Source organism: Microbacterium suaedae (assembly GCF_003254645.1).
GTDB classification, from domain to species: Bacteria; Actinomycetota; Actinomycetes; order Actinomycetales; family Microbacteriaceae; genus Microbacterium; species Microbacterium suaedae.
The window spans coordinates 1-57,671 of the sequence record NZ_PNFD01000004.1; the positions used below are offsets into that span (position 1 = coordinate 1).

The 57,671-nt window shown below is 67.3% G+C and carries 49 protein-coding genes, 1 tRNA gene, 1 other RNA gene and 1 pseudogene (1 of these 52 running past the window's edge); 14 read left to right on the forward strand and 38 right to left on the reverse strand.

Annotation, left to right across the window (positions count from 1 at the left end):
- Positions 1–232 precede the first annotated feature (232 nt).
- From C0012_RS12290 to C0012_RS12325, 8 genes and pseudogenes are all read right to left on the reverse strand, one after another.
- Positions 233–1,471 carry an MFS transporter gene (locus C0012_RS12290; protein WP_110590480.1) on the reverse strand — a complete coding sequence of 413 codons (1,239 nt, stop codon included), beginning with the start codon at positions 1,469–1,471 and terminating at the stop codon, positions 233–235.
- A 3-nt stretch (positions 1,472–1,474) separates the two neighbouring features.
- A complete protein-coding gene (locus tag C0012_RS12295) occupies positions 1,475–2,494 on the reverse strand; it encodes a glycosyltransferase (RefSeq protein ID WP_110590481.1) in 1,020 nt (339 codons plus the stop codon).
- Positions 2,491–3,249, reverse strand: a complete 759-nt coding sequence (locus tag C0012_RS12300; protein ID WP_110590482.1) for an ABC transporter ATP-binding protein — start codon at positions 3,247–3,249, stop codon at positions 2,491–2,493. The genes C0012_RS12295 and C0012_RS12300 overlap by 4 nt, the downstream gene beginning before the upstream one ends.
- On the reverse strand, positions 3,242–4,075 hold the full coding sequence (locus tag C0012_RS12305; RefSeq protein ID WP_110590483.1) for an ABC transporter permease: 834 nt from the start codon (positions 4,073–4,075) through the stop codon (positions 3,242–3,244). Before C0012_RS12305 ends, C0012_RS12300 begins: the two co-directional genes overlap by 8 nt.
- Positions 4,075–5,505 carry an ABC transporter substrate-binding protein gene (locus C0012_RS12310; protein ID WP_162621960.1) on the reverse strand — a complete coding sequence of 477 codons (1,431 nt, stop codon included), beginning with the start codon at positions 5,503–5,505 and terminating at the stop codon, positions 4,075–4,077. The genes C0012_RS12305 and C0012_RS12310 overlap by 1 nt, the downstream gene beginning before the upstream one ends.
- Positions 5,506–5,519: 14 nt before the next feature.
- Positions 5,520–7,388, reverse strand: coding sequence for an alpha-galactosidase (locus tag C0012_RS12315; RefSeq protein ID WP_110590485.1), 1,869 nt, complete (start codon positions 7,386–7,388; stop codon positions 5,520–5,522).
- Positions 7,389–7,432: 44 nt separating this feature from the next.
- Positions 7,433–8,689 (reverse strand): galactokinase, encoded by a 1,257-nt coding sequence (gene galK, locus C0012_RS12320; RefSeq protein WP_198411142.1) that lies wholly within the window; start codon positions 8,687–8,689, stop codon positions 7,433–7,435.
- Between the two features lie 97 nt (positions 8,690–8,786).
- Positions 8,787–9,288: pseudogene (locus C0012_RS12325) on the reverse strand (transposase); the annotation flags it as partial.
- 81 nt (positions 9,289–9,369) lie between these two features.
- On the opposite strand from C0012_RS12325, the gene C0012_RS12330 reads away from it, so the two are divergent.
- Positions 9,370–10,535, forward strand: a protein-coding gene (locus tag C0012_RS12330) for an IS3 family transposase (RefSeq protein ID WP_110590487.1) whose coding sequence is annotated in 2 segments (ribosomal slippage) — positions 9,370–9,654 and positions 9,657–10,535 — 1,164 coding nt in all. Because the reading frame shifts where the segments join, the coding sequence is not laid out codon by codon here.
- Between the two features lie 14 nt (positions 10,536–10,549).
- Here the strand turns inward: C0012_RS12330 and C0012_RS12335 are convergent.
- A complete protein-coding gene (locus C0012_RS12335) occupies positions 10,550–11,353 on the reverse strand; it encodes a type II secretion system F family protein (RefSeq protein WP_110590488.1) in 804 nt (267 codons plus the stop codon).
- A complete protein-coding gene (locus C0012_RS12340; protein ID WP_110590489.1) occupies positions 11,344–12,369 on the reverse strand; it encodes a TadA family conjugal transfer-associated ATPase in 1,026 nt (341 codons plus the stop codon). The genes C0012_RS12335 and C0012_RS12340 overlap by 10 nt, the downstream gene beginning before the upstream one ends.
- A 214-nt stretch (positions 12,370–12,583) precedes the next feature.
- Between C0012_RS12340 and acs the strand changes: the two genes are divergently transcribed.
- Positions 12,584–14,551: an acetate--CoA ligase gene (gene acs / locus C0012_RS12345; RefSeq protein WP_110590490.1), complete on the forward strand. Its 1,968-nt coding sequence runs from the start codon at positions 12,584–12,586 to the stop codon at positions 14,549–14,551.
- Positions 14,552–14,634: 83 nt separating this feature from the next.
- Here the strand turns inward: acs and C0012_RS12350 are convergent, their stop codons facing one another.
- Both C0012_RS12350 and C0012_RS12355 read right to left on the reverse strand, forming a co-directional pair.
- Positions 14,635–15,096: a RidA family protein gene (locus tag C0012_RS12350; protein WP_110590491.1), complete on the reverse strand. Its 462-nt coding sequence runs from the start codon at positions 15,094–15,096 to the stop codon at positions 14,635–14,637.
- Positions 15,093–15,311 (reverse strand): DUF4177 domain-containing protein, encoded by a 219-nt coding sequence (locus C0012_RS12355; protein WP_110590492.1) that lies wholly within the window; start codon positions 15,309–15,311, stop codon positions 15,093–15,095. The genes C0012_RS12350 and C0012_RS12355 overlap by 4 nt, the downstream gene beginning before the upstream one ends.
- 111 nt (positions 15,312–15,422) lie before the next feature.
- Between C0012_RS12355 and C0012_RS12360 the strand changes: the two genes are divergently transcribed.
- Together C0012_RS12360 and C0012_RS12365 are read left to right on the forward strand one after the other, a co-directional pair.
- Positions 15,423–18,173 carry a transglycosylase domain-containing protein gene (locus tag C0012_RS12360; protein WP_110590493.1) on the forward strand — a complete coding sequence of 917 codons (2,751 nt, stop codon included), beginning with the start codon at positions 15,423–15,425 and terminating at the stop codon, positions 18,171–18,173.
- Complete coding sequence (locus C0012_RS12365) at positions 18,173–19,087, forward strand: metallophosphoesterase (RefSeq protein WP_110590494.1); 915 nt, start codon at positions 18,173–18,175, stop codon at positions 19,085–19,087. Before C0012_RS12360 ends, C0012_RS12365 begins: the two co-directional genes overlap by 1 nt.
- 6 nt (positions 19,088–19,093) lie before the next feature.
- Here C0012_RS12365 and C0012_RS12370 read toward each other — a convergent pair whose 3' ends face one another.
- The 7 genes from C0012_RS12370 to C0012_RS12400 form a co-directional block, all read right to left on the reverse strand.
- The gene (locus tag C0012_RS12370) at positions 19,094–19,696 is read right to left on the reverse strand and encodes a GTP pyrophosphokinase (RefSeq protein ID WP_110590495.1); all 603 of its coding nucleotides are present in this window, start codon (positions 19,694–19,696) and stop codon (positions 19,094–19,096) included.
- Positions 19,697–19,794: 98 nt separating this feature from the next.
- Complete coding sequence (locus tag C0012_RS12375) at positions 19,795–22,635, reverse strand: LamG-like jellyroll fold domain-containing protein (protein ID WP_111466956.1); 2,841 nt, start codon at positions 22,633–22,635, stop codon at positions 19,795–19,797.
- Positions 22,636–22,667: 32 nt separating this feature from the next.
- Positions 22,668–24,134, reverse strand: a complete 1,467-nt coding sequence (locus C0012_RS12380) for an Ig-like domain-containing protein (RefSeq protein WP_110590497.1) — start codon at positions 24,132–24,134, stop codon at positions 22,668–22,670.
- A gap of 304 nt (positions 24,135–24,438) precedes the next feature.
- Positions 24,439–24,512: transfer RNA gene (locus C0012_RS12385), tRNA-Pro, on the reverse strand.
- A gap of 172 nt (positions 24,513–24,684) precedes the next feature.
- Entirely contained in the window at positions 24,685–25,917 is a 1,233-nt protein-coding gene (locus C0012_RS12390) for an alpha-hydroxy acid oxidase (protein WP_110590498.1), read from the reverse strand.
- Between the two features lie 17 nt (positions 25,918–25,934).
- Complete coding sequence (locus tag C0012_RS12395; protein WP_110590499.1) at positions 25,935–26,630, reverse strand: FadR/GntR family transcriptional regulator; 696 nt, start codon at positions 26,628–26,630, stop codon at positions 25,935–25,937.
- Positions 26,631–26,773: 143 nt separating this feature from the next.
- A complete protein-coding gene (locus C0012_RS12400; protein WP_198411143.1) occupies positions 26,774–27,301 on the reverse strand; it encodes an SRPBCC family protein in 528 nt (175 codons plus the stop codon).
- 98 nt (positions 27,302–27,399) lie between these two features.
- On the opposite strand from C0012_RS12400, the gene C0012_RS12405 reads away from it, so the two are divergent.
- A complete protein-coding gene (locus C0012_RS12405) occupies positions 27,400–27,873 on the forward strand; it encodes a winged helix-turn-helix transcriptional regulator (RefSeq protein WP_110590500.1) in 474 nt (157 codons plus the stop codon).
- Positions 27,870–28,034, forward strand: a complete 165-nt coding sequence (locus tag C0012_RS15485) for a VOC family protein (protein ID WP_162622940.1) — start codon at positions 27,870–27,872, stop codon at positions 28,032–28,034. Before C0012_RS12405 ends, C0012_RS15485 begins: the two co-directional genes overlap by 4 nt.
- 241 nt (positions 28,035–28,275) lie before the next feature.
- On the opposite strand, the gene C0012_RS12410 is transcribed toward C0012_RS15485, so the two are convergent.
- Positions 28,276–28,965: a VOC family protein gene (locus C0012_RS12410; protein WP_110590501.1), complete on the reverse strand. Its 690-nt coding sequence runs from the start codon at positions 28,963–28,965 to the stop codon at positions 28,276–28,278.
- Positions 28,962–29,111, reverse strand: coding sequence for a ribbon-helix-helix domain-containing protein (locus C0012_RS12415; RefSeq protein WP_110590502.1), 150 nt, complete (start codon positions 29,109–29,111; stop codon positions 28,962–28,964). Before C0012_RS12415 ends, C0012_RS12410 begins: the two co-directional genes overlap by 4 nt.
- A gap of 138 nt (positions 29,112–29,249) precedes the next feature.
- Here C0012_RS12415 and C0012_RS12420 point away from each other — a divergent pair, with 138 nt between their 5' ends.
- Complete coding sequence (locus C0012_RS12420; RefSeq protein ID WP_110590503.1) at positions 29,250–29,678, forward strand: hypothetical protein; 429 nt, start codon at positions 29,250–29,252, stop codon at positions 29,676–29,678.
- Positions 29,679–29,682: 4 nt separating this feature from the next.
- Here the strand turns inward: C0012_RS12420 and C0012_RS12425 are convergent, their stop codons facing one another.
- Together C0012_RS12425 and C0012_RS12430 are read right to left on the reverse strand one after the other, a co-directional pair.
- On the reverse strand, positions 29,683–30,555 hold the full coding sequence (locus C0012_RS12425) for an EamA family transporter (protein WP_232527923.1): 873 nt from the start codon (positions 30,553–30,555) through the stop codon (positions 29,683–29,685).
- Positions 30,552–31,124 carry a helix-turn-helix domain-containing protein gene (locus C0012_RS12430; protein ID WP_110590504.1) on the reverse strand — a complete coding sequence of 191 codons (573 nt, stop codon included), beginning with the start codon at positions 31,122–31,124 and terminating at the stop codon, positions 30,552–30,554. The genes C0012_RS12425 and C0012_RS12430 overlap by 4 nt, the downstream gene beginning before the upstream one ends.
- Positions 31,125–31,251: 127 nt before the next feature.
- On the opposite strand from C0012_RS12430, the gene C0012_RS12435 reads away from it, so the two are divergent.
- Genes C0012_RS12435 through C0012_RS12445 form a run of 3 tightly spaced genes read left to right on the forward strand, consistent with a single transcriptional unit; the run spans position 31,252 to position 33,403 of the window.
- On the forward strand, positions 31,252–31,836 hold the full coding sequence (locus tag C0012_RS12435) for a winged helix-turn-helix transcriptional regulator (protein ID WP_110590505.1): 585 nt from the start codon (positions 31,252–31,254) through the stop codon (positions 31,834–31,836).
- A 54-nt stretch (positions 31,837–31,890) separates the two neighbouring features.
- Entirely contained in the window at positions 31,891–32,472 is a 582-nt protein-coding gene (locus C0012_RS12440; protein WP_110590506.1) for a hypothetical protein, read from the forward strand.
- Between the two features lie 16 nt (positions 32,473–32,488).
- Positions 32,489–33,403: a dihydrodipicolinate synthase family protein gene (locus tag C0012_RS12445; RefSeq protein ID WP_110590507.1), complete on the forward strand. Its 915-nt coding sequence runs from the start codon at positions 32,489–32,491 to the stop codon at positions 33,401–33,403.
- A 134-nt stretch (positions 33,404–33,537) separates the two neighbouring features.
- Here C0012_RS12445 and galE read toward each other — a convergent pair whose 3' ends face one another.
- The 9 genes from galE to C0012_RS12490 all read right to left on the reverse strand — a co-directional run bounded on the left by galE (position 33,538) and on the right by C0012_RS12490 (position 44,488).
- On the reverse strand, positions 33,538–34,557 hold the full coding sequence (galE, locus tag C0012_RS12450) for a UDP-glucose 4-epimerase GalE (RefSeq protein WP_110590508.1): 1,020 nt from the start codon (positions 34,555–34,557) through the stop codon (positions 33,538–33,540).
- Between the two features lie 9 nt (positions 34,558–34,566).
- Positions 34,567–35,229: a thymidine kinase gene (locus tag C0012_RS12455; protein WP_110590509.1), complete on the reverse strand. Its 663-nt coding sequence runs from the start codon at positions 35,227–35,229 to the stop codon at positions 34,567–34,569.
- 152 nt (positions 35,230–35,381) lie between these two features.
- Complete coding sequence (gene mqo, locus C0012_RS12460; protein ID WP_110590510.1) at positions 35,382–36,833, reverse strand: malate dehydrogenase (quinone); 1,452 nt, start codon at positions 36,831–36,833, stop codon at positions 35,382–35,384.
- Between the two features lie 95 nt (positions 36,834–36,928).
- Positions 36,929–37,999, reverse strand: a complete 1,071-nt coding sequence (locus C0012_RS12465) for an aspartate-semialdehyde dehydrogenase (RefSeq protein WP_110590511.1) — start codon at positions 37,997–37,999, stop codon at positions 36,929–36,931.
- A gap of 124 nt (positions 38,000–38,123) precedes the next feature.
- On the reverse strand, positions 38,124–38,600 hold the full coding sequence (locus C0012_RS12470) for a GNAT family N-acetyltransferase (protein WP_110590512.1): 477 nt from the start codon (positions 38,598–38,600) through the stop codon (positions 38,124–38,126).
- A gap of 247 nt (positions 38,601–38,847) precedes the next feature.
- Positions 38,848–39,354 carry a GNAT family N-acetyltransferase gene (locus tag C0012_RS12475; RefSeq protein ID WP_110590513.1) on the reverse strand — a complete coding sequence of 169 codons (507 nt, stop codon included), beginning with the start codon at positions 39,352–39,354 and terminating at the stop codon, positions 38,848–38,850.
- A gap of 2 nt (positions 39,355–39,356) precedes the next feature.
- A complete protein-coding gene (locus tag C0012_RS12480) occupies positions 39,357–40,661 on the reverse strand; it encodes an aspartate kinase (protein WP_110590514.1) in 1,305 nt (434 codons plus the stop codon).
- Between the two features lie 86 nt (positions 40,662–40,747).
- Positions 40,748–41,341, reverse strand: a complete 594-nt coding sequence (gene recR / locus C0012_RS12485) for a recombination mediator RecR (protein WP_110590515.1) — start codon at positions 41,339–41,341, stop codon at positions 40,748–40,750.
- 24 nt (positions 41,342–41,365) lie between these two features.
- Positions 41,366–44,488: a DNA polymerase III subunit gamma and tau gene (locus tag C0012_RS12490; RefSeq protein WP_110590516.1), complete on the reverse strand. Its 3,123-nt coding sequence runs from the start codon at positions 44,486–44,488 to the stop codon at positions 41,366–41,368.
- Between the two features lie 132 nt (positions 44,489–44,620).
- Between C0012_RS12490 and C0012_RS12495 the strand changes: the two genes are divergently transcribed.
- Positions 44,621–46,276, forward strand: coding sequence for an HNH endonuclease signature motif containing protein (locus C0012_RS12495; RefSeq protein ID WP_162621963.1), 1,656 nt, complete (start codon positions 44,621–44,623; stop codon positions 46,274–46,276).
- A gap of 30 nt (positions 46,277–46,306) precedes the next feature.
- On the opposite strand, the gene C0012_RS12500 is transcribed toward C0012_RS12495, so the two are convergent.
- From C0012_RS12500 to ffs, 5 genes are all read right to left on the reverse strand, one after another.
- The gene (locus C0012_RS12500) at positions 46,307–48,826 is read right to left on the reverse strand and encodes a glycoside hydrolase family 65 protein (RefSeq protein WP_110590518.1); all 2,520 of its coding nucleotides are present in this window, start codon (positions 48,824–48,826) and stop codon (positions 46,307–46,309) included.
- Complete coding sequence (locus tag C0012_RS12505) at positions 48,823–49,572, reverse strand: HAD family hydrolase (RefSeq protein ID WP_110590519.1); 750 nt, start codon at positions 49,570–49,572, stop codon at positions 48,823–48,825. The genes C0012_RS12500 and C0012_RS12505 overlap by 4 nt, the downstream gene beginning before the upstream one ends.
- A gap of 83 nt (positions 49,573–49,655) precedes the next feature.
- The gene (locus C0012_RS12510) at positions 49,656–50,876 is read right to left on the reverse strand and encodes an acetate/propionate family kinase (protein WP_110590520.1); all 1,221 of its coding nucleotides are present in this window, start codon (positions 50,874–50,876) and stop codon (positions 49,656–49,658) included.
- A 2-nt stretch (positions 50,877–50,878) separates the two neighbouring features.
- A complete protein-coding gene (pta, locus tag C0012_RS12515) occupies positions 50,879–52,987 on the reverse strand; it encodes a phosphate acetyltransferase (protein WP_110590521.1) in 2,109 nt (702 codons plus the stop codon).
- A gap of 29 nt (positions 52,988–53,016) precedes the next feature.
- Positions 53,017–53,113: signal recognition particle sRNA small type (ffs, locus tag C0012_RS12520), an RNA gene on the reverse strand.
- 100 nt (positions 53,114–53,213) lie between these two features.
- Here ffs and C0012_RS12525 point away from each other — a divergent pair.
- The 3 genes from C0012_RS12525 to C0012_RS12535 are packed head-to-tail and all read left to right on the forward strand — an operon-like array spanning position 53,214 to position 57,570.
- Positions 53,214–54,188, forward strand: coding sequence for an AAA family ATPase (locus C0012_RS12525; RefSeq protein ID WP_110590522.1), 975 nt, complete (start codon positions 53,214–53,216; stop codon positions 54,186–54,188).
- Entirely contained in the window at positions 54,185–55,315 is a 1,131-nt protein-coding gene (locus C0012_RS12530; RefSeq protein WP_110590523.1) for a DUF58 domain-containing protein, read from the forward strand. Before C0012_RS12525 ends, C0012_RS12530 begins: the two co-directional genes overlap by 4 nt.
- Positions 55,312–57,570 (forward strand): transglutaminase TgpA family protein, encoded by a 2,259-nt coding sequence (locus C0012_RS12535; RefSeq protein WP_110590524.1) that lies wholly within the window; start codon positions 55,312–55,314, stop codon positions 57,568–57,570. Before C0012_RS12530 ends, C0012_RS12535 begins: the two co-directional genes overlap by 4 nt.
- On the opposite strand, the gene C0012_RS12540 is transcribed toward C0012_RS12535, so the two are convergent.
- On the reverse strand, positions 57,563–57,671 hold the 3' end of the coding sequence (locus tag C0012_RS12540; RefSeq protein WP_110590525.1) for a hypothetical protein. It continues 329 nt past the right edge of the window; 109 of the gene's 438 nt are visible here — the last part of the coding sequence; its start codon lies off the right edge, out of view; it ends in the stop codon at positions 57,563–57,565. The two genes, C0012_RS12535 and C0012_RS12540, sit on opposite strands and share 8 nt — an antisense overlap.

Below are 57,671 nucleotides of genomic sequence, written 5' to 3' on the forward strand. Positions count from 1 at the left end.
GCACCGCGGCGGCCTTCTCCTCGTCCGAGTAGCGACGCGTCGTCGGCTTCCCACTCGCCAGTTCCTTCGGCATAACTCCATCCTCGTTTCCAAGGTCAGGAGCCTCCAACAAACTCAGGGCGCTTCAGAACGCGCCTCCCCAACAATTCGATGAAAGATCGAGGCTAGTTCAGGCACGAAGCTCCGCCGGACCGCTCGTCAGTAGCGTCGTATTCTCACGCCATAAACGCGCCTACTTGCCCTCGGTCTGACGGCCTAGGAGACGCCACACGAATGCGTACGCGAGAACCGCGAGACCAAACGTCAAGATTATCGAACGATCAGCCATGACTGTGATCAGAACGGCAGCTACCAACTGGCTGACTCCGATCGCGAGCATCGAGAACATATTGTCGACCGAGAATACTCGACCGCGCAGATCCTCTGGCGCCTCTACCTGCAGCCCGTAACTACTTAACGACGCTGTCGCACTCCCGCCGACGTGCGCGAGAATCACAAGAGAGATCGCGAGCCAACTGAGCGTCTGAAAAGACATCAGGGCATACGCCGCACCAAAGCAGGCCACGGAGATGAAGATTGCAGTGCGCAGGGCGAGGCCTGCACGCACGGCCCACCTCGCGAACATCGGTCCGGTCAAAGCGCCCACGCCGCGCGCTGCATATAGAAGGCTCGCGACCAGTGCAGGCTCATCGCTTGACAGAACCAACGCGATAGAAGGAAATACGGCAAGCACACCATTGCCAATGTTTGTGCCGGGTTTCGCCAGGATCAAACTACCAATGGAACTTCTTCTTTTAGCCACACGGAATACCGAGCGAACATCGGACGTCAGTCCAGAGAATCGCGGACGTTGAGCCATCCTGCCGTCGACAGGCAGCTTGGGAAGACGCGTGAGCATAAGGCCTGCGACAAGGTACCCCAGGAATGTCACGCCGAAGCATACATACGGTGACGCGAAACTCGACACGACCCCGCCAAGGGAAGATCCAACCACGAGCATCACGCCCCATACTGAACCCAGTCCCGTTGTCGCGGCCAGTAGTCCACGCGGTTCCACAATGTCGGGAACGACGGTGTTGACTGCCGGAGTGAAGAACGACTTACCGACCGCTAGAAGGGCGTAGGTGCCGACGCCAAACCACGCCGTCCCCCCTGAAGTGACCAGAAAGAGCAAACCGACTGCGAGGGACGATCCGAACATGCACAGAATCAGAATTCCGCGGCGATCGAATCGGTCGATCACTGAGCCCGCTACGAGCGACAAGCCGGCGATGACAAAAGTCTCCACGCTCAGAAGAACTGCACCGAGTGAGCCACTGCCTGTTAGCTGTTGCATCAGCAGGATAAGCGGAATCATCGTGAACCAGTCCCCACCCTGACAAATTATCTGAGCAAAGAAGATTCGTCGATAATGAGAGTTCTGGCACAGAATGCGCCCGACACTCAAAGGCTCGGGAGTATTCCTTTCCACGGCTCACACAACGTCATCTGATGCGAACGCCTGAAGAAAAATCATCCCACTTTTTTCCTGAAGGGCACGTAGAATTGCCACATTCTCGGGCGGCATCGACTTCATTGTCTCCTCATCAAGCGCGGCGACGAATTCGCTTGCGAGGAGTAGAGCCTGATCGTAATCGTTTTTAGGGAACTGCGTCACCGCGTCAAGCAAGACCTTGAAGTCACCGAGCGTAATATCGTGCCCCAACTCACGCAAGAGAGTCGCATCATATTGACGGACCACCCTAGCACTCTCTAAAGCCATCCGCATTCGGGCGGCGATATTCTCAGGTTCGTGGAGACGCTGTGTGATCGAGCGCGGCCCAGCGTCGCGCACCCTCCAGTGATAGGCGACGCTCGACGTGATCGAAACTGCACGCGCCCTCAAATGCGCCGCTAGCATAACCGGAGCGTCTTCGTACGCCGACAGCTCAAACTCAAGACCGGCTTCGTCCCAGAATTTCCGTCTGAAGACCTTGTTCCAGGCCATCCGGTCCAGGATGAGATCTCGGTTCACCGTTATGTGCACCTCTTCGTGGTCGGTACCGAATACGTCTCGATAACGCGGGTGCGGCCAAGCCTCCTTCGAGTTGAACCTGAGCACGTTACCCGAAACGAAGTCCGCGCTGGTCTCGTGAAGTATTCGGGTCGAATTCTCGTACGCACCGTCGGGAACGAGGTCGTCCGCGTCGCAGAATGCAAGAAATTCCCCCGTCGCCTCATCCACACCAGTATTGCGCGCTTGGCTCAGGCCTCCGTGGGGCTGGATAAGGAGCTGGAAGCGCGCGTCCGTTTTCACGAAGTGATGCGCGATGTCCTGGCTCCCGTCCGTGGATCCGTCGTCAACCATGATCACCTGAAGCGAGATGTTCTGACGCGATAAGGAATTCAGACAGGCAAATAGGTACCTTTCCACGTTGTACATCGGAACGACAACACTTAGGAGCCCGCTAACTGGGGCCACAGTTCCCATCGATAGCGCGGTTTTCTCTCTCATAGTTGTCCTTCCTCCAGAGCGAACAGGTCCAGCAATCTGAGCCGACGCGCATGCATCTCGTTCAGTGAGAGTGTCTCTCCTGACGCCGGCTCATCAATGTCCGGCAACGGGACCAGCCTGGTCGCGGGCCGTCCCGTGAGAATGAGTTGGCGGCCGCCCAACGAACTCGCTTCCTCGAGGTCGTGGGTGACGAATACAACGGTCGGGCGATGTTCAGCGTGAACGCGTCGGAGCAGCTGCTGGCACGCAGCCCTGGTGCGGACGTCGAGCGCGCTGAACGGCTCGTCGAGGAGCAGGACGCTGGGCCGGGTTACAAGAACCCGAGCAATCTGCGCCCGTTGTTTCATACCGCCCGAGAGCTCACTCGGATGCATCCTCGTACACCCGGAGAGCTCGACTTCATCCAGGATCTCTAGAGCACGGCGTCTCCGTTCGAGCCTGGGAACTCCGGCGATCTTGAGCGGGAGTTCGACGTTCTGTTGAATACTCAGCCAGGGCAAGAGACCATCGTGCTGGAAGACGAGGCCTCTGCTGGCGGATGGACCAGTGATCGGTGTACTGCCGACGACGACAGCACCACTGTCGATCCGTTGCAGTCCTGCCAAGACGCGCAGGATCGTTGACTTACCTGATCCTGATGGGCCGAGGACGATTGAGATCTCTCCCGCCGCGAACGTTGCGGATAGGCCGTCTAGAATTGTTCGCTCACCCAGGTCGACCGAAACACTTTTGAGCGTGATGGTCGCACTACTCATTTCCTGCCCCCTTTTCGGCCCAAGTGGTAGATCGTCTCCCGAGGTATGTGACGAGTCCGGTCGTCATCATCCCGAGCAGCCCGATGACCACCATTCCTGCGATCACTGACGGGTAATCGACCAAGGTATACGCCTGCCACGTCCTGTAGCCGACACCGAACTGTCCGGAGATCATTTCGGCTGAGATAACGCACACCCAAGACACCCCGAGACCGACGGAGAAGCCTGCAAATATGCCCGGTAATGCACCGGGCAAGACGACTCGAAGAATGACCGTCGTTCGACTACCACCCATGGTTCGAACTGCTTCATCCCATGTGGGCAGGAGCGTTCGCACGGCGCTCTTCGTACTGATGATAATCGGAAAAACAGCTGCAGCGAACGTAATCGCTACGATGCCTTGCTCGTTCGTGGGGAATAGCAAGAGGGCGATTGGGACGAGCGCGATGGCTGGGATGGGTCGTACAATCTCCACGAGAGTGCCGACGGTGTTCTCTACGAGGGCGCTACGCCCTTGCAGAATACCGAGGATCACCCCAACAACACACGCCAGCAGGAAACCGATCGCGATCCGTGCAAGACTCGCGCCGATGTCCTGATAGAAGACCGACGTCCCAAGCTGTTGAACGAGAACGAGAGCGACTGAACTGGGGGGCGGGAGCTTGTCGAATGACAACCAGAGCCGGACCCCCGTGACAGACAGCACCTCCCACGTCAGCAGGGCGACTGCCACTACGAACAAGCGTGTAAGGATCGTCCTCGGAGATCTCACCCAGCGTCTTGTCGTGCTGTTCAGGCTGCGCTTCTCACGCTGGACCGTGACCATCAGCCGTTATCCTGTGATCGTTGCTGTGCTTCTTCGAAAGAGAACTGCCGGCTACCTGGCCTCGTGGAACGGTATGTCGACGCGTTCTCTGCAGTCGCGAACGCTGCCCACCGGGCACCAGCCGGAGCGCCTGGGTCGTAGACCCACTCGCTCTTCTCCGCGAACCAGCGTGTTCCTGTCAGGCCATCGGAGATGTATGCCGCCCTAAACGGCGCGTCGGCGGAGGACGTTGCCGACAGTAGACACTCGGGGGTCGCGTAGAAGGAAGTCTTGTCTTCATCGCTCCAGAGAACCGCGCTTGGCGCAGCGTCGGTGCCGAGAGGCGCCGTGCAGCCTTCTTCCACCGGTTCTGAGGCGGCCAGGTTGACCTCCGAGGTGACCATTGCTTGGTAGTCTGACCCGAACAACTGCTTGACGTAGGTCTCGTTCGCGAAGCTGGAGAGGTGACCGTCGGTTATGCGGTCAGTCTGACGGAGATATTCTGCGTCGGTCTGAAGAGCCGCGACCAGAGATGGTTTGAGGGCCATGTTGAAATTGGCTATCCCGTACGGCCCGTTGTAGAGGTACACCACCTCCAGCGGAAGACCCGTCGTAGCCGCGACTTCACGGGACGCCGCCAACGGATTCGCATGAAGGTAGTCGGTGGCGTCGCTCATACCTTTGATGAACGCCTGCACCACAGCAGGTTGAGCCTCGGCATACTTCTGCCGCACCACTACCCCGTGGAACGTCGGGTTCCCAGTTGTTGCTCCATCGACCAGAAGTCGGCCGTTCTCATTCCAGACTACCTGCGCTGGCCACGGAGCGAACTGCGAGTAGGCCTGGACGCTGCCGGCCTTCAATGAGGTGGCCCCTACGCTCGGGGCTTGATTCTGCCTATTCACATCAGATGGCTGCAGCCCGGCGCCGTCGATTGTTTGGTCAAGCAGTCCGTCCCCTGCTGATCCGACCGACGTCGAGATCGCTGCATTACGGAGCTCCTCGAACGAGGAGACGTCACTATCCGACGGGACCACGATTCCGTTGAGCCCGCCTGAGATGTTGAAAGCGGTTGTTGCTATGAGCTCGGTTCGCGCCTCAGCGTCTGCGTAGGTTCGCGATGCATTCAGCACAAGCGGGAAGTCACCCATCGACCCGATGTCGATCTTTCCGGCGAGCATCTGCGCTGTGATCGGAGCACCTGTGTCGTAGTCCTCCCACGTGACGTTGTAGCGCACCCCGGTCTTGCTTGTCTCGTCGGCGAGGGCCTGCTCGAAGTAGCCGCGGGACCTGAGGAGAGACCCCGCCGTGACGGTGTTGATCGTCTCGCTCTGATAGCCAATCACCACATCTACGGCGCCATCGTCACTGGCACAGGCAGTTGTTGTCGTCGCCAGTAGTGCTGCGCCAATCGTCATCGCCACACCCCGCAAGGCGTTCTTTGTAGACATCGGCCCTCGTTTCATCATCTTCCTTCGGACTCCAGGAACACCGCGACGTGGCCGGTTGACAGTGGGATTCTGCTCGTGCCGGCTGGAACGATCTCGTTATCGTGATAATGTGCGCCGTTTGTCAGATCGAGTCGGCCAACAATCACTCTGTCCACCTCCGAGAAGACAGTGACGGTCGAATCAGTGGAAGCGTTGGCCAGCTCCACACATGAAGAGGGAAGATCGGCTATGCGGCGCGCTTCCGTTTGCACCAACACCGTTCCTGCCTCAAGTGGAATCAGCGCAAGTCCGTCGCCGACGTAGTCACGAACATGACGAAGCCCTCGATCGCGAAGTGACCTATACCACCGGTGCACAGACAGCATTGCATTGCGCTGCGATGACGTGAGAGACCTAAGGTCTTTGCCCCAGGCTGGAATCCCACCCGCAATCATCCGCATTCCGATCAAGGCGACATTGTTCGCATCGACCGAAGGGGGAAAGGTCTGGTAGTCGTTCAGTGCGGGGAGGTTGCGCGCCTGCATGTAGACCATGCGATCGAGATTCGTCTTGGACGCGTATGGCGCGTCGCCCGCACGCACCACCGTTCCCGCCACAGCCGCCTGCGGAGAGGCGTAGTCCTGCTTGAGCTCGATGGTCATGGGGCGACCAATACGGTCGACGCGCTCGCGAGCCTCTGCTAAGTGCGTCACCAGCCCCGCCATCGCGGACTCAGTGTCGTGGTGATGATGGACGCCAGCGCAAGGTTCGCTGGGGAGCCAGTTGAACAGATCGAACTTGAGCCCGTCAATCTGATACGTGGCCACGAGGTTCTCGACGACGCTGAGCATCTTCGCCCGAGCTTCTCGGGACCGGAAGCACAAGGAGTAGAACATGGTGGAGTTGATGATCGGTGTACCGGTTGAGTCCTCGACGAGGAGCCCAGCGTTCATGCCGTATGAGTTGGAAGCGGGTCCGACCGCATGAGGAGCGCACCAGAGAAGCACTTTCGCTCCAGCGACGTGAAGCTCCTCCAACATTTCCGACATGTCTGGAAAGCGAACTGTGTCGGGTTGCCAATCGCCGATGTTCAGGACGGTGTCGTAGTCGGAGTCCAGTCCCGGGCCGAACCAGCCGTCATCAAGAACGAAGTTCTGGAATCCAAGGTCCAGCCCGGCTTTGACGTTGTCGGTGAACACCGTCTGATCCATCTGATCAGAGCTCCAGTCAACCCAGCTGCACCAGTACGGGGCTAAAGATGATGCGTCTGGCGCGTACTCGACCGACAGCCACTCCTGCTCGAGATCACTAAATCTCCGGAGCGCGTCGAACCATGCATCGTGCACCGCTACCCCGGTACTCACCCACCCAAACTTGAGCCCCGCGCCGGACGCTGCGCTTGTCGGCCCGAGCTCGTACTCGACTCGGAACCTTCGGTGCTGCACGTTGAGTGCCCGGTTCGAAGCAGGCTCGTGAATTCGGATGTCCATCTCGCGCGTCTCGGTAAGCAGACCTATCGCAGAGGCGGCGTCACCACCAAGATGCTCGAAGACGAACACCGGCGTGGCGAAAGAGTTGATTCGGACAGCGGTTGTCTCTCGAAACCGCCAGGCAGAGATCGGACTCAGGCTGTTGACGAACCAACGCCCCGTGTCTGGGAATATGACGCGGTCGAAGTTGTCCAGTTCGGTGACGTACTCGATTCGCACGCCCGAGAACAGAGATGATGTGGTCAGTTCGAAACTCAGCTGATCGGGATGCTCGTGCACAACGTCAATTGCAAGGTCATCGTCAGCGGGCGAGTGGAGCTTCGCGCGGATCGCTCCGTGTTCTCTGGTGAGATGGTAGGACTGGAAAACCTCACGTTCGCCAACCGTCGCGATGACGTTCAGACGTTCAATCAACCCTGAACCTCGCCGAGGTCGTTTGTCGACTTGCTCAAGGAGCGTCAAAGGTCCCTCCCCGCACCGTCCGAGGGCGTTCCGATGTAGAAGTCAGGTGACGCCCAGCCGGGCTCGCGTTCAAAGCGTGCAGTTATGGCCTTCGCGATCGATTCGGTCAGGCGTGCGGGGACGAGCGCAATTGCCGAGCCACCGAAGCCGCCGCCCGTCATCCGGGCACCAATCGCCCCCTCTTCGATAGCAGTCTGCACCGCAGTGTCGAGTTCATCGCACGACACCTCGAAGTCATCACGAAGAGAAGCGTGGGACTCGCGCATCAAGGTGCCAAATGTAGTCCAGTCGGAGTCGCGCAGTGCCGCGACCGCACGATCAGTTCGCTCCATCTCAGTGAGCACGTGCGCAACACGGCGCTGTTGGATCGGGGCCGGCCGAAGCGCCTCCAAAGCCCATTCCTGTTGCCCGCCGTTGTAGACGTGCCGAAGGCTAGGAACGCCGAGGCGTTCGCTCGCGCTGTCAATGCTGCGACGTCGATCCCCGTAGCCTCCGTCCGCATGCGAGTGCGAGACGTTCGTGTTGATAACGAGAAGCACCAGGTCAGCACCTGTCATATCGATTGGTACCGACTGCGTACTCCACGAGGCGCAGTCAAGGTGGAGAGCTTCGTCTTTCTTGCACCGCAGGCTTGCTGATTGGTCAAGGCCTCCTGTGGGTGCACCGACGTACTGGTTCTCGGCTCGGATTGTGTAAGTCGCTAGACGTCGACGCACTTCCTCTTCCTCCCGCGAGCCGTCAAAGGGCGTGCCTGCCAATTCGGCGACGGCGACCGCGACGGCACACTCCAAGGCGGCTGAGGATGAGAGTCCGGACCCATACGGCACGTGTCCATCAATATGGATGTCGAGGCCTCCGTTTATGATGTCCGCCGCCCCGGGCCAGTCACTCATGGACCATAAGACGCCGAGTACGTATCGGTGCCAGCCCCTGTCCGCATTGTTACGGATATCGGCCGAGGCGATGCTCGTCACGGTGGTCTCCTGGCTAGAGCTGAGATGCAACATTCCGTCGTCTCGTCTATACACACGTGCAAACGTCCGTTGCGGAATAGCGATGGGAAGGCACATGCCATCGGCGTAGTCAATGTGCTCGCCGATCAGGTTCACCCGTCCAGGCGCAGACCACACTCCTCCAGCACGCTCGCCGTCATCGAGGCGGATGCCTGCGAGTGCGCGGGCCGTCCCTGCTCGATCGGCAATAGGAGAAATGAGTGGTGTTGGGAGGTCGTTTGTTCGAGTGGGCGCGGTCATGATGTCAGCCCTTCTGCCAGCATGGTTGCGGTACAGCCCGCACGGGATGGCCGTGTTTACGTTGCCATGCTAGTGGGTGCATCGACTAGGGCATGTCTCATGAACATCTTTGGCTCCAGGCGATTACCGCGTCTAGCACGACCGCGGCGCGGAACACAACGCGAGCTTGTCGTGGCGCGTCGCCAGCCCTCGCCGCTGCTTGACGTCACAGAAGCGCCGCTCCACGAGGTTGCGTCCCTTGTAGTCGACCGCGTCGAACCCAGGTGCTCGGCCTCCGCGCGACCCGTGTCGTTTCGGATGCGACTGCTGGTCCCGCGGCTGCGTGATCACCGCCCGAATCTCGCGGCCGCGCAGATGAGCACGGATCGCTCGCGACGAGTACGCCTTGCCACCACGGACCACGTCCGGATGGGTGCGGGGGCGCCCCACCGGGCGCGCGACACGGAGCCTGGACAGCAGCGGCAGCAACGCGAGGGGCGTCGCCAGACTGGCCCGGCGCGACGGCGATCACCAGCGGCAGGCCGTGATCGTCAACGAGCTGGTGGATCTTCGTCGACAGTCCACCGCGGGGAGTGTCCGACCGCGTGATCAGACAGCTCGACGTTGGGATCGGGTCTGCCGCACCGGTAGGTGACATCTGAGTTGGGTTGCCCGGCAGGGCAGCCTGGAAGGATGTCATCGTGCCCAAGCCTTATCCGAGCGAGTTCCGTGACGACGTCGTGCGCGTCGCGAGGAGCCGCGAGCCCGGAGTGGCTATCGAGCAGATCGCGACCGACTTCGGGGTTCACCCGATGACGCTTCAGAAGTGGCTGCGGCGTGCCGCGGTCGAAGAGGGTGCGAAGCCGGGCGCGACCCGCTCCGAAGGGACGGAGCTGCGGGAAGCGCGGAAGCGGATCCGGCTCCTGGAGCAAGAGGTCGAGGTGCTGCGGCGTGCGGCGGCGTATTTGTCGCAGGCGAACCTGCCGGGAAAAGGCTCTACCCGCTCGTGACCGAGCTCGCCGTGGACGGTGTTCCCGTCGCGGTGACGTGCCGGGTGCTTAAGCTCGCTCGCCAGCCCTACTACCGGTGGCTGGCGAACCCCATCACCGATGCCGAACTCGTCGCAGCGCATCGCGCGAACGCGTTGTTCGACGCGCACCGCGATGACCCAGAGTTCGGCTACCGGTTCCTCCTGGACGAGGCCCGCGACGCGGGTGAGGTCATGGCGGAGCGAACGGCATGGCGGATCCGCCGTGACAACGGCTGGTGGTCAGCGTTCGGCAAGCGCCGCCGCGGGAAGAGCCGGCGTCCCGGCCCTCCGCTCCACGACGATCTCGTGCGCCGGGAGTTCGCCGCGCACGCCCCGAACCGGCTCTGGCTCAGCGACATCACGGAACACAACACCGGTGAAGGCAAGCTCTACCTCTGCGCCATCAAGGACGTGTGCTCGAACCGGATCGTGAGCTACTCGATCAGCGACCGGATGAAAGCTCGTCTCGCTGTCGACGCCGTCAACAACGCCGTCGCCAGGCGCGGGCACGTCGCCGGCTGCGTGGTCCACACAGACCGAGGATCGCAATTGCGCGCCCGCAAACTCGTCCGCACCCTGCACCACCACGGCATGGTCGGATCGATGGGGCGCGTCGGTGCGGCAGGCGATAACGCGGCCATGGAATCGTTCTTCAGCCTCTTGCAGAAGAACGTCCTCAACCGGCGCACCTGGGACACCCGCGAACAGCTCCGCATCGCCATCGTCACCTGGATCGAGCGCACCTACCACCGCCGTCGCCGCCAGAAACGACTCCACGGTTTGACCCCCATCGAGTACGAAGCAATCATGAACACCGATGTCGCCCTCGCGGCGTGACTACAAACCGTCACCTATCCGTGCGGCAGACCCCCACGCAGCCGACCGTCGACGCGTGCGCGGTACCGCGCATGCGCCGCAGACGCGCGGAGAAGCTCGACGGCGGGAACGCCCGCGGCGCGCGACAGCGCGAGCACCCGGTCGGCCTCCCGTGGCGATCGCACGGCGTCGGTCCACTCGTCACAGCGGTCGAGAACCTCGCGTGCGCGGCCCTCCGATACGCCGCCCGAGAGGGCAACGGCGAGAAGTTCCTCGCGCATGCCCGGCGTGCCGGGCGCGGGCTGCGCGGCACGCACGAGCCGGCGCGTCCAGACGCGCGCGAGCACGACAAGCGCAATCCCCGCAGCCAGACAGACGAGTCCGGGCGTCGTGCCGAACAGCACGCCGAGGGGCTCGAGGCCGAGCCCCGTTCCGACGACGAGCCCCAGGAGGGGCAACCACGCCATGAGGCGCGCCGACGCCATGGGCTCGGCGAGCGCGACGCGCACGTCGTCGCGCAGCTCGCCGACTTCTCGCAGCGAGGCGGCGATGCCGCGGAGCGTGTCGGCGAGGGGAGCACCGACCGTCTCGGCGGTCTCCCACGCCGCTGCGACATCGCCCCACGACTCCTCGCGGCCACGCTCGGAGGCGATCGCGTCCGCAACGGAGGATCCCTCGCCGACGCGCTGGGCGACACGCTGTGCGACCGGATCGCCGTTCTCGGCGAGATGGCGCCACGATACAGCAGGGTTTGCGCCCGATTGCAGCAGCACGGCGAGCGACAGGAGTGTCGCGGCAGGTTCCCCGGCGGCCTCCGCCTGCCTGCCGGTCAGCCCCATGGCCGCACCTCCTCGATCTCGAGGCGCCCCGCGCGATGCCGGAACTCTCCGACGGCCACGAGACGCCGCTCTCCATCGGCGTTCCGTGCGAGGTGCAGTGCGACGTCGAAGGCGCTGGACGCCTGCCGCGCGACGGCATGATCGTCCCAGCCGGCGAGCGCTCCCAGCGCTTCAAGTCGGGCAGGAACGTCGGCGAGGCCGTTCGCATGGAGCGTCCCCGCGCCCCCATCGTGACCCGTGTTGAGGGCCGTGAGCAGATCGCGGATCTCCTCGCCGCGGCACTCTCCGACGACGATCCGGTCCGGCCGCATGCGCAGACTCTCGCGCACGAGCCGCGCGAGGCCGATCTCCCCGGCACCCTCCCGATTGGCCTGGCGCGCCTCGAGAGCCACGTGATGCGGATGGTTCGGCCGCAGCTCGGCGACGTCTTCGACCGTCACGATGCGCTCGGTGCGCGCTGCGGCTCCGAGCAGAGCCGAGAGCAAGGTCGTCTTACCGCAGCCCGCTCCTCCCGTGACGAGGATGTTCGCGCGGCGAGCGACGAGCTCACCGAGCCATTCGCGGGCGGCCGGCGGAAACGCCCCGCCCGCGCCGAGAGCATCGAGGTCGACGTGCGAAAGGCGCGGGACACGGATCGAGATCGTCGTTCCGGCCGCGGCGACGGGCGAGAGAGCGACGTGCACGCGCGCACCGCCCGGCATCCGCACGTCGACGAGGGGTACCGAATCGTCGACGTGTCGCCCGCCGCGCCCGATGAGCTCGGTGGCGAGATCGCGCACCTCCCGCTCAGACGCCCTCCACTCAGGGACCCGCTCAGCTCCAGATCCGCGGTCGACGAACAGCCCCGCGGATCCGTTGACGAACACATCGGTCACGCGGTCATCGGCGACGTAGGGCGCGAGCGCGCCGAAGATATCAGCGCCCCTCCCCCGCCCCGCGGGCCCCTCATCGAGGCGCGCAGCAGAGGCCGGCGTCTCGCGGTTCGAACGAGGCTGGATGATGAACGGCTCGGGCATGCAGGCGACGCTAGGATCGTCGGCGAGTCGCCGCGTCCGCGGATCCGCGGATCCTCAGATAACTTCGCGGATCCCATGGTTGTGGACACGCTGACTCGCACGTCCGACACGCCGCTCGCTTCTTTCGGAGGTGGTCGCGGACGTCCGGTCGTCGTAGCGTCGTGGCACGGCCGCGTCGCCGTCCACGCATCACCACGTCGCAAAGGAGCGCCCCATGTCCCCGCAGATCGACCACCTCCTCAACGAGGATCGCCGCTTCGCGCCGTCGCCCGAGTTCACTCAGAACGCGGTGGCGGGCCCCGGCATCTATGACGAGGCGTCGGCCGACCGCGTGAACTTCTGGGCCGAGCAGTCGCGCGAACTGCTGCACTGGCACACTCCGTTCACGAACGTGCTCGACTGGACGAACCCGCCGTTCGCGAAGTGGTTCGACGATGGGAAGCTCAACGTCGCGTACAACTGCCTCGACCGTCACGTGGAGGCAGGAAACGGCGACCGCGTCGCGATCCACTTCGAGGGCGAGCCGGGCGACTCGCGCTCGGTGACGTACGCCGAGCTGACCCAGGAGGTGAAGCGCGTCGCGAACGTCCTGAAGGGCTTCGGCGTCGGGCAGGGCGACCGGGTCGCGATCTATCTGCCGATGATCCCCGAGGCGATCGCCTCTCTCCTCGCGGTCGCCCGCCTCGGCGCGGCGCACTCGGTCGTGTTCGGCGGTTTCAGTGCCGACAGTCTGCGCGCCCGCATCGACGACGCCGGCGCCAAGGTCGTCATCACGGCAGACGGCGGATACCGCAAGGGCAAGCCCTCCGCCCTCAAGCCCGCTGTCGACCAGGCGCTCTCGGATCGCGGCGACGGCGAGCAGGCAACGGTCGAGAAGGTCCTCGTCGTGCAGCGCACGGAGCAGGAGGTCGAATGGACCGACAGCCGCGATGTGTGGTGGCACGACGTCGTCCCGACGGCGTCCGCCGAGCACGAAGCCGAGGCGTTCGACGCCGAGAACCCGCTGTTCATCCTCTACACATCAGGAACGACGGGGAAGCCGAAGGGCATCCTGCACACCTCGGGCGGGTACCTGACGCAGGCGGCCTTCACGCACCGCAACGTGTTCGACCTGCACCCCGAGGCCGACGTGTACTGGTGCACGGCCGACATCGGTTGGATCACGGGCCACAGCTACGTGACCTACGGGCCGCTCGCGAACGGCGCGACGCAGGTGCTGTACGAGGGGACGCCCGAGTTCCCCGAACCGGGCCGGTGGTGGGACATCATCGAGAAGTACGGCGTGACGATCTTCTACACCGCCCCGACCGCCGTGCGGAGCTTCATGAAGCAGGGGCGCGAGATCCCCCAGAAGCGCGATCTCTCGAGTCTGCGCCTCCTCGGCTCGGTCGGCGAGCCGATCAACCCCGAGGCCTGGATGTGGTTCCGCGACGTCATCGGATCCGGCGTGGCGCCGATCGTCGACACCTGGTGGCAGACCGAGACGGGCGCGATCATGATCTCCGCGCTCCCCGGCGTGACCGAGACGAAGCCGGGATCCGCTCAGGTGCCGCTCCCGGGCATCGCGATCGACGTCGTCGACGAAAAGGGCGAGACGGTCGGAAACGACGCGGGCGGTCTTCTCGTCGCGACGGAGCCGTGGCCGAGCATGCTGCGCGGGATCTGGGGCGACCCGGATCGTTTCGTCGAGACCTATTGGAAGATGTTCGCCGACAAGGGTTACTACTTCGCCGGCGACGGCGCTCGACGCGACGACGACGGCGACATCTGGCTGCTCGGACGCGTCGACGACGTCATGAACGTGTCGGGGCACCGCCTGTCGACGGCCGAGATCGAATCGTCGCTCGTGGCGCATGACGCGACGGCCGAGGCGGCGGTGGTCGGGGCGAATGACGAGACGACGGGCCAGGCGGTCGTGGCGTTCGTGATCCTCAAGGAGAGCTTCCTCAAGGAGCACACGGCCGAGGGGCTCGCGACCGCGCTGCGCCAGTGGGTCGGCGAGCAGATCGGCCCGATCGCACGCCCCCGCGACGTCTACATCGTCGGCGAGCTGCCGAAGACGCGTTCAGGGAAAATCATGCGCCGCCTGCTGCGCGACGTCGCCGAAGGCCGCGAGGTCGGAGACACGCAGACGCTCGCCGACACGGCCGTGATGAGCGTCATCGCGAAGCAGGTGAAGTAGCTCGCAGATGCGCTGAAGACGCCGAATGCCGCAGATCGATCCATGGCTCTGGCTATGGATCGATCTGCGGCATTCGAAGCGCGCTACGCGAAGGTGAAGGCCACCTCGACCTCGACGGGGGCGTCGAGCGGCAGCGCGGCGACTCCGACGGCGGCGCGGCTGTGTGCGCCGGCCTCGCCGAAGATCTCCCCGAGGATCTCGCTCGCGCCGTTGATGACGCCGGGCTGCCCCGTGAACGACGGATCCGAGGCGACGAAGCCCGTCACCTTGAACACTCCCGTGAGGCGGTCGGCGCCGCCGACGGCGTCGGCCGCGGCCGCGAGCGCGTTGAGCGCGCATGTGCGGGCGTCGGCCTTCGCGTCGTCGGCCGACACGGATCCGCCGCCGACCTTGCCGGTCCGCGGCAGCTCACCCGCCACGAAAGGCAGCTGTCCCGAGGTCCAGACGAGATCGCCGTGCGTCTTCGCGGGAATGTAGCTCGCGACGGGCGCCGCGACGCTCGGCAGCTCGATCCCGAGCTCGGCGAGACGCTGCGAGACGGTCACTGCTCGCCCTCGAACTGCTTGGCGGCCTCGGCCGCGGCGCCCAGCCCCGTGTTCTGCTCGCCCGCGCCGGAGGGACGCTTCATATAGGCCACGAGCCCGCCGTCGGCGTTCTGCACGATCTGCACGAGCTCCCAGCCCTGCTTGCCCCAGTTGTTGAGGATGGCGGCCGTGTTGTGGATCATCAGCGGAGTGGTCAGGTACTCCCAGGTGGTCACGAAATCTCCCGTCGTATCGGCGGCGAGCGGTGTGCTCGGACGCTGTGGATCGGGTCGAAGAACGGTGTGCGGGCACGACGCGTCTCAGGCTTCTCCCCTACCATCAACCCTATGCCTCATGCGAAAAGGACGGCCAGCGGCGTGCTCGGCGGGCTTCTCGGCCTCGTCGGTCTCAGCGCGATCGCCGGCATTCTCGTGACCGCGACAGTGACCCCGGCGATCGCCGTCTCGGGCTACGCGGCATCGAGTGCGATCTCGCTCTTCGACAGCCTCCCGGGCGCGCTCCAGGTCGACCGCCCCATGGAGCCGACGACGATCTATGCGAAGAATGGCGGGGACGACGACGGCTACTACGAGCTCGCCTCGTTCTACGACCAGAACCGCGAGCCCGTCGAGTACGACGAGGTCTCGCAGACGCTCTACGACGCGATCCTCTCGAGCGAGGATCCGCGCTACTACGAGCACGGCGGCGTCGACCTCATCGGGACGACCCGCGCGATCCTGAGCAACGCCGTCAGCGACAACACGCAGGGCGGATCCTCGATCAGCCAGCAGTACGTGAAGAACGTGCAGGTCGAGGCGTGCGAGCGTACGGCAGAGGGCGATGAAGAGCGGGCGGAGTGCTACAACGACGCCGTCGTCTCGGACGGCACCGAGGGGTACAAGCGCAAGCTGCAGGAGATGCGGTACGCGATCACGATCGAGCAGGAGTACTCGAAAGAGCAGATCCTCCTCGGCTACCTGAACCTCGCGAACTTCGGTGGTACGACGTACGGCATCGAGGCCGCGGCGAAGCGCTACTTCTCGACGTCGGCGAAGGATCTGAGCCTCTCACATGCCGCGACGCTCGCAGGAATCGTGCAGAACCCGAACACCTACCGGATCGACCTCGAGGATGGCTCGACGGTCGATGCGGACGGCAATCCCATCAACAGCGCGGAAGACGGCTACGCGCTCACGCTCGATCGCCGCAACTACGTGCTCACCCGCATGCTGAACGAGGGCGTCATCACGCAGGAGGCCTACGACGAGGCCTACGAGCAGCCGATCGAGCCCAAGCTCACCTATCGCGATGAGGGATGCGCGGCGGCGGAGGGCTCTGCGTACTTCTGCCAGTACGTGAAGAACACCATCCTCAACGACGACCGCTACGACGACGCGTTCGGCGAGACGGACGACGAGCGCGGCGACCTCCTCACCCGCGGCGGGCTCGAGATCTACACGACGCTCGACAGCGATCTTCAGGCGCAGGCCCAGCAGACGATGGCGAACAACGTCGCGCAGGATGTCGAAAGCATGCGACTCGGCTCGACGACCGTGCAGCTCGACACGCACACGGGGAACATCCTGTCGATGGCGCAGAACACGAAGTTCAGTGAGACGGGCAATCGTGTCACGGGTGAGACGTCGGTCGTGTTCGCTGGCGACGACGATCATGGGTCGTCGACCGGCTTCTCTGCGGGCTCGACATACAAGATGTTCACGATCATCGACTGGCTCGAGAACGGCCGCAGCGCGAACGAGATCCTCGACGGACGTGCGGGGCAGTCCCTGTCGTTCACGTGCAACGGTGCTCCGATCCCCAGCTACACGACAAACCCGCGGGACAACTTCAACGGTGACGGCGGCCGGGTCGACACGGTGCGCAACTTCACCGGTCTTTCGTTGAATACCGGTTTCTACGCAATGGCCTCGCAGCTCGACGTGTGCGAGATCCACGGCGTCGCATCGCGCATGGGCATCACCCTCGGCGACGGAACGCCCCTCGAGGACTTCAGCGGATACACCAACTACTTCAGCGTCGTCGGCTCGGCGAACATCGCGCCGATCGACATGGCCGCGGCGTACGCTGCGGTCGCGAACGGTGGCATCCGCTGTGAGCCCACCGCAATCCTTCGCGTCGTCGATGCCGGCGGCGAGGAACTCGAGATGCCGGACGAGCAGTGCGAGCGAGTGCTCGACGAGAACGTCGCCGCGACCACGGCGTACACGATGTCTCGCGTGATGGAGCCCGGCCAGACCGGCTTCTCCGCGAACGTCGGCGACGGCATCGCCACCTTCGGCAAGACCGGTACCCACGAAGACATGCAGAGCTGGATGGTGCAGACCTCCACGAACGTCACGACCGCCGCATGGGTCGGCAACTGGACGGTTGTCTTCCCCAGCGAGGAAGACTTCAACTCGAATACCGCGTGGTGGTACGCAGACAAGGTAGACCTCACGACAGGCGCCGAGACTCCGCATATGGACAACCTCTTCACTCGAGGCCTAGCGAACCTGCGCTACACAATCTCCCGCGAGAACCAAGCCGCGGCGAACGCCAAGTACGGCGGAGACGCTTTCCCCGAGCCGGACCCGAACCTGACCCAGGTCATCGAGAAGAGCGTCCCGAACGTCTCCGGGATGTCGGTCGACGAGGCCACCAGCGTGCTCAATGGAGAGGGCTTCCGGGTGCGTGTCGGCGAGGAGATCCCCGGCAACCAGGACAAGGGTCTCGTCGAAGGCACGTCGCCCTCCGGCACGGCCCCCGCGGGAAGCCTCGTCACGCTGCAGATCTCGGACGGCAAGGGCGCCATCGACGTTCCCGATGTCACGGGGATGACACCGGCGCAGGCGTCCCGAGCGCTGTTCGACGAAGGACTGAGCCCGAACTTCGCCGACAACGCGTGCTCCGAGAGCAACGGCGTGTCGCGCGCGACGGTGACTCGCACCGACCCGGGTGCCGGCACGCAACTACCCGAGGGCGCGAACATCAGCATCTACTGGGAAGCCCCGAGCTGCGATGGCGACGATCCGGACGACGACGGAGACGAGAACGGCAACGGAAACGGCAACAACAACGGCCGCGGAAACGACGACTGATGCCCCGCCGCGTCCTGCCGACCGCGCTCGCCGCAGCCGGGGCGCTCGGCGCCGCGAGCGCGGTGTGGGGCATCGGAGTCGAGCGATTCCTCTTCACGGTGCGCCACCACACGGTGCGCGTGCTCGAACCGGGCACGGCTCCGATCCGGGTGCTGCATCTGAGCGATATGCACCTCGCGCCGTGGCAGCGTCGCAAGCGCGACTGGGTCGCAAAGCTCGCGTCCCTACGGCCCGATCTCGTCATCGACACGGGGGACAATTTCGGTCATCCATCCGCCCTCCCCGCGATCGAGGATGCTCTCGGCCCGTTCGCGGGTACACCGGGCGTGCACGTGCACGGCTCAAACGATATCTGGGCGCCTTCGCCGCGCAACCCCTTCCGCTATTTCCTCGGCCCGTCTGAGAAGGCACACGACGAGCCCCGTCTCGACACCGACGGACTCGACGCGTTCCTCGACCGCGAGCTCGGCTGGTTCGCGCTGAACAACGACTCCGTCGCGCTCGACGTGCGCGGACACCGGCTGCGGTTCCTCGGCACGAACGACCCGCATCACGATCTCGACGACTGGGACGCGCTCGACGCGACGCGTGACTCGCTCCCCGACGCCGAGCTCACGATCGGCGTCACGCACGCGCCCTACCGCCGTGTGCTCGACCGCTTCGCCGACCGCGGCGCGGACATGATCTTCGCGGGCCACACCCACGGCGGCCAGGTGCGTGTGCCGGGCGTCGGCGCACTCGTCGCCAACTGCGACATTCCCCTGAAGCAAGCCCGCGGGCTGTCGACCTGGCCGCACGGCGGCCGCAAGATCCCGCTCAACGTGAGCGCCGGACTCGGCCACTCGATCTACGCGCCGATCCGCTTCGCCTGCCCGCCCGAGGTGTCGCTCATCACCCTCGCGCCCCGGCGCTGAGGCCGTCTACCGGTCCTCGAGCTCGCGGCGAATGTCGTCGAGATTCCGGTCGGCCTGCTCGAGCAGCGCGGCCGTCAGAGCGAAGCGTCGGTTGATGTCGGGCGTCGGCGGCTCGCTCTGCGGCTTGTAGCGGAAGTCGTGCTCGACCTCGGCCCACACGTGCTCGAGCATCGTGCGGATCTGCACCTCGACGGGGATCCCCGCCGGAAAGTCGGCGAAGACGCCCTGCCCGCGCGTCCGCCCGACGAACTGCACGCTGCGGTATCCGAAGCTCTCGTCGCCGAGCAGATCGCCCTTGTCGATGTACGACTCCTCGACCACTTCGAACAGGCGCCGGGTCATCTTCTCGACCTGGGCGAGGTCATTGCGGAAGAACGCCATGACACGCACGCCGACCATGTCCATCACAGGTTTCGTCGGATCCCTGCGCACCTTCTCCTCGAAGGATCCCCTCTTCTTCACGCGCGCCTCGACACGGAAGTAGGGCACGCCCCACTGACGCAGATGCAGAGGGATCTCCTGCTCGAGCGCCTCGCGCAGGGCGCGGTACTCGACGAGCGAGCGGTCATAGGCCCGCAACGCGTCCTTGACCTGAGCCTCGACGTCCATGCCCCCAGCGTATTCGCGGACGACGGCGACCCGGGCACAACGCGGCCGCAGAACGCCAGGGAGGCCCGACCGATCGATCAGGCCTCCCGTGCGGACCTTTACGCCCGCTGACGCCTGCGGAGGAAGATCACGCCGCCTCCGACCGCGAGCAGGCCGAGCACGAGCGCCGCCCAAATGCCCGCGGCCTCGCCCGTCGCCGCCAGATCGTGCGCGTCGCCGCCGTCTGCAGACGGATCCGTCGTACCCGCGCCATCGCCCGACTCGCCCGGACGATCGCCCGACTCGCCCGGACGATCGCCCGGCTGGCCCGGACGATCGCCGGATTCCCCGGATCCATCGCCCGAACCGTTGGAGCTATCGCCCGAACCGTCGCCGGGGTTGCCCGGCTGACCAGAACCATCACTTGATCCGCTGCCCGGCTCTTCGGAGCCATCGCTCGAACCACCACCCGAGTCGCCACCCGATCCATCGCCCGGGTCGCCCGGCTGACCAGAGCCATCGCTCGAACCACCACCCGAGTCGCCACCCGATCCATCGCCCGGGTCGCCCGGCTGACCAGAGCCATCGCTCGAACCATCACCCGAGTCGCCCGATCCGTCGCCCGGCTCACCTTCACCGGAACCGTCCGACTCACCCGATCCGTCGGATCCGTCTCCCGGAGGCGTCTCGCCCGTATCGGTCACCGTGAAGGAAACCGTCGCCGCCTGACCATCGCGCGTCCCGATGCTCGGAATCACTCGGAGCTCATGCTGACCCGGCGATGTGATCGGCTGCGCGAGCTCGATGCGCCATGTGCCGTCGTCCGCGACAGTCGCAGAATCAGCCGTAGCCGCGGCCGTCATCACGAGGCCGGAGCCCGAAGCCCCCGAGGCCTCCCCGCGCGCGATGCGCACCTCGGTGCCGGGCAGGCCGGTCCCCGTGAGCTCGGTGACCGACGCGGCACCGTCCTCCGGCGTGGCGACGGAGAAGTCGCCGTCGATATCGACGCGGTTGAACAGCAGCTCGGTCGTGTCGAGCGCACGGTCGACGATTCGCGTCTCCCCCACGCAGCCGTTCCAGCCGTTCGACGCCTCGTCGTGGTTGAACACGGTTCCGATCACCCACGGATAGCCGGGGGCGAACGTCATGCCGTTGAGATCCGTCGCGTTGCGGAGGACCGGGACGCCGTCGACATACATAGTCGTCGTGTTCGCTGCGGGGTCGTTGACCGCGGCGACGTGGTACCACGTGCCCGTCATGATCTCGCCGGACCAGAGCGAGTTCGTCCCCCGCCACGGCTCGCCGTTCGTGGTCGCCCACTGGAACTCCCGGAGATTCGACACCGAGAAGAACGCCGGGCCCATCTCGTAGTCGTACCGCTCCCAGGAGACAGGGAGCGCCGAACGACGCCCCGTGCGGCTGAGCCATCCGCCCCATTCGTTGTCCTCGACCGTCCACTCATCAGAGAGGAAGACGAACGACTCGACGGTGTATCCGTCCGCGAAGTCCTCGTGGGTGACGGGCACCTCGTACTCGGTCGTGAGGTAGTTCAAGCGCCCCGTGTCGCGCGATGCGTTCGCGAAGCACACCGCGCCGCCGTCAGCCGAGAACCCCGACACCGCATCGTGCGTGATCGTGACGTCCTCGACCTCGGCCGGCGCGTCGAATTGGTCGACGGGCAGACGGTACATGGGGTTCTCGCCCGTCTCGTCGGTGATCTCGGTGCCTTCGGCCAACACACCCTCCGCCTGGTCACCGAATCGCCAGTGAGCGACGGTGCCGGGCACGTCGACGTAGTCGTCGCGGCTGCCCGCGGTCTGCAGCACGCTGCCGCCCTCGCCGCCTTCCCAACCGTCGAGCACGAGCTCCTTCGCGCGCTCCGACAGATCGCCGTATTCGCCATCGCCCGGCCCGAAGCCATCGGCGAAGGCGAAGCGCTCCGCGAAGTCGATGTCGATCGTGAAATCGGCTCCCGGATCCGTCGCGACCGGATGGTCGTCGAAGGAGAGCGTCTCCGGGTCCTTCCGGGGAACCCACGGTGAGACGGTCGCGAAGTCGATCCGATCGTTCTCGAGGTCGAACTCCATCACGTTCATCATGCCGTTGCCGCCGTCAGCCGCCATCTGCCAGTCGGTGAGGATCTGATGCACGTCGTGGCCGGCATCGTTGACGAGCACGCGCCGCGTCTGGCCATGGAAGTGCCCGTTGAGCGTGACGAAGATCTGGTCGTTGGAGCGGATGAGTTCCTCCCACATCTCCTGCCCGAACCAGAAGTCGGCCGCGTCGCCCGTGTTCTTGTCGACGTCGATGATGGCGTGCGAGGTGAGAATCGTCGGCAGCGTCGGGTGCTCGTCGAGAACCGACTGGGCCCACGCCCACGTGTCCTGGCTCGCATTCCACCCGATCGCAAGCACGAGGAACTCCTGCCCCTCGGCCTCGAACACGTGCGCGCTGGAATACCCGTTCTGGTGCGCCGAGACGAACGTGTCGCTCTCCGCCAGGCGGCTCTCGGGGAAGTGCGCGAGGTAGTTTCCCGCGATCGCCTCTCCCTCGCGCGAACCCATGTTCGACACATCGTGGTTTCCGGGGAGGACCGAATACGGCTGGCCGGCGTCTTCGAGCACGCTCATGGCACGGTCGGCGGCCTCCCATTCGCCGCCGACCCATTCCTGGTCCACGACGTCGCCGATGTGCGTCGTGAACGCGATGTTCAGCTCGTCTGCATTGTCGGCGATCCACTGCGTCTGCGTCTCGAACGGATCGGTCCCGTAGCGCGGAACGAATTGCTCGGCCGAGTAACGCGAGTAGAACTGCGTGTCGGGAAGGACCGCGACCGTGAATCGGGATCCGGTATCCGCCGCAGCCTGCGCCGGTGCGGTATCGATCGCGATCGGCACAGTCAGCGCTCCCACCGTGACGGCGGCGCCGAGCAGCGCGACAGGCTTCTTCAGGGTCTTCATGAATCCTCGACTGGTCTCGTACGGCGCGCGGATCACAGGCCCGGTCCCCACGCCTCGATCTCGGACAGGCTCATCCAAGTGGCATCCGTCTTGTTCTCGATGACGGCTCGGAAGCCGGTCGCCGTGACGCGCTCGAACTCGACATCGATCGCCAGACGCCCGCCGTCGTTCACGATGCGGCCCGCCGAGACGTCTTCCCAGCCGCCGAGCATGTTTCGGTACTGGAACGTGACGGCGCCGACATTGTCGGCCTCCACGGGCTCGAAGATCGCCGCGCGGGTGAGATCGCGAGGGCGATCGAAGTAGTACGCGACCCAGTTCGGGTTCACGCGATTCGTAGCGCCGCCCGAGCGCCAGTCACTGAACGCCTCGGCGTCGTGGTCGCCGTTGGTGAGGTCGCCGAGGTCGGTGTCGCCGTTCACATGCAGCTGCCACGTGCGCGCGCCCGAGAGCAGCTGATTCGTCTCGACGGGCGTCTCGAGCGTGATGCGCAGAGCCGCGGCGAACCCGAGATCCTCGACGCCCGGCACAACGATGTCTCCCACGTGCTCAAGATCCTCGGGCGCGACGGCGTCCCAGTCCCAGCGCACATCCGCGGTGACGGTGATGTCGGATCCGCTCACCGTGCGGTCGACGGTTCGGGGCGCGTTCTGCTTGAGCGTCGCAACGCGCGCGCCCGCGTAGCTCGTCATGGTCTGCTCGATCGCGTCTCCGACCGTGCCGACCGTGAAGCGGGCATCGATCTCGACCTTGTCGCCGAACATCCCCTGGGCGCTGCCGCTGAACTCAACGACGCCGTCCTGCTGCCACACCTCGTCCGCGGGCATGTCCCACGCGATGTCGGAGAGCTCGGCACTCGGTCCCCAGCTGTAGCGGGCCGTGACCGAATCGGGCATCGCGGGTACCGCTCCCGGTGCGACGAGCTCGCCGATCGCGTCCGCATCGCCCTGCAGTTCGTGCAGGATCCACGACTCGTTGTTGCCGAAATCCCCCGGGGCCCATGTGCCGATCTCGGCGCCGTCGGCGGTGCTCCATCCGAAGAGGTTGAGAGCGGATCCGCCGTTCACGACCATGATGCGGTCGTCTCGCGTCGGGAGACTCCACGTCGCGAGCGGATCCCCCGCGGCCGCGTCGGGCTCGACGTCGAGAAGCTCCAAGCCACCGTCCTCGCTCGCCAGCGCGAGAACGTCTCCCTCAGCGTTCGCGAGCACGAACTCGTCGTCAACACCGTCGACCGGGTAGATCGTCACCGCCTGCGCCACGACCTCGGCGGGCTCGGTCGCGATGGTGCGGCTCGTCACCGGACGCTCGCTCGCTTCAATCACAGCGGTCTTTCCCGTCGCGTGCGCGCTCTCGATCAGCACGTGTCGGGGGTCGCCGACTCCGGTCTCGATGGCGGAGGCCGACGTATGCGTCGTACTCACCAGCCCCGCGGATACGAGGGCGAGAGCAAGAGCCCCCGCTCCCGTCATCCGCGCGGCGCGCTTGGAATTCGTCATCGTTCTCCTTCTCGTCGTGTCACGACGCACACAGAGCGCGGCGCGATCACAGACGAAGCGGAGTGTGCCCAGGCGCGTCCGACGGATCGCACAGCGCGCGACTCTGGGCGTGGCGTGAGGGTATGCCGCGACGCTATAGAGGACACGTGAACGGAACGGGGACCGCGCAGTGAACCGCAGGTGCACTCTCGTGTGCCCAGACGGGCGAGGATCCGAGGGCGCCCGCAAGGGTGGATCCCGAAAACGAAGAATCCCCCTCCCAAAGGAGGGGGATTCTGTTACCGATGTCGTAAGACATCACACGTCGGGGTGACAGGATTTGAACCTGCGACCTCCTCGTCCCGAACGAGGCGCGCTACCAAGCTGCGCCACACCCCGTGGCAACCAGATAAGTCTATCCGATCCGAGAACCCCCGTCGAACCGAGGCCGCCCCGCGCGCGTCGCACAGGGCGACCTCAACCCGGATCCACAAGTCTTCACCGAGTCCGTCGCGAATTGCAGCGGAATCGGCGAAGACTTGTGGACCTGCTGGAGAAATGAGGAGTCGCCTCACTCCCCGACCGGGACCAGGCGGGTGAGCTGCGTGACGTGGCGGGGCTCGAGTTCCTCGATCGACGAGACGCCGAGCAGCGCCATCGTGCGGCGGATTTCGCTCGAGAGGATCTGGATCATCCGGTCGACGCCCTCGCGTCCGCCCGCCATGAGCCCGTACAGGTACGCGCGACCGACGAGCGTGAACTTCGCACCGAGCGCCATCGACGCCACGATGTCCTGACCGTTCATGATGCCCGTGTCGACCATGACAGTCGCATCCTGCCCGACCTCCTTGACGACCTGAGGAAGCAGCCGGAACGGGATCGGCGCGCGGTCGAGCTGGCGGCCGCCGTGGTTCGACAGGATGATGCCGTCGACGCCCAGGTCGATGAGCTTCGCCGCGTCGGGAACATTCTGCACGCCCTTGACGACGATCTTGCCGGGCCACAGATCGCGGATCGTCGCGAGATCGTCGTAGCTGATCGTCGGATCCATCGCCGAGTTCAGCAGGTCACCGACCGTGCCACCCGTCGACGACAGCGAGGCGAACTCGAGCTTTGGCGTCGTGAGGAAGTCGATCCACCACCACGGGCGCGGGATCGCGTTCGCGATCGTGCCGAGAGACAGCTGCGGCGGGATCGAGAACCCGTTGCGGGCATCGCGCATGCGGTTGCCGGCGATCGGGGTGTCGACCGTGAACTGCAGCGTGTCGAATCCCGCCTTCGCGGCGCGCTCAACGAGGCCGTACGAGATCTCGCGGTCGCGCATGACGTACAGCTGGAACCAGTTGCGCCCGTCGGGGTTCGCCTTCTTGACGTCCTCGATCGACGTGGTCCCGAGAGTCGAGAGCGTGAAGGGGATCCCCGCGGCGCCGGCGGCGCCCGCGCCCGCCGTCTCGCCCTCCGTCTGCATGAGGCGCGTGAATCCGGTCGGCGCGATGCCGAAGGGCAGCGCGGAGGATCCGCCGAGGATCTCGGTCGTCGTGTCGACGTTCTCGGCCGGGGTGAGGACGTCGGGGTGGAACTCGATATCCTCGAACGCCTGCCGCGCCCTCTGGATCGACAGCTCGTAGTCCGCTGCCCCGTCGGTGTAGTCGAACGCCGCGGCGGGCGTGCGGCGCTTCGCGATGCGGCGCAGGTCGTACACCGTGAGCGCCTTCTTCAGGCGGGCGTCCTTGCCGAACTCAGGCATCTTGATCTTGAGGAACTCCAGCACGTCGGCCGGGTTCGGGATCTGTCGCTGAACCATGCTGTTCTCCTTCTGCGTCACGCGGTCGAACGCGTCGCGTCGTAGTACTCGCTGATGTGGTCGTGGATCCGGGCGCGCGCCGCCGTCGCATCGCCCGCGGCGATCGCGGCGAGCACCGCGCGGTGCTCGGCCTGCAGCTTCTCGCGCATGGCGCCCCAGTCATCGATCGCGTGCGCCCCGTGCTGCACGTACGCCTCGATCGCCGCACGCAGACCCGTCATGATCGTGCCGAAGACGGCGTTGCCGGTCGCCTCGGCGAGCAGGCCGTGGAACCGCGCATCGAGCGCGAGGAAGTCGTCGCGCATGAGATCCGGATCGTCCATGGCGTCGAGGAGCTCGGATCCGCTCTCGATGTCCGCGCGGGATGCGGCGAGCGAGGTCGCCACGGCGCTCTCGATCACGAGGCGCGTCTCGACGATGTCTTCGAAGGCGAACGCCTGCGCCGCGGCCTGCAGACCCAGAACCTGGGCGACGCCCGATCCCGCGGCGGTCGTGATGACGGCGCCCGCGCGGGGCCCGGATCCGGTCGCCGTGTGAAGGACGCCCATGACCTCAAGGACACGCAGCGCCTCGCGCACGCTCGAGCGCCCGACACCGAGCTGGGTGGCGAGGTCGCGCTCGCCGGGCAGGCGATCTCCGGGCCCGAGGGATCCGTCGCGCAGGCGGCGCTCGACGTGCTCGAGCACGACGCGCCAGGCCTTCGTCTCGGCCATCCCGCCCCCTTACGCATGTGGTCTGACCACAGTAGCGCGGGCGGGGCCCGAACAACAACCGCGTGGTGCTCGATTGACGAACCGTCGGTGGCCGCATCACGGCTACCCACATCCTCGGACACACCACGCCGAGACCTTCCGCGTCAGTCCGCACTCCGCGCGGCCGCAGCACCCTCCTGGGAGTGACGATGCAGCGCCTCGTGCTCGTCCGTCGTGAGCGCTTCCGAACCGTCGAAGGTGAACGGGGCGCCGCGCCCCGTGTCGAGGAGGGACTTGAGGCTCCCGTTGATAAACATCGCCCAGCCGTTGGCGCACGTGTCGTAGCACTCGTCGGCCTCCGTCAGCCCGTCGTGCGTGAACCGGATTGACGCCCCTCCAGCAGCGACCTCGTCGATCTCGAAGCGCACGGTACTTCCATTCCACTCCTGGTGATCCTCGACGAAGTCGAGATAGCTGCCCGTGACGAGCCACTCCACACGGCGCCCCGGCTCGAGGGCGGCGACGCGGAATCCGCTGTAGTGCAGCCCCGGGACGACGTAGACGAACTCGTCGCCGACCGCGGCGGTCGTTCCCGTGATCCGCCCCCACCAGGCGGAGACGTCGTTGATCGCGGCGAATGACTCCTGCGCCGTCGCCGTCGTCATGATCGTCGTGGCGAAGTTCTCGGACATGACCCTCTCCTCTTCTTGCCCCGCCCCTGCGGGGGCTTTCGTGACGCAAGCAACAGTACTCACGGGTAGTTGCATCACACAAGTGATAGATTTCGATCATGCTCGGAAGGACGTACGACACCCAGGTCTGCTCGATCGCACGCTCGCTCGAACTCGTCGGCGAACGATGGAGCCTGCTCATCCTGCGCGACGCGGTCTTTGCGGGCGTGGCGAGGTTCGGCAACTTCCAGCACAACCTCGGCATCGCGACAAACGTTCTCGCATCACGACTGGAGTCGTTCGTAACCAGCGGGATCATGGAGCGCCAGGACGGATCCGAGTACGCACTCACGCCGAAAGGCCGTTCGCTCGCTGTGGCGCTCATCGCACTGACGGAATGGGGCGATGAGTGGGCGTCCCCCGTTCCGCCGCCGATCCTCTATCGCCATTCCGCGTGCGACAGCCCCGTCCATGCGAAGGCGCACTGCGACAGCTGCGGCGTCGTACCCGCCGGCGAGGTCGCGGTCCGCATCGGCCCCGGCATGCCCCCCGAGTACCTTGCCGCGCGCCGCGGCGGATCCCGAGCGAGGTGACGACGATGCCGGGCTTCCATCACGTCGAGCTGTGGGTCGACGACATCTCCGCCGCGCGGGATTCCTGGGGCTGGCTGCTCGAACGATTTGGGTTCGCCTTCGAGCAGGCATGGCTCGAGAATGCCGCGGGCTTCAAAGTCGAGATCGTCGCCGAGGCGTAGCCGCCCGATCCGACGGAGATTCGCCGATTCGACGGATCAGACTGGTCGCTTCGCTCCGTCGAATGGGTCATTCTCCGGCGATCGGGCCGCAGCGCCAGGCGCACGGAGGATCCTCCCCCGCCGACTCAGCGCGCCACCTCGGGATACACAACGACGCCAATTCTGCGCGGCGCCGGGCAGGATCCGCGGAATCCCGCGGGTGCCCCAAGCAGCCACCTCAGAATTGGCGTCGCCCGGCAGTTCACCCCTCGCGGCGGTAGCCGTACAGGTCGTCCTGGGTGCCGTTGATCCACACCTCGTCACCGCCGTCGGGGTTCGGGAACCGCACCGAGCGGCCGAAGGCCTCGCCGACGACCGCCGCGTCATACCCCGCGGCGCGAAGCCGCTCAGCGAGGCCCTCGACGTCCGCCCAGAGGAACGACAGGCCGACGCGTGGCTCGTCGCCGCGATGCAGCCCGACGAGGCCACCGCCGTCTGCCTCGAGCTCGATCCAGCCGCCCCGGTCCGATGCGATCGTCGGACGCAGCCCGAGGGCCTCGAGGATCCGGCGCGGCGTCTCTATCTCGGGCGTGAACCAGATCGGCTGTACCGCGAGCGCGCCGTCGCGGTTCGCCGCGGACCCGATGCTCACCGTGATCTCGACTCCATGCGAGACCGTGAGCATCTCGCCGACACCCGCCATCGTCGTCCGCTCGACGCCGAACGACGCAAGCGCCCGCTCCGCCTCGTCGAGGTCGTCGACGAGCAGATGCAGGTCGACGGATCCGGCGGGATGCCCCGGCGTCTCGGGATGGATCGCGAGCGATCCGCGCCCGTGGAACTCGCCCCACTCGGGCGCCGGTGGATGCGGCGCCTCGAGCCCCAGCGCACCCGCGGCGGCGTGCCACGCGGAGGCGTCGCGGGCGTAGAGGATCTGCTGGATCGAGGTCATTCGGCACCCCCTTCGATCTCGGCGCGCAGCACGCGCTCGACGAGGGCCGACAGGCTCGAACCCTCGTCGATCGCCCGATGCTTGACCTCGCGCACGAGGTCGCGCGGGAGGTACACATTGAACTGCACCTTGTCGCTTCCTGTCATGCTAGCAATCTAGACCCGCATCGCGATCGCCGTCAACCGGCACTCTCGCACGCAGGGTCCGGAAGGAGATCGATGCCCGGGATCCGATCACCCGAGACATCGCCTCGCGCGGCGAGACGACGTGCCAGAATCGCGATCATGTCGAATCGCCTCCTGCAAGCGCGCCGCGCCGCGCCCATGGTCGCCGCCTGCGCCCTGCTCGCGCTGACAGCCTGCTCCGGGCAGCCGGATCCCGCGGGATCGACAGAACCGGGCCTGCCCGCGGGATACACGCCGGCCGACGACGTGACCGACCCCACGCTCGTGGCACTCGACGCCGGTGACGGCGACCTGCGCATCGTCACGTGGGGCAGCTCTTCGTGCGTTCCCACCTTCACGGAGCCGACCGTCATCGACGAGGTCCCGACGCTGACGCTCGTCGCGCCCGACGCCGATGCGTGCACCGCCGACATCGCCCCGACGACGCACACGATCGAGGGCATGCTGGCGGGTATCGACCCCGAGAATGTGGACATCATCGAGGAGTCGAGCGGAGGGATCACCACCGTCCTGCTCGCGACCTACTGAGCGCTCAGCCCGCCCGCGCGGCCGCGCCCTCGGGTTCGGCGTCGAGGTTCTCGCGTCCGCCGTCGCGCTGAGCCATCGCCCCGGCGACGATCACGAGGGCGATGCCGAAGACCTGCAGGGCGTTCGGCACCTGGTGCAGCACGGCGAAGCCGAGCAGGAGCCCGAACGCGGGCTCAATCGACATGAGGGTGCCGAAGGCTGTCGCGTTCATGCGCCGCAGCGCGAGCATCTCGAACGCCCACGGGATCACCGGAAGCAGCACGGCGAGACCGGCCGCGACGAGCAGATGGATCGGCTCGAGGGATCCGATCGCCTGCGGCACGCCGACGACGGCGACGAGGATCGCGGCGATCGGCACGGTGAGCGACAGTGCACCGACCCCCGCGAACCGATCACCGACCTTCTGCATGAGCACGACGTAAGCACCCCACCCAGCCGCCGCGACGAACGCGAGCCCGACGCCGACGAGGTCGACGGATCCGCCCCACGGTTCATTCATGACGACGACCCCGACGAGCGCGACGGCGGGCCACACGGCCTTCCGCAGGCTTCGGCTCGCGAGTGCGGCCACCGTGAGCGGGCCGAGGAACTCGATCGCGACCGCCGTGCCGAGCGGGATCCGCTCGATCGCGGCGAGGAATGTCACGGTCTGCAGGCCCTGCGTGAAGCCGAGGCCGACGATGATCGGCACGTCGCGCCGGCGCACCTTCCGCAGCGGCGGGCGGGCGATGAGGAGAAAGATGACGGCTCCGAACGCCAGCCGCAGCCACGCGGTACCGCCGGGGCCGATCGCGGCGATGAGGCCGATCGACAGCGATGCCCCGAGCTGCACCGAGAGCATCGCGCCGACGGCGAGCGACCAGGCGGGCAGCCTCATTCACCGACCCCCGGCTCGAACACCGTGAGGATGAAGCGGGCGCCCGCGTCGCTGACGTAGGCGTGCGGAGCGTCGCCGTCGAAGGCGAGCGCATCGCCCGCGGCGAGCGCGTACCCCTCCCCCGCAACGTCGACGCGCATCGAGCCCGACTGCACCTGCAGCAGCTCCTTGGTGCCGGCGGCGTGCGGCTCACTGTCGTGGCGCTCGCCGGGCGCGAGGGTCCAGTCCCAGAGCTCGACGACGTCGGGCGGCTGTGTGCCGGCGACGAGGATCCCCTCTCCGCCGCGGTCGCCGCGCCAGAGAACGGCACCGTCGCCCGAGCGGGTGACCTTCGCCCGCGCGGCCTGCGGCGGCTCGACGAGGGCGGGGAGCCCGAGTCCGAGGGCGTCGCTGAGGCTCAGCAGGATCGCGATCCCTGGGCTCGCCTCGCCCTTCTCGACGTTCACGATCATGCGCCTGCTCACCCCGGAGGCCTCGGCGAACTGGTCGAGGGTCCAGCCGCGCGATCGGCGGGCGGCGCGGATGCGGAATCCGATCGCCTGGGCGAGCTGGTGGGAGGCATCATCCATACAGTGCAGGATAGTGCACTATCTATGCACAGTCGATTCGGCCATGACACCCGAGGTGCACACTGGCAAGAATTGATGATGCAGATTAAACTCATCCTTGCTTGCACTCTCAAACGCAAGGAGAGCGATGTTCATCGTGACAGCAGACCAGCGCGACAGCCAGACCGGCGCCGACCTCGTCCCCGCAGGCATCGCCACCGTGGAGCGGGCGGCCGCAGACGGGCTCGCGCTTCCCCCTGAGCGCACGGCTGGCGACGAGATCCAGGCGGCGATCACGTCGGCAGCGTCGGCCCTCGCAGTCATCCTCGCCCTGACACGTGCCGAGACCTGGAGCGTCGGGCTGGGCGTGGGAGATGTGGAGGCCCCGCTGCCGAGAGAGGTGCGCGCGGCGCGCGGAGCGGCGTTCGTGCGCGCACGCGACGCTGTCGATCGCGCGAAGAAGGCACCCTCCCGCATCGCGATCTCCGGTGAGGGCGCCGGCGACGCCGAGGCCCTCGTTCGTCTGCTCGTCGAGCTGCGCGACAGACGCACCGACGAGGGCTGGGAAGTGCACGATCTGCTCGTGGGCGGCATCACCCAGCGCGAGGCCGCCGAGCGCATCGGCATCAGCGAGGGGGCCGTCAGCCGCCGCGTGAGCACGGCTGCGCTCCGCACCGAGGAGGCGGCGGTTCCCGCCCTGACACGGATCCTCGAAGCTCTGGATCCCGACTGATGCTGTCACGCACACCCCGATGGGGATGTCGGAGGTGCGTGACAGACTGACGACATGTTCGCCCCCGAGCTGGTCGCCCGCACGGTGTACGGTGCCGTGCTGCTCGCGGCCTTCGTCGCGGCGCTCGTCCTGGTGCTGCTCCGGCATCGTCGCCCGGCATCGGGCCCGCTGCTCGCGGCGGCGATCTTCCTCACCCTGTGCCTCCTGGCTGCGGCGATCTCCCCCGTCTCTGCGCCCCTGCCCTTCGCGGCAGCACTCGCCGTCGTCGGCACGACCGTCGCCGTGCTCGGCGGGGACCCTGCCGCCCGGCGCGTGCTCGACCTCGCTTCCGACGACCGAGTCCGCGAGGGCGAGCACGGCGGGATCCTGCTGCGCGCGACGCCTCCCGAACCCCAGATGCTGCCCGAGGTCATGCGCGGCGGCGTGACGATCGGATACCTCGAGCGAGCGGCCGCGGCTCTCGCCATCCTCGTCGGATATCCCGAAGCGATCGCTGTCGTCGTCGCGATCAAGGGGATCGCCCGCTTCACCGAGCTCGGCACCCCCGAAGCGCGAGAGAGATTCATCATCGGCACCCTCGCAAGCCTCGGCTGGGCGTGCATCGCGGCGGCCGCCGTGCATCTCGCCATCTGGTGACGCGTACTCTGAGCTCATGCCGCTCACGGGCCTCAGCGCGTTTCCCCTCACTCCGCTTGTCGACGACGAGATCGACGAGCACGCATTCGCGGCGCAGATCGGCCGCCTCTCGAGCAGCGGCGTCGATTCGATCACCGCTCTCGGCTCCACCGGCTCGTATGTCTACCTGTCACGTGCCGAGCGTGCACGGGTGCTCCGCATCGCCGTCGACGAGGCAGGCACCGTCCCCGTACTCGCAGGCGTCGGCTCACTGCGCACGTCAGATGTCCTCGCACACGCCGACGACGCGGAGCGCGCCGGGGTCGCAGGCCTCCTCGTCGCACCTGTCTCGTATCAGCCGCTGACCGACGACGAGGTCTTCGGGCTGTATCAGGACGTCGCCCGGGCGACCGAGCTGCCGATCGTCGTCTACGACAACCCGCGCACGACAGGATTCGCCTTCTCTCTCGAGATGTACGAACGCGTCGCCGAGCTGCCCGGCATCGCGTCGATCAAGATCCCCGGGAGCACGACGGATCCGCAGGAGGCACGCGCGCGGATCGCGGCGATCCGCTCCCGGATCCCCGCGCGCGTGACGATCGGCATCTCCGGCGACGCGTTCGCGGCCGCCGGCCTCGAGGCCGGCTGCGACGCGTGGTTCTCCGTGCTCGCCGGAACCCTTCCGGATCCCGCTCTGCGCCTCGTGCGGGCGGCACAGGCAGGCGACCACGCGGCTGCGCGCGCCGAGTCTGAGCGCCTGCGCCCGCTCTGGGATCTGTTCGCCGAGGCAGGTGGCGGGCTGCGCGTCATGGCGGCCATCGCCGAGCACCTGCGCTGGGCGACGCGCTCGTGCCTCCCCCGCCCGCTCCGCGGCCTCGATGACGAACAGCGCGGCCGCCTCGCGCGAATTCTCGACGAACTCGAGCTGCGCCCGCCGCGGGATCAGACCTGACGCGGGCGCACCGTCTCGCCCTCCGCCCCGCGCATCACAACGCAGTCAATCCGGGCTCTGGCTTCGCCGATCAGCCCACCAGGACACGCAAGCCGACGAATCGACTGCGTTGTGTGGGAGGACGAGCGCCGGAGTCAGCCCTCGTAGCCGCCGGGGTTCTTCTGCTGCCAGTTCCAGACGTCGCGCGTCATGTCGTCGATCGTGCGCGTCGCCTTCCACCCGAGCTCGCGCTCGGCCTTCGCGGGCGTGCAGTACGTCGCAGCGAGGTCGCCCGCACGACGGGGCTTCACCGACTTCGGCAGCTCAGTGCCCGCTGCCTTCTCGAACGACGCGATCAGCTCGCGCACGCTCACGGGGTTGCCCGTGCCGAGGTTGTAGGACGCGAGACCCGGCGCTGCGTTCTCGAGAGCCTTGACGTGCCCCTCGGCGAGGTCGACGACGTGGATGTAGTCGCGCTGCCCCGTTCCGTCCGGGGTGTCATAGTCGTCACCGAAGATGCCGATCTCGGGCAGAGAACCGACCGCGACGCGCGCGACGAACGGCATGAGGTTGTTCGGGATCCCCTTCGGGTCTTCCCCGACGAGGCCCGACGCGTGCGCGCCGACCGGGTTGAAGTAACGCAGCAGGGTGACGTTGACCTCGGGATTCGCCTTCTGCACGTCGGCGAGGACCGTCTCGTTCATGAGCTTCGACTTCGAGTACGGGTTCGAGAGTTCGACAAGATTGCGCGTCGCTTCCTCCGTGAACGGCAGATCGGCGGGATCCGAGTACACCGTGCCGGTCGACGAGAACACGAAGGAGCGGATCCCCTTCGCGAGACCGACGCGCAGGAGCGCATAGGTCGTGTCGAGATTGTTCGCGTAGTAAGCGAGCGGCTTCTCGACCGACTCGCCGACGGCCTTGAGCGCGGCGAAATGAATGATCGCTTCGAAAGGACCGTGCTCGTCGAAGACTCCCTCGACGACCTCGTCGTCTGCGGCGTCACCGACGACGAGCGGAACCGTCGACCCGGTGATCTCGGCGACGCGGTCGGTCACCACGCGACTCGTGTTCGAGAGATCGTCGAGCATGACGGGCTCGTGACCAGCCTCGAGGAGAGCAATGGCCGTGTGGGTTCCGACATATCCGGCTCCGCCGGCGAGAAGAACGCGCATGGCTCCAGCCTAGCGGGGCCCCAGCACGCCTCCCGATTCCTCGAGATAGCACGTGCCGCAGAGGGACTCGTACGTCACGAAGTGCTCGTCGCGCACGCTGGCCGTCGCCGCGTCGATCGCCACCTGGTCGCCATCGAACACGAACTCGCCACCGACCTTCCGGCCGTTGAACATCGCCTTGCGCCCGCAGCGGCAGATGGTCTTGAGCTCCTCGAGCGAGTGCGCGACCTCGAGCAGTCTGCGGGATCCAGGAAACGCCTCGGTCTGGAAATCGGTGCGGATCCCATAGGCCATGACAGGGATCCCGTCCTCGACCGCGATGCGGAACAGGTCGTCGACCTGCCCTCGCGAGAGGAACTGGGCCTCGTCGATGAGGAGGCAGGCGACATCCGTCGGCCGGTCTCGGTCGAACAGAGCATCCTCGGCCGCACGCCGCACTCGCAGTCGCTCGCGTGCGAACAGCTCCCGCGCATCGCCGTCGGGTGCGATGAGGAAGTCGACCGGGCGAGTCACGCCGAGGCGGGATTCGATCTCGCCCGCGCCCTTCGTATCGATGGCGGGCTTGGCGAGGAGCACGGCCTGACCGCGCTCTTCGTAGTTGAAGGCGGCCTGCAACAGCGCGGTCGACTTGCCGGAGTTCATCGCCCCGTATCGGAAGTACAGTTTGGCCACCGAAACAGCGTAGTCGGACCCGGGCGAGACGCCGCGCGCCCCGGCCGAAGAGGATCGAGGCGGGGCGCGCAGAGGAAGCGAGGGATGAAGCCGACGGCGAAGACGGATCCGCCGACGACCGACGGACTCGCATCATCCGCCGGCGGCGAGATTCAGGCGCGGATGCCCAGCTTCTCGGCGGACGTTCCCGTGATCTCGGCGGCGCGGGCAGGGTCATCGTTGAGCGAGCTCCCGTGGGAGGGGATCAACTCACGCAACGTGGACTCCCAATCGCCGATGTGCTCGGGGAAGCACTTCGCGAGCAGGTCGGTCATGATCGACACCGTGGTGGATGCCCCTGGCGACGCCCCGAGCAGCCCGGCGATCGAGCCATCTGCCGAGGCAACGACCTCGGTGCCGAACTGCAGCTTTCCGCCCTTCATGACCTGGGCACGCTGCCCGGCCTGAATGAGTTCCCAGTCGGCCCCGTCTGCCGTCGGCATGAATTCGCGGAGACTGTCGACCTTCTTGGCGCGGCCCTTCATGAGCTCGCTGACGAGATAGCGCACGAGCGAGAGGTTGGTCGCGCCGACCTTCAGCATCGAGAGGATGTTGGAGAACCGCACCTGCTGCACGATGTCGATCCAGCGTCCGGTCTTCAGGAACTTCGGGCTGAACGTCGCGAACGGCCCGAACATGAGGGACGCCTCGCCGTCGACCATGCGCGTGTCGAGGTGAGGGACCGACATGGGCGGAGCGCCGACCGCGGCCTGCGAGTACACCTTCGCCTGGTGCTTCTTGACGATGTCGGGGTTCGAGGTCTTCAGGAACTGGCCGCCGATCGGGAAGACTCCGTAGCCCTTGATCTCGGGAATCTTTGCGCTCTGCAACAGCTTGATCGCCCAGCCGCCCGCGCCGACGAAAACGAACCGTGCGTTCACGGTGCCCGGCGCACCGCCGACGCGGTGACGGTACCGGACATCCCAGGTGCCGTCCTTCTTCTTCGAGAGCTTCTTGACCTCATGATTGAGGCGCAACTCGGCACCGTTCGCCTTCAGGTGGTCGAACAGCTGACGCGTGATGGCCCCGAAATCGACGTCGGTTCCCGCCGGTACCCGCGTCGCGGCGAAGGGCTCACCCTTGCGACGCTTCTGCATGAGAAGGGGCGCCCACTGATTGATGACCCGCGAGTCCTCGCTGTACTCGATACCAGCGAACAGGGGCTGTTCACGGAGCGTCTCATACCGCTTGCGGAGGTACTCGACGTCCTTCTCACCCTGGACGAACGTCATGTGCGGGGTGGAGTTGATGAAGGTGTCCGCCGAGTCGAGGATCCCCCGGTCGATGAACGACGACCAGAGCTGACGACTCACCTGGAACCGCTCGTTGATACCGACCGCCTTCGAGGGGTCGTCAGGGTTCGGCATGTAGTTGAGTTCGCACAGCGCGGCATGCCCCGTGCCGGCGTTGTTCCACGCGTTCGAGCTCTCCTGAGCGACGTCGCCGAGGCGTTCGAAGACGACGATCTTCCAGTCGGGCTGAAGTTCTTTGAGGAGTGCGCCCAGCGTGGCGGACATCACTCCGCCGCCGATGAGCGCGACATCTACGGATTCGCTCACGATCATCCACCCTACTCTCGGCGCCTGGGCGTCTTTCACCACGGGCGCACCGCAAGAATCGCCGTTCTTACGTCGGCGTTACGCGATCCTCGGCGCGTCGGTCAGGCAGGCTGGACGAGCTTCGCCGCGACGAGCTCAGCGATCTGCACCGTGTTGAGAGCGGCGCCCTTGCGCAGGTTGTCATTCGAGATGAAGAGCGCAAGGCCCTTGCCCTCGGGCGCGGCCTGGTCAGCGCGGATACGTCCGACGAAGCTCGGATCCTTGCCCGCGGCCTCGAGCGGAGTGGGGACGTCCGCGAGCGCGACGCCGGGGGCGTCGGCGAGGATCTCGCGGGCGCGATCGGGCGTGATGTCCTCGCGGAACTCGGCGTTGATCGTGAGCGAGTGGCCTGTGAAGACCGGGACGCGCACGCACGTGCCCGAGACGCGCAGGCCAGGCAGTTCGAGGATCTTGCGACTCTCGTTGCGGAGCTTCTTCTCCTCGTCGGTCTCGCCGAGGCCGTCCTCAACGATGCTGCCCGCGAGAGCAAGCACGTCGAAGGCGATCGGCGCGACGTACTTCTCCGGCGCCGGGAAGTCCACCGCGGATCCGTCGTGGACGAGCGCTTCCAGATCGCCCTGCGCAACCGCCTGCTCGACCTGACCACGGAGCTCCTCGACGCCGCCGAGGCCCGAACCGGATACGGCCTGGTAGGTCGACACGACGAGTCGCTCGAGACCTGCCTCGTTGTCGAGCACCTTCAGGACGGGCATGGCGGCCATCGTCGTGCAGTTGGGGTTCGCGATGATCCCCTTCTTCGCCTCGTCGATCGCGTGCGGGTTGACCTCGCTGACGACGAGCGGAACCTCAGGATCCATGCGCCACGCGCTCGAGTTGTCGACCACCGTCGCGCCGGCCTCGGCGAAGCGCGGCGCGTGCTCCTTCGAGGCGGATCCGCCTGCGGAGAACAGCGCCACGTCGATGCCGGACAGCTCGTTCGTGTTGATGTCCTCGACCACGACGTCGGTCCCGCGGTACGACAGCGTCTTCCCCGCCGAGCGGGGCGACGCGAACAGACGCAGCTCGCGAATCGGGAAGTCGCGCTCCGTGAGGATGTCGATCATCTTGCCGCCGACCTGGCCGGTGGCGCCGACGACGGCGAGCGAGACTCCGGATTCTGCGATACGAGCCATGAGGGTTCCTCGGGGTGTGTCGGGGTCGCACGGATCACCGTGCGCAGGATTCCGAGAAGTCTACCGGGGCTCGAAAGTGCGCGCTCCGACTCCGCAATGGCGCGAAACGTGCATGCCACGGCCCCTACGGCGTCACCTCCGGCTTTGTCGCCGCAGGCGGTGCGCTGTACGTCAGGAACGGCACGCGCCCGGCAACGCGGTCGTACAAGCGCTGCGCGTCGAGGTTCGTCTCCGATGTGATCCAGCGCACCTCCATCAGTCCCTCATCGGCGGCGATCCTCTGGAGCTCGGCGATCAGCGCGGATCCGGTGCCCGCGCCGCGCGCGCCGGGGACGGTGAACAGGTCGTCGAGGAAGATCGCGGTGCCGCCGCGGGATGGGCGGGCGAAGCGCCGCCAGTGCGCGAGAGCGATCGGGCGGCCCTTCCGCACGGCGAGGTGCCCCCGCAGCTCATGGGCTGGGTCCGTCAACCACGACCAGACCGTCGCGATCACGCTCTCATCGTGCTCGAGTCGATAGAAGTCGCGATATCCGCGGAACAGCGCGCCCCACGCGTCGCGGTCGGCGGGCTCCACGGGACGGATGACGAGATCGGCGGTCATCCCGCGAGCCTATTCGCCCCTTCTCCGCGCACCTCGATGCACAACGACGCCAATTCTGCGTTCAGGAGCCCCGAACACGCTGACGCGGACTGTTCCGCACAGATTTGGCGTCGTTGTGTACGCCCGACGCGCCTGTCGGTCGGCCGGCACATCACAACGCAGTCAAACCGCACGAGAAACCCGCGGATCCGGCCCGAACCGGGGCAGGGACGACCGGATTAACTGCGTTGTGTTGGGGGCCCCGAGGTCAGACGGAGAGCTTGAAGCCGATGTGGGAGGGGGCGTAGCCGAGCCGCACGTAGAAGCGGTGCGCGTCGGAGCGCGCGGCGTCCGAGGTCAGCTGGATGAGGTTCGCGCCGAGAGTGGGGGCTGCCTCGTCCGAGACCCACCGCATGAGCGCCGCACCGATGCCCGCCGAGCGGAGGTCGTGCCGCACGCGCACCGTCTCGACTTGGAGCCTCGTCGCTCCCCGCCGGGCGAGGCCCGGGATCACGGTGAGCTGCAGCGTTGCGACCAGCTCACCATCGCGCTCGGCGACAAGCTGCGCGTTGCGCGGATCCGCCGCGATCTCCGCGAGCCCGCGCGCGTATGCGTCGCGGTCGTCCGCGGAGGCGACATCGCCGCGCGCGGCGCTCACAGGGTCGTTCGCGATCAGGCCGATGAGCGCGTCGAGGTCGTCGCCGCGAGCCTCCCTCAGTGTGAACGCGCTCGCGCTCCCCGATAACTCGACGGGGAGCGCGAGCCCGGCGAGCATCGTCAGCGGCCGGTGCCGGCGTAGACCGTCGCCTCAACGTCACCGTCGAGGCCATAGGCCGTGTGGACCGCGCGCGCGGCCTTGTCGAGGTCGGTGTCGCCCAGGACGACCGAGATGCGGATCTCACTGGTGGAGATCATCTCGATGTTGATGCCGTTGCTGCTGAGAGCGTCGAACAGGGTGAGCGAGACACCCGAGTGAGAGCGCATACCGGCTCCGACGACCGAGAGCTTGCCGATCTGGTCGTCGTGGACGAGGCTCTGGAACCCGAGCTCGGTGTGCTCGGCCTGCAGCAGCTTGGCAACTTCGGGAGCCTGCTCCTTGGGGAGCGTGAACGAGATGTCGGTGTGTCCGGGGCTCGCCGACTGCACGTTCTGCACGATCATGTCGATGTTCGCGCCGCTCTTGGAGACGCGCGTGAAGATGGCGGCGGCGGACCCGGGGACGTCGGGAACACCGACGACCGTGATCTTCGCCTGACTGCGGTCGATGGCCACGCCGGCGACGACGGGCTCCTCCTTGCCGATGACGTCGGACATGTCTTCTCCCTTGGCCAGGCGAGGGTCTGCCATGCCCTCGCCGAGAACATATGTGCCCTCGTTCGACGTGAACGTGGAGCGTGCGTGAATGAGAACCTTGTGGCGGCGGGCGTACTCCACCGCGCGAATGTAGAGGACCTTGGCCCCGTTCGCGGCGAGCTCCAGCATCTCCTCGGCGGAGATGACCTCGAGCTTCCTCGACAGCGGCACGACCCGCGGATCGCACGTGAAGATGCCGTCGACGTCGCTGTAGATCTCGCAGACGTCTGCGTCGAGGGCTGCGGCGAGAGCGACAGCGGTTGTGTCGGATCCGCCGCGGCCGAGCGTCGTGATGTCGCGGGTGTCGCGGTTGAAGCCCTGGAATCCGGCGACGATGACGATCGCGCCGTCGTCGAGCGCCTCGCGGAGGCGAACGGGTGTGACGTCGACGATGCGCGCGGATCCGTGGTCTGCCGTCGTGATCATGCCAGCCTGGCTGCCGGTGAACGATCGCGCCTCGTAGCCGAGCGAGTGAATCGTCATGGCGAGGAGCGCCATCGAGATGCGCTCGCCGCTCGAGAGGAGCATGTCGAGCTCGCGCGGGGCCGGGCTGGGAGCGACGGCACGCGAGAGGTCGAGGAGCTCGTCTGTCGTGTCGCCCATGGCGCTGACGGCGACGACGACGTCATTGCCCGCGCGGCGAGTGTCGACGATCCGTTTCGCGACGCGCTTGATGCTCTCGGCATCCGCGACGCTCGAACCGCCGAACTTCTGCACGATCAATGCCACTGTGATGCTCCCGGGTGATGCTGCGTCGGGCGAGGTCCGCCCACTGCCCCAGCTTAGATCGAGCAGAGGGCATCGTCAGAATCGGGCTACGCCGAGCGACGGCCCTCGAACGCACGGCCGAGGGTGATCTCGTCGGCGTACTCGAGGTCGCCACCGACGGGCAGGCCGGATGCGAGACGCGTAACGGTGATGTCCATGTCGTTCAACAGACGATTGAGGTAGGCGGAGGTCGCCTCTCCTTCGAGGTTCGGGTTGGTGGCAAGGATGATCTCCTGCACCGTGCCGTCGGCGAGACGCGTCATCAGCTGACGGATCCGCAGATCGTCGGGGCCGATGCCCGCGATCGGGCTGATCGCCCCGCCGAGCACGTGATAGAGGCCCCGGAATTCGCGCGTGCGCTCGATCGCGGCGACGTCCTTCGCATCCTCAACGACGCAGATGAGGGTCTGGTCCCGCCTCGTGTCTCGGCAGATCGCGCAGAGCTCACTCTCGGACACGTTTCCGCAGCGCTCGCAGAACTTCACGCGCTCGCGCACGTCTCGCAGCAGATCGGACAGCCGCGAGACGTCGAACGCGGGCGTCTGCAGAATATGAAACGCGATGCGCTGCGCCGACTTCGGGCCGACGCCGGGCAGGCGCCCGAGCTCATCGATCAGCTCCTGGACGATTCCGTCGTACATCAGTGTTCTTTCTCGAGGGATCCGCTACTGGAATCGTGTGGGAGGGGTGAACTCCTCCTCGCGGAGGAATCTTGCGCCGAGCTTCTGACGTACAACGGCTTCCCCGTAGCGCTGCACACCATCGTCGAGCTGCACCTGACGCGCCTGGACCGTCGGGGTCGAGGGAACCGGAGCCTCCTCCGGCGGGTACGCGTCGTCGTCGGGCTCGGGCGGCACATCGTCGATCACGTCGCCGTCGCGGCGCGGTGCGGGAGCGCTCGGGACCGTCGCCTCGCCCGGATCAGCGTCGACCGCGAGGGCGGTCGGACCGGCGAAAGGTGGCGGAGCCGCGGCGGCGGGAGGCACGGCATCGGCATTCGGGATCGGTGCCACCGCCCATCCCGACGCGGGCGCCGCCGCGTAGGCGCTCGTCTCAGGGCCGGAACGACCCGACGGCGCGGGGGCTGCTGCCGAACTCGGCGCTACAGGGGCACCGGATCCGGCGGGCGGTGCGTCGGCGCGCGGTCCGCCAGGAGCCGCGAGGACGTCGTCGGGGCTCGGCGATTCGGGCGGGGCCGCCCCCGCAGAGCGCGCGGATCCGTCCGACTGCGTCGAGGGTGTCGCCGCTCGGGCATCGGCCGGCGCCGCGATGTCGCCGCCGACCGACGCGTGCGTGCCCTCGCGACCGTCGTCGAGTCCGCCCGGGACCGCGTCGGACGCGGCTCTCCGCGCGGTCGCCTCCGGTTCACCGTCGTCTGCATCGGGCGCGGCGCCGTCGGCAGGGCGCGCGTCGCCATCGGGCACCGGCCCCGCGGACGAGGCCGGGGCGGACGCGCCTGATGGGGCTGCTCCTGCGACCGCTCCGGTGACCGGCTCCGAGGGACGCCCGGACGGGGCAGGGGCCGCCCCCTGACCGCTCGGTGCCGGCTCGGAGGGGCCGGGGCCGTGAGGCCCGGGCGAGCCTCCCCCGCCATCGGGGTCGTTCGGGATGTGCTTCGCCAAGAACTTCACTCGCTGGCCGAGGGTCTCGAGAATCGCGGTTCGCAGATCCTCGCTGACGCCGGATCCGTCGGGAGCGCGCGTCTTGAATCGACCGAGGTCGGCCTGATTCGTGAACGCGAGACCGACGACGTCGTCGGCGACATGCGCGGGTGCAGCGGACTGCAGCACGAGCCACGAGGCACGGTTCGACCCCTCGATGGCGGCGAGCACGCGCGGCCACGCCGCCCGCAGGGAATCGAGAGTGAGGCCCTCCGCTGGCTGCGGGGCGTCTTCCGTTGCGGTCCCCGGAACGCTCGTCCCGGTGTCCTCGCCCCGCATGGCCTCTTCGCGTGGCGCGGGCACGTCGTCAGCCGGGGGTTCCTCATCGGCGGGAGGCATGCCGGAGGACCCAGCCTGCCCCGGCGCGACCGCGCTCCACGCGGCGGCCGGAACCTCGTCCGACTCCGGCGGGCCGGCAGGCGCAGCAACCGGGGGGACGGTCGACTCGGCGTCGACGGACGCACGTGCGCCACCGCTCACCGCAGGCTCGCCCCCGTCAGGCTCGCTCGGCATGACCGGGCCGGCCGTCCCCTGCTCGTCGAGACGCTCATCGGACCGCGCGGAATCGCCCTCTGTCGCCGCGGGCGGCGCGGCAGACCCAGGCGTCGGACGCCTGCCCTCGGCCGAGGACGCAGACGGCGGCGCCACGGGAGCTTCGCCCGAAGGTGCCGCGGGCGGCACCGGAGGGGCCGCGGGCGACGCGGCCGGCGGGCTTCCCGGAGACGCTGCAGGCGCCGCGGGCGGCGGCGCCGGAGACGCAATCTGCCCGGCCTCCGCAGTTCCGGCGGAACCCGACGCCGCAGGCGCGACCGGGGACACCACAGCCGACTCGACCGATGGGCTTCCCGGAGACGCTGGCGGGGCCGCCGGAGACGCGGTCTGCGGCGCAGACGCGCCCGTGGCCGGGGCGGGAGCACCATGCGCGCTGGGCGACGGTGCGGGCTCCACCGAACCGCGTACCGCCGCTCCGGGCGACGACGCGCTCGGAGCGGCACCGGAGGACGCCTCCGGGGCGTGGGCTCCGGCACCGTCTTCTGTGAGGACGCGGGCGATCATGAGCTCGAGCTGCAGTCGCGGCGACGTCGCACCCGTCATCTGGTCGAGTGCGGCACTCACGACATCGGCCGTTCGGGAGAGCCGCGCGGCGCCGTATTCGCGCGCCTGCCCCTGCATCCGCTCGAGCTCGTCGGCGGGCAGACCGCGGAGCACCGCGGCGGCCTGGTCGCCCGTTGCGGCGATGACGATGAGGTCGCGCAGCCGCTCGAGAAGATCGTCGACGAAACGACGCGGATCCTGGCCGGTCTGCACGACGCGATCTACAGCGGCAAACGCCGATGCGGCGTCACTCGCCGCGAAGGCACCGACGACCTCGTCGAGGAGCGCTCCGTGCGTGTATCCGAGCAGCGCCACGGCGCGCTCGTATCCGACGGTGTCGCCCTCGGATCCGGCGATGAGCTGATCGAGGATCGACAGCGTGTCGCGAGGCGAGCCGGCCCCGGCGCGCACAACGAGCGGAAGCACTCCGGGGTCGGGCTGGACGCCTTCCTGCTCGCACAGCTGCTCGACGTACTCGAGCATGGCCGCGGGAGGAACGAGGCGGAACGGATAGTGGTGCGTGCGCGATCGGATCGTGCCGATGACCTTGTCGGGCTCCGTCGTGGCGAAGATGAACTTCACGTGCTCAGGCGGCTCTTCGACGAGCTTGAGCAGAGCGTTGAACCCCTGCGCCGTGACCATGTGCGCTTCATCGAGGATGAAGATCTTGAACCGGTCGCGCGCCGGGGCGAAGATCGCGCGCTCGCGCAGATCGCGCGCGTCGTCGACGCCGTTGTGGCTCGCGGCGTCGATCTCGACGACGTCGAGCGAACCGCCGCCCGCGCGAGACAGTTCGACGCAGCTCGCGCAGGATCCGCACGGGGTGTCGGTCGGCCCCTCGGCGCAGTTGAGACAGCTGGCGAGGATGCGCGCCGACGTCGTCTTCCCGCAGCCGCGGGGGCCCGAGAACAGGTAGGCGTGTCCGATACGATCCGAGCGCAGCGCCGTCATGAGCGGTTCGGTCACCTGCGCCTGACCGATCATGCCGGCGAAGGTCTCAGGCCGATAGCGGCGATACAGGGCTTTGCTCACCTCACCAGCCTACGGCGGAGCACTGACAAACGAAGCCGACGGCGACGGATCCACATCGAGACCGCGGTCTCGCTCACCACTCAGGCCGCAGACCCATTGATATTCGAAGATATGTTCGATAAACTTGTGGCCATGACGCACCGCAGCCCCCACACCGACGCCGGCGATGTCGCCGCACCCTGGGAGCTGACGACGGGCGAGGCCAGCGCCGTATCCGAGCTGCTCGATGCGCTGCAGACCGCCCTGAAGATGCGGGCCGCGACCGACGCGTTCATCGCGTACGCGCATGCCGAGCTGCAGAACATCGCGGCAGCCCAGGCTGCGCGGGGGCGGGTGTCGACCGAGGACGAGGACTTCGCCTATCGCTCAATGGCCGCCGAGGTCGCGACGGCGACGAACGTGTCGCAGAACGCGGCGAAGAAGTCGCTCGCTTCGGCATGGGACCTCATCGACCGCTACCCGCGTACGCGCGAGTCGCTACGAGACGGGCTCATCTCCGAGGCGCATGCGCGCGCGATCGCCGATGTGGGCCGACGCCTGTCGACGCAGGAGGCACGGAGCGAGTACGAGTCGCGAGTGCTGGCGCACGCGACGACCGAGACGGTCTTCCACACGCGACGAATCGCGAAGCTGATCTCCGATCGCATCGAACCTGCCACCCTCGACGAGCGCTGCGATCGGGCGGTCGCTCGCCGGACGGTGTGGGGGACCGATCTCGACGACGGCATCAGCGAGCTCGGTGCGATCCTCCCGAGCGAGGTCGCGCACGGCATCCACGATCGCCTCACTGCGATGGGGCGCGCCGTCAAGCGCGCGACGGCGGCGGCCGAGCGCAAGGGTGAGGGTCTGCCCTCCTCCGCTGAGAGCCGGACCGCCTCCGGCGACGCACCTCACGACCGTCGTTCTCACGTCGACACCGAGCCCGGCGCCGTAGGCGATGACCGCGATGCCGCCACCACCGCCACCGCTGCCGCTGCTTCCACTTCCGCCGCCACTGCCACCACCACCACCACTGCCGCTGCCACCACCACTGCCACCACCACCGCTACCGCTGCTTCCGCTTCCGCGTCCGATTCCGCTTCCGCCTCCGTCTCCGTCTCCGCTTCCGACGACGACGATCACGACGATCACGACGACCGCACGCTGCGCCAACTGTCGGCCGATCTGCTCGCCGACATAATGCTCACGGGCACCCCTACGGCGCACCAGCTGCACACGCCCGGTTCCGAGGCTCTCGGTGCGATCCGCGCGACGGTCCAGATCACGATCTCCGCCGAGACGCTCATCGGATCCGCCGACTCGGACGCCGCGCCGCCCCTGCTCGACGGCGACGCGACCGTGCACCCGGATCGCGCTCGGCGGCTCGCGCGAGATGCTCCTGCGTGGGCACGCCTCTTCGTCCGCCCCGAGTCCGGCGACGTCATCGCCACCGACACTTACCGCCCAACGGCCGCGCAGCGCCGGCTCGTCGTCTCCCGCGACGGCTCTTGCCGATTCCCGGGGTGCGCCGTCCCGGCACGCTCATGCGACATCGATCACGTGATCGATCATGCGCGCGGCGGGCCGACATCCACGGACAATCTCGGCTGCCTCTGCCGTGCACACCACACCCTGGAACATCAGACGCCCTGGAAGGTCACGCGGACATCCGCCGGGGCGTACGAGTGGACGAGCCCCGCCGGCAGACCAGCGCGCACCGAGCCGAGAAGCCGCGTGAGATTCCAGCACCTCACCCCCGACGAACTCTTCGCGCAGACACCCACCGCGGCCGATCAGACGGGCTTCTGACCGTCTCCGCAGACGCCGAGCCGGCCGCGCCTATTCGTCGATGTCCCGGCGGACAGGCGCCGCGCTGGGATCGATCTCGCTCGCGATCACCGACAGCACATCGGTCGACGGCGGCACGGTCGCGTTCGGCTGCGAGCCGTCGTCCCGTTGACGCCGCCGCAGCACCGGGCGCCCGGCCCGGACCGGACCCTGATCGGCCAGCGGCACAACGGTCGCCTCCCCCGCACGCGCCGTGAACGACGTGCCGCGCACGCGGAACGGCACCTCGTCGACCTCGCCGCCGGCTCGCGCCTCCACGATGATCTCGTCGCGGTGCACCGTCACATCAAGGCGCGTGCCGTGCCACGTGAGCGGGAAGGCGAGCTCCGGCCACTCCACAGGCAGCCTCGGATCGAAACTCAGCACGCCGCCGAAGTCGCGCATCCCTGCGAAGCCGCTCACGAGCGCCGTCCACGCCCCGCCGGCCGCCGCGATGTGCACGCCGTCCGACGCGTTCCCGTGCAGATCCGCGAGATCGACGAACAGCGAGTGCTCGAAGTATTCGAGGGCGAGGTCCTGATACCCGACCTCGGCCGCCATGACCGCCTGAGCGACCGCCGACAGAGTCGAATCTCCCGTCGTCAGCGGGTCGTAGTACTCGAAGTCGGCGAGCTTCTCCTCGTCGGTGAAGTAATTGCCCTGGAGGAACTCGGCGAGCACGACATCGGCCTGCTTCAGCACCTGGAATCGGTAGATCACAAGCGGATGGAAGTGCAGAAGCAGAGGGCGATGCTCCTCGGGGGTGTGCTCGAGATCCCACAGTTCGCGCTCCAGGAACTGCGCATCCTGGGGGTGGATCCGCGCCTCTTCGCTGTAGGGGATGTGCATCGCGTGCCCCTGCCGCTCCCAGCGCTCGGGCTCGTCGGGCAGAACCTTCAGTCGGTCCACCATCGCGCGATACTCCGCAGGGGCCCGCTCGGCCAACTCGCGCACGACGCTCGCGGCTGCACGCAGATTGAACCGCGCCATGACGTTCGTGAAGAGGTTGTCGTTGACGACCGTCGTGTATTCGTCGGGCCCCGTCACGCCGTGGATGTGGAACGACGAGTCACGCCAGAATCCGAGGGTGCTCCAGAGGCGCGCCGTCTCGACGAGCAGATCGACCCCCTCGTTCGCCATGAAATGCACGTCGTTCGTCGCGCGCACGTACTTCACGAGCGCGTAGGCGACGTCGGCGTTGATGTGGTACTGCGCGGTACCCGCCGCGTAGTAGGCCGACGCCTCCTCGCCGTTGATCGTGCGCCAGGGGATGAGCGCGCCTCCCTCGCTCATCTCGGCCGCCCGCCGACGCGCCGCCGGCAGCATGCCCGCTCGCATCCGCAGCGCATTGCGCGCCCAGAGCGGCGAGGTGTAGTCGAGGAACGGCAGCACATACACGTCCGTGTCCCAGAAATAGTGGCCGCTGTAGCCGGATCCGGTCATGCCCTTCGCCGGAACACCCCAGCCGTCGGCACGCGCCGACGCCATCGCCGCCTGCAGGAGCCCCCACCGCGTCGCCTGCTGCAGGCTGTCCTGCCCCGCGATCCGGACGTCCGAACGGTCCCAGAAATCGTCGAGCCATTCACGTTGACGCGCGCGATGCTCCTCCGCGCTCGCCGACGTCGAGCGATCGAGCGTGCGGCGCCCACGGTCGATGAGCTCGGCAGCAGGCACGCCGCGCGAGGTGTGATAGCTCACATACTTCGTCACCGTGACCGGAACGCCAGCCTTCGCCTCGACACGGAAGACGTTCTTCGCGATATCGGGTTCGATGAGCCCTCGCGACTCGTACTCGTTCTCGGTCTCGATCGTGTGGTCGGCGACGACCGCGAGCGTCATGCCGCTCGAGCTCGTGCGGTACGACAGGGTCGAACGCGCACCGACCTGCCAGTACTCCTGGGGCACGAGCACCCGCTCCGATATCCGCTCGGCCTTGCGCGGGTCGGTCTTCTCGCCGGTGTTGCGCGCCGCCGCGGGACGTCCGCCGTAAACATCTTCGCCGTCTTGCCGGTTGATGATCTGGCAGTTGATCACAACGGGTGCGTCCGCATTGAGGACCGTGACCTTCATCTGCAGCACCGCGAGGTGGCGATCAAGGAAGGAGACGAGGCGGCTGGATTCGAGCAGCACCTCCTTGCCCGAGGGCGTGACCCATCGGATCCGACGGTTCTGCGACGCGTCGCGGAAGTCGAGGCTGCGCTCGTACTCGCTGATCTCAGCGATATCGATCGACATCGGCTCGTCGTCGACGTAGACGCGCATGATCTTCGCGTCCGGCACATTCACGATCGTCTGTCCGACTTCCGCGAAGCCGTAGGCGCTCTCGGCGTGCTGAATCGGCCACGTCTCGTGGAACCCGTTGATGAAGGTGCCGTGTTCGTGCGCATGACGGCCTTCCGGATGGTCGGCTCGCATGCCGAGGAAGCCGTTGCCGGTCGCGAAGATGGTCTCCGTCACCCCCAGGTCGTCCTCGTCGAATCGCGTTTCGACGAGACGCCACGGGTCGATGGGGAAGCGCTCGCGGTCGATCATGCAGAAACCTCCAGAAGGTCGGCGAGGTCGGTCACGATGAGGTGGGCACCGACGTCGGCCAGGGCGTCGGCGCCCACGCCGCGATCCACGCCGATCACGAGGCCGAAGCCGCCCGCGGCGCCGGATGCGACGCCGGCGAGGGCATCTTCGATGACGGCGGCGCGGGCAGGATCCACGCCGAGCGCGCGGGCACCTTCGAGAAAGACATCCGGGGCAGGCTTCGAGGGCAGGTTCCTCTGCTCGGCGACGAGGCCGTCGATGATCACCGAGAAGCGATCGCGGAGGCCCGCGGCATCCAGCACGGGGCCGGCATTCTTCGAGCTCGAGACGACGGCGACGGGCGTTCCCGCCCGCTCGAGCGCCTCGAGGACGGCCAGGGAACCCGGGTAGGGCGCAATGCCATCGCGTTCGAGCACGCGGAGGAACGCAGCGTTCTTGCGATTCCCGACACCGCATACCGTCTGTGCTGACGGATCGTCCGACGGATCACCCCACGCGGCCTCGACGTCTCGGCTGCGCAGCACACCGGCGACGCCGTCGTATCGCCTCTTGCCGTCGACGTGCTCGTAGTAGTCACGTTCGGTGTACGCCGGGTGGATCCCCCACTCGTCGAACAGCTCGTCGAATACCGTCTGCCACGCGTGCATGTGCACCTCGGCGGTCGGCGTCAGCACCCCGTCGAGATCGAATAGGACGGCGTCGACGTCCGCGAGGCGCGGCACGGTGGGATCGGTGCTGTCGGTCACGAGGGTCTCCGATCGGGTGCGGGGCCGGGTGTTGCGGCCAGCATAGGGGGCTGCGGGTTACCGGCTCGTGTCGCGGTCTGCCGTCACGAACAGACCGCGAGGGTCTGGCGGGCGATCTCGACCTCTTCGTCGGTGGGCACCACGAGCACGGTCACGTCGGAATCGTCGGCCGAGATGCGCGCGATCTCACCGCGCGGTGCCTTCTCGTTCCGCTCGGGATCGACCCGCACCCCCGCGAAGGCGAGTCTGTCGAGGGCTCCGGCGCGCACGATCGGCACGTTCTCGCCGACGCCTGCCGTGAAGCTGATCACGTCGACGCCGCCGAGCTGCGCCATGTACGCGCCCGCGTACCCGCGCAGGCGGTGCAGATAGACGTCGAGGGCGAGGGTCGCCGCTTCATCGCCGTCACGGTGCCGGGCGACGAGATCGCGCATATCGTTCGCGCCCGCGAGCCCCAAGAGGCCGCTCTCCTTGTTCAGCACGCGATCGAGGTCGTCGACACCGAGGCCGGCTCGCCGCTGCAGGTGCAGGAGGATCGCCGGGTCGAGATCTCCCGTCCGGGTTCCCATCACGAGCCCCTCGAGCGGCGTGAATCCCATCGACGTGTCGACGGATCTCCCGCCGTCGATCGCGGTCGCCGAGGCGCCATTGCCGAGGTGGAAGACGATCTGGCGCAGCTTCTCGACGGGTCGCCCGACATACGCCGCCGCAGCCTCGCTCACGAATCGGTGGCTTGTGCCGTGGAAGCCATATCGGCGGATGCGGTGCCGCTCGGCGAGCTCGCGATCGAGAGCGTAGGTGTATGCCTCGGGCGGCATGGTCTGGTGGAAGGCCGTATCGAACACGGCCACATGCGGAACATCGGCGAACGCCCTCCGCGCCGCGCGGATCCCTTGCAGTGCCCCCGGGTTGTGCAGCGGCGCGAGCACGGAGAGCTCGTCGATGTTGATCTCGACGAGATCATCGATCGGCGTCGCCGCGAAGAAGCGCGCGCCCCCGTGAACGACCCGGTGGCCGACAGCGATAGGCGCATGCTGAGCGAGCGATGGGCCGTGCTCGGCGAACGCGTCGAGCATCGCCTGAAAGCCGGCGGTGTGATCGGGGATCCGCCGCTCGATCTCTGCCGTCGCGCTCTCGGCACCCACCTCCGGATCAGCTTGCGCGTGCACCGTGTGCCGCGCGCGCCCCTGCGCGTCGCCGATGCGCTCGACGAGACCGGTCGCCAGAACTCGCTCGCTTCTCATGTCGATGAGCTGATATTTGAACGACGACGAGCCGCTGTTGACGACGAGCACAACCGACATGGTCACCTCTCTGCCTGGGCCTGGATCGCGGTGATCGCGACCGTGTTGACGATGTCGTCGACGAGCGCTCCGCGCGACAGATCGTTGATCGGCTTGTTCAGCCCCTGCAGGACCGGGCCGATCGCGACAGCGCCCGCCGAGCGCTGCACAGCCTTGTAGGTGTTGTTGCCCGTGTTCAGGTCGGGGAAGACGAAGACGGTCGCCCGCCCCGCAACCGCGGAGTCGGGCATCTTGGTCCGCGCCACGGCCGCATCCGCTGCCGCGTCGTACTGGATCGGGCCCTCGATCGGCAGCTCGGGCGCCCGCGACCGTGCCAGCGCCGTCGCCTCGCGCACCTTCTCGACGTCGGCGCCCGTTCCCGATTCACCCGTCGAGTACGACAGCATCGCCACGCGGGGTTCGATCGCGAACTGCACCGCCGTCTCGGCAGACGAGATGGCGATATCGGCGAGCTGCTCGCTCGTCGGATCGGGGATCACGGCGCAGTCGCCGTAGACGAGCACGCGATCGGCGAGCGCCATGAGGAACACGCTCGAGACGACGGAGACGTCCGGGCGCGTCTTGATGACCTCGAACGAGGGACGGATCGTGTGGGCCGTCGTGTGCGCCGCGCCGGAGACCATGCCGTCGGCGTCTCCCATATGCACCATCATCGTGCCGAAGTAGGACACGTCGGTGACGAGGTCGGCGGCCTTCTCGTACGTCATCCCCTTGTGGGCGCGCAGCCGCGCGTATTCGGCCGCAAAGCGGTCGACGTACACGGGATCGAACGGACTGAGGACCCGGGCGGCGTTGATGTCGAGGCCCAGCTCGATCGCGCGGGCGCGCACCTCGAACGGCTCGCCGAGGATCGTCAGCTCGGCGACGCCTCGTTCGAGGAGGACGGCGGCCGCCCGCAGGATCCGGTCGTCGTCGCCCTCGGGCAGCACGATGCGCTTGAGGTCGCTTCGTGCGCGTTCGAGCAGCTGATACTCGAACATCAGGGGCGTCACGACCGTCGCGCGCGCCACCCCGAGCACGCGGGTGAGCTCGTCGATGTCGACGTTCTGGTCGAAAAGGCTCAGCGCGCGGGCGTAGCGCTGTGCGCTGGACGCCGCGAGCCGCCCCCGCGTGTTCATGACGCGCACTGCCGTGTCGTAGGTGTCGCCTGCCGCCCGAATGATGGGGATCCGCGAGGCGAGGCCCTCGATGAGGCGCTGCATGACCTCGGGGATCTCGAAGTCGCCGTTGAGCACGATGCCCGCGAGCGACGGGAAGGTCCCTGAGCTGTTCGCCGTCAGGGTCGCAAGCAGTGCATCGCTGCGGTCGGCCGGGATGATCACGATGTCGCCCTCGCTGAGTCGTGGCAGCACGTTCACCATCGACATGGCGGCGACCGTCACGCCCAGCGCCTCGCGCCCGAGGAGCGCCTCATCACCCTTGACGAGCTCGCCGTCGACTGAGCGCAGGATGTCCCCCATGGTCGGCGCGACGAGCAGGCGGTCCTCCGGGAGCGCCCACACCGGCGCGCCGCCCGTGTGATCTCGCACGACGGCGACGATCTCGTCGGCGCGCTCTCCTTCGGCGCGATTGACGATCGTCGCCGCGAGCTCGGCGCGCGCCCGTACAAGCTCGGCGATCGCGAGCGACGCGATCTGCCCCATCTGCTGCGGCGAGCGCGCCGCGAGGGAGCCGAGCGCCTCGGTCTGCCCCTGCTGCTGTCGTCCGCCCAGCACGAGCAGAACAGGTGTGCCGAGATTGGCCGCGATTCGCGCGTTGTAGGCGAGCTCGGCCGGGCTGCCGACATCGGTGTAGTCGCTGCCGAGCACGACGACCGCGTCACAGCGCTCCTCGACGCGCTTATATCGCGCGACGATCTCGGCGAGGGCGCCTTCCGGATCCGCGCGCACGTCGTCGTATGTGACTCCGACGCAGTCTTCGTACGGCAGGTCGACGCCGTCGTGGTCGAGCAGCATCTCGAGGACGTAGTCGCGCTCGTTCGTCGATCGCGCGATCGGCCGAAACACCCCGACCCGCGGCGTGACGCGGCTCAGCGAATCGAGTACACCGAGGGCGACGGTCGACTTGCCCGAATGGCCTTCGGCGGAGGTGATGTAGATGCTTCTCGCCACGTATCCAACCTACCGGCGAGCACCGACAACGAAAAGACTCTCCGCGTACCCGGCAGAGCCCGGTTACCCTTGCTACGTTTCCGTCCTGGGGGAGTTGGCCTGGATGCCGTCACGCGGAGAGCTGACTCAAGTCTATCAGCCGTGACGGAGTGCTCGGTCGCACGCTCACGTGTCACACCACGTGGTTAGGCTGTCGCACGACGCCGCCCGACGACCGAGAGCGAACATGCCCGAGACGACGATGACTCCCGACGAGTTCCGCGCGACGACGAACCGAATCGCCGATGCCGTCCGCCAGGTGATCGACGGGAAGGAGCACGCGATCCGCTCGGCGCTCGTCGTGCTGCTGGCCGAGGGACACCTGCTCGTCGAGGACGTCCCGGGCGTCGGCAAGACGATGCTCGCCCGCGCTCTCGCGGCGTCGATCGATGCCGAGGTGAGGCGAATTCAGTTCACGCCGGATCTGCTGCCCGGAGACGTGACGGGCGTGTCGGTCTACAGCCCCGCGAACCGCGAGTTCGAGTTCACCCCCGGCGCGGTGTTCGCGAACGTCGTCATCGCCGACGAGATCAACCGGTCGTCGCCGAAGACACAGTCCGCGCTCCTCGAGGCGATGGAGGAGCGGCAGGTGTCGGTCGACGGGCGATCGCATCCGCTGCCGGATCCGTTCCTCGTCATCGCCACGCAGAATCCTCTCGAGATGGACGGCACATACGCGCTGCCCGAAGCGCAGCTCGACCGATTCATGATGCGCATGTCGATGGGCTATCCCGACGCCGACGCCGAGGTGCTCATGCTGCGCCAGCGCGACACGCAGAACCCGCTCCTCGGGATCCGCCCCGTCGTCACGCTGGACGGCGTCGCGCAGCTCATCGATTTCGCGCACCGCGTGCACGTCGCACCTGTCATAGAGCAGTACGCCGTCTCCCTCGCGCGCGCCACGCGCGAACACCCCGATCTCCGCCTGGGCGCCAGCCCGCGCGCCACGCTGCAGCTCGTGCGCGCCGCCAAGGCGTGGGCCGCTCTGCAGGGGCGCGAGTTCGTCATCCCCGACGACATCTCAGGCCTCGCACGCTCGATTTTCGCGCACCGCCTGGTCCCGACGCGCCACGCTGCCGCCGGGCGACGCTCCGCGAACCCTGTGCCTCGCATCATCGATCAGATCGTCCAATCGGTCGCGGTACCCGTGGCGGATCGGTGACGTCCACCACGTCCCGCAGGCCCGCACGCGGACGTCTTGTCCCCACCGTCCGCGGTACCTCCCTGCTCGCATTCGGCGGCATCCTCCTCGTCGGCGGCGCCGCGATCGACCGCGTCGAGCTCACGTATCTCGGCATCGTTCTCGTGGCCGTCGTCGCCCTCAGCGCGATCGCTGTCGCCGCCTGGCCGTCACCGACGTCCACCGTGCGGGTCCTGCACGAAGAGATCGTCGCCGTCGGCGATCCGATGCGCGTCACGACCACCGTGCACGGCGGCACGACCTTCGTCGCATCGAGCGCGGACCTCGTCTCGCCGGGGCTCCTAAGTTCCGAAGACGAGGAGGACGGCGATCGGACGATCGCGTGCACCGTCACCGCCACGCGCCGAGGGGTGCACCGCGTCGGACCGCTGCGCGTCGAACTCGTCTCGCCCTTCGGCGCCGTCCGCCGCCGCCGAGACATCGGTGGAAGCGACGAAGTCGTCGCCGTTCCCCCGGTCGTCGCCCTCCCCTCGATCCGGGCGAGGGGCGACGACGGGGGCGAGGACTCCGCGCGGATCGAGCACAGCGGTCAGGGACACGACAACCTCATCCCCCGCCCTTACGTCGCAGGCGATTCGATGCGGCGGGTGCACTGGCGCGCCTCTGCGCATCACGGCGATCTCATGGTGCGCGAAGAGGAGCGCGAGTCGACGCCGACGGCGATCGTGCTGCTCGACCTCTCTCCCGACAGCTGGCGCGACGCGGCCGCCTTCGACACAGCGGTCAGCGCCTGCGCCTCCGTCGTCGCACGCCTTCTCGCCGATGGCTTCGTCATCGAGGTCGAGGCCGCCGACGGATCCGTCCTCGCGACCGTCGACAGCCGCGCATCTCTCAACAGCTTCCTCACACGCTGCGCGACCATCGAGCCGCGCGGACAGGGGGAAGCGCACGCGTCGTCCTCCGCTCACGCCGGAGTCGTCGTCTCGATCGGGCGCGCAGTCATGCCCGTCGCTTCCCCCGCGCCGCACGTTCTGCTCACGCCCGAGGATCCGCCGGATCCCGCGGCGACGAGGGGCTGGCATACCGCGACCCTTCGCGACGACATCGCCGATTCCTGGGGCGAGGCGATCGAGGGGGACGCCGGATGAACCGCTCTCCGCACAGGCGCCCGCGGGCCGCCGCGTCCATCGCCATTCTCGCGGCGATCATCACGGCCACCCTCCCTCTCACGACGCTCCTTCTGCCGTCGTGGTTCTTCCCTGCTTTCGCGGCGTCCCTGGCGATCGTGACGGCGGGATACGTCGCCCGGCGGATCCGGCGTGGCCTCGCGCTCGCGGCGCAGCTCATCGCCTGGGTCCTCGTGACGACCCTCGCGTTCCCGGGCCCGGTCCTCGGTGGACTCGTGCCGTGGGGATCCGATTGGGGGCTGCCTCCGGTCATCGCCGCCGCCGGAGAGCAGATCATCGACGGTGTCGCACCGCTCGCCGTGGAGGCACCGCTCACGTTCGTGCTCGTCTCCGCGATCGCTCTTCTCACCGTCGTCGTCGACCAGCTCGCGGGCGCCGCACGACTGCCGGTGCTGGCGGGAATCCCGCTCGTCGCCGTCTTCATCACGCCTCAGCTGGCCGTTCCCCGCGACGATCACCTGCCGCTCGCGGTGCCCTTCGCGCTCGCGCTCGTCGCGCTCGTCGCGACGACGGGCTCGTCTCGGATCCGGAAAGACGAGCCCCCGCGCACCGCGGCGATCACCGTCGCGATCGCGATCGTCGCGGCCCTCGTCGCGGTCGTCGTCGCACCGCGGATCCCCGTGCTCCCGACGGCCGATTCCGGTCTGCTCGCCCGCCCGACGAGCATCGACGTGTCGATCGACCTCGGCGATGATCTCCGAAACGCCTCGAGCGCCGAGATGCTGCGGGTGCGCACGAGCGCCGACACCGCACCGTATCTGCGTCTCGCGACGCACACCCGGTTCGACGAGGATGGCTGGCGGCTCGACGAGGGCGGAATCCGTCCTCTCCGGGAGGGGTTCGACGACGTCGTCCCCTCGGGCGTCGTCGGCGAAGTCACGAGTGAGAGAGAACGCACGTGGATCAGCGACGTCGCGCTCGACGCCGAGTTCCTGCCCGTTCCCGAGAACGCCGTCGCGATCGCGGGCGCGGAGGGCGCATGGAACGCACTGCTCGAAAGCCGCACCGTGCGCTCGACGTCGTCGACGGCCGAGGGCGAGACGTACCGCGTCGACGCCTATCCGGTCGCGCCCACGCGCGAGCAGCTCGACGCGTCGCCGTGGGTCTCGGACGGTGACAACGGCGGTTTCGTCTTCGAGTCGTCCCCCAGCGATGAGATCGTGTTCGACACTGTCCCGCCCGCGACGCTCGACGTCGACTCCGCCGTGACGGGGGGCGCGATCGGCCGGGCGGCCCGCTCTGTCGCGGGCGACGCCGCATCCCCCTACGCCGCCGCCCTCTCCTTGCAGGAGTGGCTGCGGTCGAGCGAGTTCGCTTACTCGCTCGAGACGCCCGTCGAGCAGGACTTCGACGGCAGCGACGTCGCGGCCGTCGAGCAGTTCCTCGAGGTGCGCGAGGGATACTGCGTGCACTTCGCGTCGACATACGCGCTCATGGCGCGCTCACTGGGCCTACCCACGCGCATCGCCATCGGGTTCCTCCCCGGCACGCAGACGGGCGAGCGGGTCGATGACCTCGACGTCTATTCCGTCAGCGCCGATCGCCTGCACGCGTGGCCCGAGGTATATCTCGTCGGGATCGGCTGGATGCGTTTCGATCCGACGCCCGGCGTCGCCCAGGCGCAGAGCGTGGTGCGCGACGCCGAACAGACGCCGAGCGAGTCGCCCGAGGCGACTGTCCAGCCGAGCGACGAGCCCGAAGAGACTCCCACGCCGACCGCGTCCCCGACCGACGCGGTGCCGGCCGACACGACGGCAGGCTCGTCCTCTGGGGCCGGCATCGGATCCGCGTGGCTCGTCATCGCGCTCGTCGTCATCGGTGCCTGCCTGCTGGCACTCGCGCCCGCAGCGCTCCGCCGGGCACTCCGGATCCGCCGCGTCCGCGCCGCGCGCCAAGGCGATGTCCTGTCGGCTTGGCGAGAACTCGTCGCGGTCGCGTTCGACGCCGGCCTCACGCTGCACGCATCCGAGTCGCCGCGCGCCCTGGGCGCGCGACTCGTCGCCCTCGGCGCGCCGGAAGACGACGTCGAACGCATCGTCTCGGCGGTCGAACACCAGGCTTTTGCGGCGCAGCCTGGGCCGGAGGACGACCTCTTACCCGCCCTGCGCACGGTCGCCCTCGCGCTCCGCGCCGATGCCCCGGCCGATCGGGCGCGGAGGTTCCTCCTCCCGCGATCCCTGTGGGCTCGCGTGGCGACGGACGACGTCTCTAGCTGACGGCTCGGCGCACGAGCTCCCGGATCCGCTTCTCCGCCACGTCGGTCATCTCGATGACCGCGAATGAGGTCGGCCACATCTCGCCGTCGTCGAGATTCGCG

Bases quoted from the DNA above. Each gene is read 5' to 3' on its own strand.
- C0012_RS12380 (WP_110590497.1), bottom strand. From the start codon at position 24,134: ATGACGAATTCCAAGCGCGCCGCGCGGATGACGGGAGCGGGGGCTCTT.
- C0012_RS12390 (WP_110590498.1), bottom strand. From the start codon at position 25,917: ATGGTTCAGCGACAGATCCCGAACCCGGCCGACGTGCTGGAGTTCCTC.
- C0012_RS12360 (WP_110590493.1), top strand. From the start codon at position 15,423: ATGCCTCATGCGAAAAGGACGGCCAGCGGCGTGCTCGGCGGGCTTCTC.
- C0012_RS12405 (WP_110590500.1), top strand. From the start codon at position 27,400: ATGCTCGGAAGGACGTACGACACCCAGGTCTGCTCGATCGCACGCTCG.
- C0012_RS12400 (WP_198411143.1), bottom strand. From the start codon at position 27,301: ATGTCCGAGAACTTCGCCACGACGATCATGACGACGGCGACGGCGCAG.
- C0012_RS12420 (WP_110590503.1), top strand. From the start codon at position 29,250: ATGTCGAATCGCCTCCTGCAAGCGCGCCGCGCCGCGCCCATGGTCGCC.
- C0012_RS12495 (WP_162621963.1), top strand. From the start codon at position 44,621: ATGACGCACCGCAGCCCCCACACCGACGCCGGCGATGTCGCCGCACCC.
- C0012_RS12305 (WP_110590483.1), bottom strand. From the start codon at position 4,075: ATGGTCACGGTCCAGCGTGAGAAGCGCAGCCTGAACAGCACGACAAGA.
- galE (WP_110590508.1), bottom strand. From the start codon at position 34,557: ATGCGCGTTCTTCTCGCCGGCGGAGCCGGATATGTCGGAACCCACACG.
- C0012_RS12445 (WP_110590507.1), top strand. From the start codon at position 32,489: ATGCCGCTCACGGGCCTCAGCGCGTTTCCCCTCACTCCGCTTGTCGAC.
- C0012_RS12300 (WP_110590482.1), bottom strand. From the start codon at position 3,249: ATGAGTAGTGCGACCATCACGCTCAAAAGTGTTTCGGTCGACCTGGGT.
- C0012_RS12340 (WP_110590489.1), bottom strand. From the start codon at position 12,369: ATGCCCGAGCCGTTCATCATCCAGCCTCGTTCGAACCGCGAGACGCCG.
- C0012_RS12425 (WP_232527923.1), bottom strand. From the start codon at position 30,555: ATGAGGCTGCCCGCCTGGTCGCTCGCCGTCGGCGCGATGCTCTCGGTG.
- galK (WP_198411142.1), bottom strand. From the start codon at position 8,689: ATGACCGCGCCCACTCGAACAAACGACCTCCCAACACCACTCATTTCT.
- mqo (WP_110590510.1), bottom strand. From the start codon at position 36,833: ATGATCGTGAGCGAATCCGTAGATGTCGCGCTCATCGGCGGCGGAGTG.
- acs (WP_110590490.1), top strand. From the start codon at position 12,584: ATGTCCCCGCAGATCGACCACCTCCTCAACGAGGATCGCCGCTTCGCG.
- C0012_RS12435 (WP_110590505.1), top strand. From the start codon at position 31,252: ATGTTCATCGTGACAGCAGACCAGCGCGACAGCCAGACCGGCGCCGAC.
- C0012_RS12525 (WP_110590522.1), top strand. From the start codon at position 53,214: ATGCCCGAGACGACGATGACTCCCGACGAGTTCCGCGCGACGACGAAC.
- C0012_RS12335 (WP_110590488.1), bottom strand. From the start codon at position 11,353: ATGGGGCTGACCGGCAGGCAGGCGGAGGCCGCCGGGGAACCTGCCGCG.
- C0012_RS12510 (WP_110590520.1), bottom strand. From the start codon at position 50,876: ATGTCGGTTGTGCTCGTCGTCAACAGCGGCTCGTCGTCGTTCAAATAT.
- C0012_RS12310 (WP_162621960.1), bottom strand. From the start codon at position 5,505: ATGTCTACAAAGAACGCCTTGCGGGGTGTGGCGATGACGATTGGCGCA.
- C0012_RS12465 (WP_110590511.1), bottom strand. From the start codon at position 37,999: ATGGCTCGTATCGCAGAATCCGGAGTCTCGCTCGCCGTCGTCGGCGCC.
- C0012_RS12430 (WP_110590504.1), bottom strand. From the start codon at position 31,124: ATGGATGATGCCTCCCACCAGCTCGCCCAGGCGATCGGATTCCGCATC.
- C0012_RS12470 (WP_110590512.1), bottom strand. From the start codon at position 38,600: ATGACCGCCGATCTCGTCATCCGTCCCGTGGAGCCCGCCGACCGCGAC.
- C0012_RS12500 (WP_110590518.1), bottom strand. From the start codon at position 48,826: ATGATCGACCGCGAGCGCTTCCCCATCGACCCGTGGCGTCTCGTCGAA.
- C0012_RS12410 (WP_110590501.1), bottom strand. From the start codon at position 28,965: ATGACCTCGATCCAGCAGATCCTCTACGCCCGCGACGCCTCCGCGTGG.
- C0012_RS12475 (WP_110590513.1), bottom strand. From the start codon at position 39,354: ATGCTCGCCGGGCTCGCGCTCCCCGTCGAGTTATCGGGGAGCGCGAGC.
- C0012_RS12535 (WP_110590524.1), top strand. From the start codon at position 55,312: ATGAACCGCTCTCCGCACAGGCGCCCGCGGGCCGCCGCGTCCATCGCC.
- C0012_RS12295 (WP_110590481.1), bottom strand. From the start codon at position 2,494: ATGAGAGAGAAAACCGCGCTATCGATGGGAACTGTGGCCCCAGTTAGC.
- C0012_RS12415 (WP_110590502.1), bottom strand. From the start codon at position 29,111: ATGACAGGAAGCGACAAGGTGCAGTTCAATGTGTACCTCCCGCGCGAC.
- C0012_RS12395 (WP_110590499.1), bottom strand. From the start codon at position 26,630: ATGGCCGAGACGAAGGCCTGGCGCGTCGTGCTCGAGCACGTCGAGCGC.
- C0012_RS12375 (WP_111466956.1), bottom strand. From the start codon at position 22,635: ATGAAGACCCTGAAGAAGCCTGTCGCGCTGCTCGGCGCCGCCGTCACG.
- C0012_RS12370 (WP_110590495.1), bottom strand. From the start codon at position 19,696: ATGGACGTCGAGGCTCAGGTCAAGGACGCGTTGCGGGCCTATGACCGC.
- C0012_RS12440 (WP_110590506.1), top strand. From the start codon at position 31,891: ATGTTCGCCCCCGAGCTGGTCGCCCGCACGGTGTACGGTGCCGTGCTG.
- recR (WP_110590515.1), bottom strand. From the start codon at position 41,341: ATGTACGACGGAATCGTCCAGGAGCTGATCGATGAGCTCGGGCGCCTG.
- C0012_RS12365 (WP_110590494.1), top strand. From the start codon at position 18,173: ATGCCCCGCCGCGTCCTGCCGACCGCGCTCGCCGCAGCCGGGGCGCTC.